The following is a 53,762-nucleotide window of genomic DNA, read 5'->3' on the forward strand; positions in this document are numbered from 1 at the left end:
CTACCCGCGCTCGATGGAACGCCGCAGGCACCTGGCCGTTGTCGCCGCCCGCCGCGCCCAGCAGCTCGAACTCGCCCACGACCTCCACGACTTCGTCGCCCACGACGTCAGCGGCATCGTCGTCCAGGCCCAGGCGGCCCGTTTCGTGGCGCAGAACGACCCGGCGGCGGCCACCCTGGCACTGGAGCGGATCGAGCGGGCGGGGCTCGCGGCCCTGGCATCGATCGACCGTACGGTACGCATGCTGCACACGGCGGAGGAATCCGGCGAAGACATACCGCCGGCCGGCGCCCGTACAGCACTCCCCGGAACGGACCAACTCGCCATCCTCATAGACCGGTTCAGCGATACGGGTCGCACCCGCGCCCGCCTCGACATCGCACCCGGCGCAGCCGAGGCGCTCTCCCGCGAGGGCGCCGCGACCGTCCACCGGATCGTGGTGGAGGCGCTGACCAACGTCCGCCGGCACGCACCAGGAGCGGCCGAGGTGGAGGTCGCGCTCACCACGGACCGTACGAGCGTCGAGGTGAAGGTCATCAACGACGGCGGCCGCACCCGCCTCTCATCTCTGCCTCCCCTCCCCCGCTTCGAACACGGAGGCAGCGGAGGCACCGGCCTGCCGGCCCTGGCCGAGCGCGTCCGAGCGTCAGGAGGCACGTTCAACTGGGGTCCGCACCAAGGGGGTTGGCGGGTCAGGGCGACCCTCCCCGCCACCGAAACGGAGGCCACGGCATCATGATCCTGTGACCACCCGCATCCTGATAGCCGACGACCAGGAAGACGTACGCAGCGGCTTCCGGCTCATCCTCGACTCGCAGCCCGACATGACCGTCGTCGGGGAAGCCGCCGACGGCGCGGCCGCCGTCGAGCTGGCCCGCGCGCTGCGCCCGGACGTCGTCCTGGCCGACATCCGGATGCCGCGCCTCGACGGCCTGGAGGTCACCCGGCTGCTGGCAGGCTCAGGAACCGAACACCCCATCCACGTCATCGTCGTGACGACCTTCGACGTCGACGACTACGTACACACCGCGCTGCGCAACGGAGCCTGCGGTTTCCTGCTGAAGCGCTCGGGCCCCAATCTGCTGATCGAAGGCATACGGGCGGCGATGGCCGGGGACACGCTCATCAGCCCGCAGCTCACCGTCAGGCTGCTGCGCCAACTGTCCGCGGCGGAGCCGACACCGACCCGCACCTCCCCCACCGCTCCCGCCGCTCCCGCCGCTCCCGACCCGCTCACCGCCCGGGAGCGGGAGATCGCCCTGCTCGTCGCGCGCGGCCTGACCAACGCGGAGGTCGGCGCGGAGTTGTTCATCTCGCCGGGCACCGCCAAGACCCACATCGCCAACATCCAGGCGAAGCTCCGCGCCCGTAACCGCGTCGGCATCGCCGCGTGGGCCTGGGAGACCGGCCTCGCCGGTGGCGGGCCGGATTCCGTACTACCGAGAGGAAATCAGCGATGAGCGCCGTCCTGCGGCTGTGGTCCGAGCCCCGGACCGACCCGCACGAGGTGAAACACCAGGTGAAGTACGCGGCGACGGGGACCGAGTCCCCGCACGTGGTCGCCCACGCCGAACGCGAACTGCCGCCCGGAGGCGTCCCCGCGTATCTCGCGGCGCGCAAGGACGGCATACGTTCCTTCGTCCTGTGGGCCGACCCTTACCGCCAACGCCGGATCGCCACCGTCGTGACCAAGTCGGCGTCCGACGGTGTCGCCACGTACCAAGTGCTGGGCGAGCAGGGCGAAATCGTCGGCACCCTCACCCGAGAGAAGGCCCTGTCGGGCAACGGCCTGCGCACCCGCTGGACCGTCGCGCAGACCGGCGCACCGGAAGCCGTCGGCTTCAAGGGCCGGATCTTCTGGTGGTACGTGTGGTGGCTGCTCTTCCCCGTCCAGGCCGCGATCGCTGTAGGAAGCATTTTCGCGGGCAGCGGCGATGTCGCGCGCGGCCCGCGCCGGATCATCTGGCGCACCCGGGGCAAGGACGCCGCGCTGGAGTTCCGGTCGAACGACGACGAAGTGCAGGTCCACGCGGAGTGGGTCGACTGGCGGCTCGCCGCCGCACAGCTGCTGCTGATCCGCAGCTTCGACAGCTGGCTGGGCTCCTCCTGGGACGACAACAAAGCGTGAGAGCGGGGGCTAGGGGGTGCCGAGTTCGCCGCTGAGGCTGCCGTGGCGTTCGGCGCTGTCCCGGTTCAGGCCGACGATCTCCACGGTCTTGCCGCGGCCCTCGTACTTGGTGGTGACGGCGTCGAGCGCCGCCACCGACGAGGCGTCCCAGATGTGGGCGGCGGAGAGGTCGATGACGACGTTCTCCGGGTCGTCCTTGTAGTTGAACTGGGTCACCAGGTCGTTGCTGGAGGCGAAGAACAGCTCGCCGGTCACGGTGTAGACCGTCCGCCGCCCGTCGGGGTCGGTGACCGGGCTGACCTCGACGAGGTGGGCGACGCGCTTGGCGAAGATGACCATGGCGGTGATCGAGCCGACCACCACACCGACGGCCAGGTTGTGGGTCGCCACCACGCAGGCGACGGTGATCACCATGACCGTGATCTCGCCCGTCGGCATCCTCCGGAGCGTCGCGGGCACGATCGAATGCCAGTCGAAGGTGCCGACGCAGACCAGGATCATGACGGCGACCAGGGCGGCCATCGGGATGTCGGAGACGACCGGCCCGAAGACGATGCACAGGATCATCAGGAAGACGCCTGCGAGGAAGGTCGAGAGGCGGGTCCGTGCGCCGGACGTCTTCACGTTGATCATGGTCTGGCCGATCATGGCGCAGCCGCCCATGCCGCCGAAGAATCCCGTCACCATGTTGGCGACGCCCTGGCCGATCGACTCGCGGGTCTTGTTCGAGTGGGTGTCGGTGATCTCGTCGACCAGCTTGGCCGTCATCAGCGACTCCATCAGCCCCACCAGCGCCATCGCGAAGGCGTACGGCGCGATCGTCGTCAGCGTGTCCAGCGTGAACGGCACGTCGGGCAGGCCGGGCACCGGCAGCGAGGACGGCAGTTCGCCCTTGTCCCCCACTGTGGGTACGGCGATGCCCGCGGCCAAGGTGATGACCGTGAGGATCACGATGGAGACCAGCGGCGCCGGTACGGCCCGGGTGATCCTCGGGAAGAGGACCATCAGCACCAGCCCGCCCGCGACCAGCGGATAGACGCCCCAGGGGACGTCCGTCAGCTCCGGCACCTGTGCCATGAAGATCAGAATCGCGAGGGCGTTGACGAAGCCCACCATCACCGAGCGCGGTACGAACCGCATCAGCCGGGCCACTCCCAGCGCCCCCAGGACCACCTGGAAGATGCCGCCCAGGATGACGGCCGCGACAAGGTAGCCGAAGCCGTGCTCGCGGTTGAGCGGGGCGATGACCAGGGCGACGGCGCCGGTCGCCGCCGAGATCATGGCGGGTCGGCCGCCGACGATCGCGATGGTGACGGCCATCGTGAACGACGCGAACAGACCGACGCTGGGGTCCACTCCGGCGATGATCGAGAACGAGATCGCCTCGGGGATCAGCGCGAGCGCGACGACCAGGCCGGCCAGCACCTCGGTGCGCAGAATCTTCGGGGACAGCCAGGACGGGCGGGCAGGCAGGAGCAGCGTCTGCAAGGCGGAGGGAACCTGTCGTACGGAGGGAAGAGCGGAGGCCGGAGGCCGGGCCGGCGACACCATCGGCCCCAGCTAGCTCGGGCAACGATAACCCGGAACCGGAAGACAGGGCCGTCGGCGGCGGTCCCCCGGGCCTCTGGAACAGTACGGGTCAGAGACCAGCAAGCTATGAGGAGACGGCGATGAGCCTGTACGACATCCCCCTGCGCACCCTGACCGGCGAGCCGGTGACCCTTGAGGCTTACCGGGGCAAGGCGGTACTGGTGGTGAACGTCGCGTCGAAGTGCGGCCTGACGCCGCAGTACGCGGGCCTTGAGCGGCTCCAGCAGACGTACGCGGACCGGGGCTTCACCGTGCTCGGCGTGCCGTGCAACCAGTTCGCGGGCCAGGAGCCGGGCAGCTCGGACGAGATCCAGGCCTTCTGCTCGGCGAGCTACGGCGTGACGTTCCCGCTGCTGGAGAAGATCGAGGTGAACGGCGACCACCGCCACCCGCTGTACGCCGAGCTGACGCAGGTCAACGACGCCGACGGCGAGGCCGGCGACATCCAGTGGAACTTCGAGAAGTTCGTGATCTCCGGCGAGGGTGAGGTCGTCGGCCGCTTCCGTCCGCGCACCGAGCCGGAGGCGGCGGAGATCGTGGCCGCCATCGAGGCGCACCTGCCCGCCTGATTGCGCCACGCATCACGGCGCGTGAAGGCGCACGAGGGCGCCGTCCCCGCCCCCACGGCGGAGACGGCGCCCTCGTCCGTCAGCGGTCCTCAGCGGGGTCGTCAGCGGATCGGCATGCCCGACAGCGTGCGGGCGATCACCAGGCGCTGGATCTCGCTAGTGCCTTCGAAGATCGTGTAGATCGCCGCGTCACGGTGCATGCGCTCCACCGGGTACTCCCGCGTGAAGCCGTTGCCGCCGAGGATCTGGACCGCCTGCGCCGTGACCTTCTTGGCCGTCTCGCTGGCGTACAGCTTCGACATGGACCCCTCGGCCGAGGTGAACGGCTTTCCCGTGGTGGCCATCCAGGAGGCCCGCCACACCAGCAGCCGCGCCGCGTCGATCTGGGTGCGCATGTCGGCGAGCTGGAAGGCGATGCCCTGGTTGTCGATGATCGGGCGGCCGAACTGCTCGCGGGTCTTGGCATAGTCGAGTGCGACCTCGTACGCGGCGCGTGCGGTGCCTACCGCCATTGCTCCGACCGCGGGGCGGGACGCCTCGAAGGTGGCCATCGCAGCGTTCTTGACGCTCCCCCAGCCTCCGGCCGGGGGGACCCCCACGCCGCCCTTCTGGGCACGCTCCCTGGCGCGGGCGAGGCGCTCGTCGAGCTTTTCCTTTCCGCCGAGCAGGCAGTGGCCGGGGACGCGTACGTCCTCCAGTACGACCTCGGCGGTGTGCGAGGCGCGGATGCCGTGCTTCTTGAACTTCTGCCCCTGGGACAGGCCGGGCGTACCGGGCGGAATGATGAAGGAGGCGTGGCCCTTGGAACCGAGCTCGGGGTCGACGAGGGCGACGACGACGTGGACGTTGGCGATGCCGCCGTTGGTCGCCCAGGTCTTGGTGCCGTTCAGCACCCACTCGTCCTTGGCGCCGTCGTACACCGCCCGGGTGCGCATCGCCGAGACGTCGGATCCTGCGTCCGGCTCGGAGGAGCAGAAGGCGGCGACCTTGACGTCGGACGCGTCGCCGTACATCTGGGGGATCCAGGTGCCGATCTGCTCCTCGGTGCCGTTCGCGAGGACGCCCACGGCGGCCAGGCCCGTACCGACGATGGAGAGCCCGATGCCGGCGTCGCCCCAGAACAGCTCCTCCATCGCCATCGGGATGCCGAGACCCGTCGGGTCGAAGAACTGCTGCGCGTAGAAGTCCAGGGAGTAGATGCCGACCTTGGCGGCTTCCTGGATCACGGGCCAGGGAGTCTCCTCACGCTCGTCCCACTCGGCGGCGGCCGGGCGCATCACATCGGCGGCGAACCCGTGAATCCAGTCGCGGACCTGCTTCTGGTCATCGTTGAGTTCGAGCGTGAACTCGGCCATGTCCCCTCCAGCACTGCTTGAACTTCATGCGTTACCTGCGGTAACCGGAGTCTGTTACCAGCAAGTAGGCGATGTCAACCGCAGCACTCCGGACCGGCGGCCACCGCCGCCATGGTGTTACGTTTCGCAGGCGTCACGGAATCGCAGTTTGGGCGGGGAGACACACCATGGACACCACACAGCAGGACGAGCAGCAGCGCTCGGCGGCCGCACGGCGGCGGCGGGAACTGCTCGAAGCCGCGGATCGTGTGGTGCTCAGGGACGGTCCGCAGGCCTCCATGAACGCCATAGCCGCCGAGGCGGGCATCACCAAGCCCATCCTCTACCGGCACTTCGGCGACAAGGGCGGCCTCTACCGGGCACTCGCGAAGCGCCACACCGACGCCCTGCTCGACGCCCTTCGGGCCGCGCTCGACGCGCCCGCCGACCGGCGCGAGCGGGTCGAGGCGACCCTCGACACCTACCTCGCCGCGATCGAGGCGCTGCCCGAGGTGTACCGCTTCCTGATGCACCCCGCCGAGGACACGCACCAGCCCGAGCAGGGCTTCGACGTCGGCCGCCACTCGGCGCCGCTGCTGCGCCGGCTCGGCGAGGAACTGGCGAAGGTGATCGCCGAACGCGTGGAGCTCGGGCCCGAGAGCGAACTGCTGGCCCGGGTATGGGGCCACGGCATTGTCGGCATGATGCACGCGGCCGGCGACTGGTGGCTGGGTGAACGCCCTTGCTCCCGCAAGGTGTTGGTGTCGAGCCTCGCCGACCTGCTGTGGGGCCGGCTGGCCACGGCAAGCGACCGCGTGGGCGCCCCCGGCTTCTGACGGCGTCGGCGGCCTACCAGCCCGCCCGGCGGGCGGCGCGCAGTGCGCGCGCCCGCCGCCACCCCGTGAGCCGGTCCGTATAGACCTGGCCGTCCAGGTGGTCGCACTCGTGCTGGAGGCAGCGGGCGAAGAACCCGGTGCCTTCTATGCGGACGGGATCGCCCGTGACCGAGACGCCCTCCACCAGCGCCCGGTCGAACCGCTCCGTGCCCGCTTCGAGGCCCGGGAGCGACAGGCAGCCCTCCGGACCGCGTACGGTGATGCCGTCGGCCTCGACCAGTCGTGGGTTGACGATGTGCCCCACGTGCCGGACGTCCTCGTCGTCCGGGCAGTCGTAGACGAAGACGCGCAGCGGTACGCCGACCTGATTGGCCGCGAGGCCGACTCCCTGGGCCGCGTACATCGTCGCGTACATGTCCTCGACGAGCCGGGCCAGCGAGGGGCCGAACTCGGTCACGGTCTCGCAGGAGGCGTGCAGCACCTCGGCGCCGAACAGTGTCATGGGTCGAACGAGCCCGGAACTGCCGGGAATCGGGCGGTGTCGCATGGCGGCAAGCGTACGTTCCACCGGAGCCGACGGCGTCCCCGGTGGTGCCGGGGTTCGGGGCCCAGGCGGTATCTCGATAGGCTGAGCCCCGACGTTGACCGGTGGACCTGGGGCAAGTGCGGCGCCGGATGCAAGGAGGATCAGTGACGATGGCAGGCAACACGGAGCCGTTGTCGCCGCGGGCCAAGCTGGCCGTGACGGCAGGCAAGGCCGCGGCGGCGGTGTCCCGCGCCGCGGGGCGCGGCAGTGGATCCGTGATCGGCGGCAAGGTGGCGCTCAAGCTCGACCCCGATCTGCTCGGGCGGCTCGCCCAGCATCTCGACGTCGTGCTTGTCTCCGCGACGAACGGCAAGACGACCACGACCCGCCTCATCGCCGAGGCGCTGCGGGCCAGCGGCCCCGTCGTCTCCAACGCGCTGGGCGCCAACATGCCGGCGGGCATCACCTCCGCCCTGGCCGGTGGCTCGGACGCGAAGTACGGCGTGATCGAGGTCGACGAGAAGTACCTCGCCGGAGTCGCGCGCGATGTGACGCCGAAGGCGATCGCACTGCTCAACCTCTCCCGCGACCAGCTCGACCGCGCCGCCGAGACGCGGATGCTCGCCGAGAGGTGGCGCGAGGGCCTGTCCGGTACGAAGGCCGTGGTCATCGCGAACGCCGACGACCCGCTGATCGTCTGGGCCGCTTCCTCCTCCCCCAATGTGGTGTGGGTCGCGGCGGGCCAGGAGTGGAAGGACGACGCCTGGTCCTGCCCGTCCTGCGGCGGTGTGATGCAGCGCCCCGGCGACGACTGGTTCTGCGGTGAGTGCGGCTTCCGCCGCCCGTCCCCGAGCTGGGTGCTGAGCGGCGACCACGTCCTGGACCCGCACGGTTCGGCGTGGCCGATCCACCTTCAGCTGCCCGGCCGCGCCAACAAGGCGAACGCCGCCACCTCCGCCGCGGTCGCCGCGGCCTTCGGTGTGCCGCCGCAGGTGGCGCTGGAGCGGATGTACCAGGTGCAGGCGGTCGCCGGACGGTACGACGTGGTGCAGTTCCAGGACCGCGAACTGCGGCTGCTGCTCGCGAAGAACCCGGCAGGCTGGCTCGAAACGTTTTCCCTCATCAACCCGCCGCCGACGCCGGTGATCCTGGCCGTCAACGCGCGCGGCGCGGACGGCACGGACACCTCCTGGCTGTGGGACGTCGACTACACCCGTCTCGCCGGCCACCCGATCTTCGTGCTCGGCGACCGCAAGCTGGACCTGGCCGTGCGCCTGGAGGTCGCGAACCTGGACTTCCGGGTCTGCGAGAGCCTCGACGAGGCCGTGCAGCTGGCGCCGCCCGGGCTGATCGAGACGATCGCCAACTACACCGCGTTCCAGGACCTGCGCCGCCGCGTCGGCAACTAGTCCGCGTACACCGGAAAAGGACAAGCAAGCATGAGCGACAACAGCCTGCGCCTGGTGTGGATCTACCCGGACCTGCTGAGCACGTACGGCGACCAGGGCAACGCCCTCGTCGTGGAGCGCCGGGCCCGTCAGCGCGGCCTCGACGTGCACCGTGTGGACGTACGCAGCGACCAGGCGATCCCCACTTCGGGCGACATCTACCTGATCGGCGGCGGTGAGGACCGGCCGCAGCGGCTCGCGTCCGAGCGGCTCCGCCGTGACGGCGGGCTCAACCGTGCGGTGGCCAACGGAGCGATCGTCTTCTCGGTCTGCGCCGGCTACCAGATCCTCGGCCACGAGTTCATCAACGACCTCGGCGAGCGCGAGCAGGGCCTCGGCCTGCTCGACGTCGTCAGCACGCGCGGCGAGGGCGAGCGGTGCGTCGGCGACGTCCTCGGCGACATCGACGAGCGCCTCGGCCTGCCGCCGCTGACCGGCTTCGAGAACCACCAGGGCATCACGCATCTCGGCCCGACGGCACGGCCGTTCGCCCGGGTGCGCATCGGCAAGGGCAACGGAACCGGCGACGGCACGGAGGGCGCGTACAACGACACCGTCTTCGGTACCTACATGCACGGCCCCGTGCTGGCCCGCAACCCGCTCATCGCGGACCTGCTGCTCAAGCTGGCCCTCGATGTCAACGCGCTGCCGCCCACCGACGACCGGTGGTACGACGCGCTGCGCGCCGAGCGCATCGGCGCGGCGCAGCAGCCCGCCTGACGGATTGTTCGTTTCGTACGCGTTTATGGTGTCCAGCAGGCGGACGCCCGGTTCGGCCCCGTCACCCCGCGCGAGTAGGGTGACGGGGATACAACCGGACGACGTGGTCCGGTCCTTGGCCCACGTTGCAAAGGTATTCCGGGCATGCGCATTGGTGTACTCACTTCCGGCGGCGACTGCCCCGGCCTGAACGCCGTCATCCGTTCCGTCGTGCACCGCGCCGTCGTCGACCACGGCGACGAGGTCATCGGGTTCCACGACGGGTGGAAGGGCCTCCTGGAAGGCGACTACCGCAAGCTCGATCTTGACGCGGTCGGCGGCATTCTCGCCCGTGGCGGCACGATTCTCGGCTCTTCGCGGGTGCAGCCCGCGCATCTGCGCGGCGGCGTCGAGACCGCCCGCGGCCACGTCGCCGAGCTGGGGCTCGACGCGATCATCCCCATCGGCGGCGAGGGCACGCTGAAGGCGGCGAATCTGCTGTCCGAGGCGGGGCTGCCGATCGTCGGCGTACCGAAGACCATCGACAACGACATCGCGTCGACCGACGTCACGTTCGGGTTCGACACGGCGGTCGGTGTGGCCACCGAGGCCCTCGACCGGCTCAAGACCACCGCCGAATCGCACCAGCGGGTGCTGATCGTCGAGGTGATGGGCCGGCACACCGGCTGGATCGCGCTCCACTCCGGCATGGCCGCCGGTGCGCACGCCATCGTGGTGCCCGAGCGCCCCTTCGACATCGGTGAGCTGACCGAGCTGGTCGGCAAGCGCTTCTCGGCGGGCAAGCGGTTCGCGATCGTCGTGGTCGCCGAGGGCGCCAAGCCGCGCGAGGGCTCCATGGAGTTCGACGTCGGCGGCAAGGACATGTACGGCCACGAGCGCTTCGCGGGCGTCGCCAGGCAGCTCTCCATCGAGCTGGAGGAGCGGCTCGGCAAGGAGGCCCGCCCGGTCATCCTCGGCCACGTCCAGCGCGGCGGCACCCCGACGGCGTACGACCGCGTCCTCGCGACGCGCTTCGGCTGGCACGCGGTGGAGGCGGCGCACCGCGGCGAGTTCGGGATGATGACGGCCCTGCGCGGCACGGACATCATGATGGTCCCGCTGGCCGAGGCCGTCGAGACCCTCAAGACCGTGCCCACCGAGCGGTACGCCGAGGCCGAGTGCGTGCTCTGAATCTGTTGTCTGTCTGATGTCTGTCTGAACCGACCGCCCCCGGCCGCAAGCGCGGCAGGGGGCGGTTCTACTCTGTAGCGGACAACCGGCACGAATGGGTAGCCCCCACGGGAGTACACAGATGGATCACAGCGGGCACGGCAGCGGCATGAACATGGATTTGCCGCCGTTCACGCTGGGACGGGGGCTGGAGTTCTCCCCCGACCCCTTCTTCCTGGTCGGCTGCCTGCTGGCGATCGCTCTGTACGGATGGGGCGTGGTGCGGCTGCGCCGGCGCGGTGACGCCTGGCCGGTCGCCCGGACCGTTCTCTTCGTCGTCGGCGTGCTGAGCGTGGCGCTGGTGATGTGCACCAAGCTGAACGACTACGGCATGGTCATGTTCAGCGTGCACATGGTTCAGCACATGGTGATCAGCATGCTCTCGCCGATCCTGCTGCTGCTCGGCGCTCCGGTGACGCTGGCGCTGCGTGCCCTGCCGGTGGCGGGGCGCGGGAACCGCAAGGGACCGCGCGAGCTGCTGCTCATGCTGCTACACAGCCGCTACATGAAGATCGTCACGCATCCGGCGTTCACGATCCCGCTGTTCATCGCGAGCCTGTACGCGCTCTACTTCACGCCCGTCTTCGACTTCCTGATGTCGAGCAAGCCGGGGCACCTGGGCATGATGGTGCACTTCCTCGCCGTCGGCCTGGTCTTCTTCTGGCCCATCATGGGCGTCGACCCGGGGCCGCACCGCCCCGGCTATGTGATGCGGATGCTGGAGCTGTTCGCCGGAATGCCGTTCCACGCCTTCTTCGGCATCGCGCTGATGATGGCGACCCAGCCCATGATCGGTACGTACAAGAACCCTCCGGCGTCGCTCGGCATCGACGCGCTGACCGACCAAAACGCGGCGGGCGGCATCGCCTGGGCGTTCAGCGAGATCCCGTCGGTGCTGGTGCTGATCGCGCTGGTGTTCCAGTGGTACCGGTCCGAGCAGCGGGTGGCGCGGCGCGCGGACCGGGCGGCCGACCGGGACGGCGACAAGGAGCTGGCGGCGTACAACGCCTACCTCGCCTCGCTCCAGGCACGCGGGCGCTAGGGGGTGTCCGCTCCTTCTCCCACGGAGATCGACCGGACACCCCCCTAGGACGCCGGTAACGTCGGCACAGTAGCGCGGGAGCCCGTCAGGGGTGACGATGGCCCTCCAGCCGAAGGAGGGGGCTCACATGCCCGGTTCTACGAAGGCCATGGGGGTGCTCACCCTCGGGTCGCTGGTGGTGATCTCGGCGTACACGGCGGCGCTCGGCAGCAACGGCTGGCTGTGGTTCGGCTGGGTCGTGCTGGGCCTCGTCACGATCGGGATGGCGGCGTCGCGCAGCCGCTGAAACGACACTGCGCGACGCGGGGCCAATGCCGATCAGAAGCGGAAGACGGAGCCGGTCGCGACGTCGAGCTCGCACGAGTTGGAGTACGTCTTGTTCCATGCCGTCGGGCGGCCCCGCCACGTGCCCGTGGCGCTGACGGTCACCGGGTCGAACCTCTTCGTGCACGCGTGGCTGTCCACCGGCAGCGAGTCGAGGTCGCCGTTCGCCTTGTCGAGCGCCGCGCAGGCCGCGGTGGCCTCCGGGTGGTGCTCCGAAGGCTTGGGCGGGCAGTGCAGCATGACGCCCCGGATCCAGGTGTTCTCCGATCCCGAGACGGTCAGGAACAACCCGCGCGTCGACTTCGGACCGGGGTCGACGTCGTCCGCCTGAGCGGGAGGGACCGCGCCCGTGAAGGCGAGCACCGCGGCGGCGGTGACGCTGACGGTGACGGTGATGACAGTGCTGATGGTGACGGTGAGGAGGGAGCGCATCCGGATCTCCTGGGACTCGGCGTCGGGGACGCCAGGCCACCTTCCGTCGAGGCCCGCCGCAAGCAGCCGCGCCGCACAGTCACCCGCACAGCCGCGTCCGTCCGCGCGGCGGCCTTCAGAGTTCGCGCAGCGCGGGCAGCAGGGACTTTTCGGCCCAGTCGAGGAACGGTTGCTGATGGCCGCCACCGACCTGGACCAGGGCGATCTCCGTGAAGCCCGCCTCGGCGAAGGGCCGTACCGCCTCGACGAAGGTGTCGATGTCATCGCCGCACGGGATGCTCCTCCTGACGTCCTCCGGGCGTACGAACTCGGTGGCATCGGTGAATCCGGCCGGTCCTGGCAGCTCGGAGTTGACCTTCCAGTCGCCGAGGGCCCAGCGGAACTGCTCGTGCGCCCGGGCGACGGCGGCGTCCCGGTCGGTGTCGTAGCAGACGGGCACCTGGCCGACGCGCGGCTTGCCCGTACCGCCGTACCGGTCGAACGCGTCGAGAAGCTCGCGCTTGGGATCGGTGGCGATGACGAGGTCGCCCAGCCTGCCCGCGACCTGGCAGGACCGGTCCCCGGACACCGCGATCCCGATCGGCGGCGGCTTGTCGGGCAGGTCCCAGAGTTTGGCGTTCTCGACGTCGAAGTGGGTGCCGTGATGGCTCACCGTGCTGCCGTCGAAGAGCGCGCGGATCACTTCGACCGCCTCTTCCAGCATCTCCAGGCGGACGTGGGCGGCGGGCCAGCCGACGCCCACCACGTGCTCGTTGAGGTGCTCACCGGATCCGAGGCCGAGCCGGAAGCGTCCTTCGGAGAGCAGCTGCATCGTCGCGGCCTTCTGGGCGACCACCGCCGGGTGGTAGCGCACGGTCGGGCACGTCACGTACGTCATGAGCGGGATCCGCGACGTGGCCTGCGCGGCGGCGCCGAGCACGCTCCAGGCGTACGGCGAGTGGCCCTGGGAGTCGAGCCACGGGAAGTAGTGGTCGGACGTCACGGAGAAGTCGAAGCCTGCCCGCTCCGCTCCCACCACGTGCTCGACGAGCTCACGCGGGCCTGCCTGCTCGGTCATCATCGTGTAGCCGATTTGCACCATGTGACACGCTTTGCCGAACTTTGCGCCCCGAAAACATGAGCCGTCCCGCTCCGGGGTACCCGGGTTGCATGAACGTGTCCAGCGCAATGGAGAGCACCACGGTCACGGGGCTCGCGGCCGACAACCACTACGTGATCGGCATCGTGCCGTTCATCGTGGGCCTGGTAGTGGTGGCCATGCTGATCGGTGCCGTCTGGTGGGGCCTGGTCCGCCGACGGCGGGAGCCACCTCCGCCGCGCCCGGAGGAGCAGCCGAAGCCCCCGGATCACCGCACTCACATCGACGAGTACGGTCCGCACTCCTCCACGGATTTCCCCAAGGACGGGAGGCGGCTCATGCCGTACGAGCTGAAGGACCACGGCAATGAGGTCCTTCGCCCACTGGCCCCGCCGCCGCCGGACGAGGAGCAGCACCCCGCTGAAGGGTCGCGCGACTGACCGAAGCGCGACTGACCGAAGAAAGATGATCGCAAGCGGGCGGCCGCACCCGGGACGAAGCCCGGATGCGGCCGCCTGGGTGCATGGCGCCCTGTGTGCTCTGTGTGCCTTACGGCGCATGTGCCATGCGCGGCGAACTGCCGCTATTTCCCGGTCTTCTTGACCCGGCCGGTCGTCTTCTCGGCGACCTCTTGAGCCTTGCCCGCCAGTTCTTCGCCGCGGCCCTCGGCCTGCATGCTCTTGTCACCCATGGCCTTGCCGGCGGCTTCCTTGATCTTGCCCTTGGCCTGCTTGGCCTTCGCCTTCGCCTTGCTCATGACGATTTCCGTCCTTCTTGGGGGGTGGACTGGATATCCACAGTGCGCCGACCACAGAGGGTCCGCAAACGGTGACCCTCCGTTCAGTCGGGAGGCTCCGGGACCGGCCGCGTGACGGGACCCCGGTCCGGAGGCGGTTCCGCGTCGGGCCCCGGCCCGGGGGGCGGCTGCGGGTCGCGCGGCACGGGCTCCGGCTCGGCCGGTACGGGCCCCGGGCCCTCGGGGGGCGGTTCTGTAGTCATCACTCTCACCCTTGCGTGGTGCTCGCGTCGTCCCTGGCGTCCTTTTGTCGCGCGCCGGACAACAGGCGCGTACCCAGCTTCCGGACCGGAACTCGGACCGGTTTGAGAATATTGCCCTGTTTGCGCGTCGGCGATCGGGGTACAGATTGCTGAACCGCATGGGCGTCAGCGATGGAGGCGTCAGCGATGGACGGAGCTGGGCTTTCGGATCACGAGCAGCGGATCCTTGCCGAAATCGAAGGCAAACTGCAGGGCGACGACCAGACCCTGGACCGCCGGTTGCGGACCATGCGCAGCCGACATCTTCCGCACATACCGCCAGTGCGAATCAGGGCGCGTGGCCTGGCCATTTGCCTCATGGGAGCAATATCAGCGGCGCTGCTGATCGCAGCGTCGACCACCGTGAAACCGGCCTTCCTCTGGGCCTTCGCAGCCGCATGGATCATCACTTTCGTCAGCGCGGTGCCCGTATTCGGCCGCTGGTGCCTACGCTGGAGGAAGAAACCGCCTCGGGGCGGCGGCGAACGTAGCTGACGCTCTTTGCCGAAAGCTGGCTCGTACGATGAAGACTTCTTTCGCAGATCCGGATCATGGCACGCTCGCGTTCGAGCTTCTCGGCATGACGCTGCAGGTCGAAGGCAACGGCGAGCAAGTTGTCCCCTTGCCCTCGCCCGGTATTCCAGTCGAGCTGAAGGAGGGGGCGGAAATCCGCATCGGGCTGACTTTCCGCCTCGGCAGAGCGGTCGAAGGACTCAAATTCGTCGATGTGCGCAAACGCCACGGAGTCGTGGTGAGCATGTCCGAGACGATGCTGGGCTGTTACCGGCCGGGCGGCCCGTACGACGTGATCGTCCCGCCCGAGCGGCTGCCGACCGGCCATCTCGCCCGCGACACGTACGAAGTGACGGGCACCTTCATCGACGCCGACGGCAACATCCTGGGAGACGAGACCCACTCCTTCAGGATCACGAAGGAGTGGGCCTGAGCGATCCGGCCTGAGCAAGCCCCTGGGTGAGCCGGGGCGAGAGTCACATGTGCCTGTTCGCGTAGTACTGCTCGATCAGATGCATGAACGGCAGGTCCTCTTCCGCGTACTTGCCGCTCTCAAGGTCGGGTGAGGCCTTGATCTCGGCCTTCGTGGCCGACAGGTGAACCGTCTCGTTCTCGACATCTATCCGCGACACCAGACCCGCCGGCAGCAGTACACGCCTGCCGAAAATCCACGGACCTGTGTCGACGACGATGTACGAGCGGCCGACGTCCTCGGAGTGCTTGTCGATCTTCCCGATGTGCCCGTCCGATGCTTCGGCCTTGAACCCGACCAGCTCCGCTCCCGGCACGTGTCCCGATGTGTCTCCGTACTCCCAGATGGGGGCGCCCATGGCGACCTCCTTCGACGGCCCGTCTGTCTACCAGCGGTACCAGCGTGTCCTTCGGCCACCGATGGCCGGACCGCGCAGCAGGAAGCCCAGCAGCCAGACGATCAGAACCGCGAGCGCGAGGTACCAGAGGAATTCTGCGGCGAATCCGATCCCGAAGAGGATCAGGACCAGCAGGAGCACCAGCAAGAGCGGGACCATGTCGATCATCTCCTCGACCCTGTGCCCATGTCCCAGCTTTGCGGATGCCCAAAATTGCGTAATTTACGCATGGTCCGGCCGTACCTCCCCCGGCGGATCGCGGGGACGCCATCCGGGCGACTGACCGCTGCGTCAGCGCAGCAGGACGCGACGGAAGGCAGGCGGATGTGGATGCTGGGGCAACCGCCCCCGAGGAAAGGTCTCCGGCATGCTGGAACGCAGCCGTCGCAAGCAGCGCACCAAGATTACGTTCGTCATTCCGGCGGACCAACCCTGCGGCCAGGTCAGCGTCGTGGGCGATTTCAACGACTGGCAGCCCGGCACCCATCCGTTCGTCTCGCGCCCGGACGGCACCCGGAGCGTGAGCGTGACACTTCCGTCCGAACAGCGGTACGGCTTCCGCTACCTCGCCCACGGCGACTACTGGTTCGACGAAGAGCATGCCGATGACCGCGACGGCCAGAACAGCATCCTGCACACCTGAGCCGCCGTACGGCACCCAGTGGCCCCGGCCGGTCCCCGCGCGGACCGGCCGGGGCCACTGCGTTGCTCAGCACCACCGCCCTTGCCCGGGATGCGACGGGCCGCTGTCCGGGGTGCCATGGAAGGAAGCAGGAGGAGGTGGCAGCGGCCATGGCCCGTCCAGTGTGGAGCGGTGCGCTGACGTTCGGTTTGGTGACCTTGCCCGTGCAGATGTTCACGGCGACGGAGAGCCACACCGTCCACTTCCACCAGTTGCAGCGCGGAACGTCGGACCGGGTACGCAACAAGCGGGTGAATGAACGCACTGGCGACGAAGTCCCGTTGGACGAGATCGTCAAGGGCTTCGACGCGGGCGACGAGTACGTCGTCGTCGAGCCGGGCGAGCTGGAGGACATCGCACCGGGGCGCTCCAAGGCACTGGAGATCACCGGATTCGTCGACCTGGAGCAGGTCGAGCCGATCTTCTTCGACAAGACGTACTACCTCGGCCCCAAGGGCAAGGAGTACGCCAAGGTCTATGCCCTGATGGAGAAGGCGATGGCCCACACGGGAAAGGCCGGAATCGCCACGTTCGTCATGCGCAACCACCAGTACCTCGTGGCCGTGAAGGCGGAGGCCGGACTACTGACGCTGCACACCCTGCACTGGGCCGACGAGATCCGCGACCCGCGCAAGGAGATCGGCGACCTGCCGGCAGAGGCCGCCGTCACCGACCGCGAGCTGAAGATGGCCGAGCAGCTGGTCGAGACGCTCAGCATCGACTGGAAGCCGGAAGAGTTCCACGACACGTTCCAGGAGCAGGTGGCCAAGCTCATCGAGGCCAAGCGCACCGGCGAGACGGTCGAGAAGGCAGAACCGCCGGCCGCGTCCACGAATGTGGTCGACCTGATGGAGGCCCTGCGGGCCAGCGTCGACCGGGCCAAGAGTCCCAAGGACCGCCGCGGGCAGAAGGCCGGCGGCGCGGCGAAGACCGCTGCAAGGAGCACGGCGAGGTCCAAGAGGCCGAGCAAGGCCTCGTCCTTCGATTCCCTGACCAAGGCGGAGCTCTACGAGCGCGCCACAGAGGCCGGGATTCCCGGCCGGTCCTCCATGAGCCGGGAGGACCTCATCGAGGCCCTGCGCGGCGCACGGGGGCGACGCAGGGCCGACGCGTCCTGAAGCTGCCCGGGCATGAGCAGGCAGTCATCGGGTACTGGCTGCACCGTCCGCAATCTGTACGGCAGGGCATCCGCCCAGCCGTAGTCACCGAAAGAGGAACCGAGAGAGAGGCGCGCTCATGAGCACGGTGAAGGAGTCAGTGGAGGTCGAGGTTCCCGTCCACACCGCCTACAACCAGTGGACGCAGTTCGAGGAGTTCCCGAACTTCATGGAGGGAGTCGAGGAGGTCAGGCAGCTCGACGACGTCCACAACCACTGGACCACCAAAATCGGTGGCGTACGGCGGGAGTTCGACACCGAGATCATCGATCAGCTTCCCGACGAGCGGATCGCCTGGCGCACCACCAGCGGCGACACCAAGCAGAAGGGGCTGGTCAGCTTCCAGCGCCTGGACGACACGCACACGCGGGTGGAGCTCGTGATGGACGTCGAGTCCGGCGGGGTCGCGGAGAAGACCGCCGACATGACGGGAATGATCGATCGTCGCGTCAAGGGCGACATGCGGCGCTTCAAGGAGTACATCGAGCACCGCGGCGGCGAATCCGGAGCCTGGCGGGGCCGCATCAAGCCCGGCTGACCTGCGGTAACGGTCAGCGGATGTCATGGCGGGCGGCCAGTGCGAAGATGGATGGGCAGTTTTCAGCCCCTCAGTCCTGCGAGCTGAAGGAGACCAGTCGTGCTGATGGCCCATCCCGAAGTACTGCGGAAGCTCGTCGGGCAGTACGAGACGCTCAAGAAGCTGTACGCCGAGACGGGCAGTGCCGGGGCCCGGCAGCGTATGGACGATGTCGCCTACACGTTGTGCGTCTCCACCGGCACACGCGATGTCGGCACCGCTCTCGTCACCGCACGCCGCCAGCTTTCCGGTTCCCGCCGGACCAGAAGCCTGATCACCCCCTGACCTGATCACCCCGACTGACTTGATCACCCCGACGTGATCAACCCGATGTGACCTTGAACCGCCGATGCCCTGATCAGGGATCGGCGGTTCAAGCGGTCCGGGCGTGCGCGTCTCGTCCAAGCGGGTCTAAACGTGCGAATCCGGGGGTTCCGGTACGCGGTCCGGGCGCGGGACAGGGGCGGGCCGCCGTGGCGGAGCAGGTACCGGGTCCGGCGGCAAGGGGGGCACGGGGTCGGGCTCCGGTGGAACAGACATCTCGTTCTCCAGCAGGACGCCTTCGAGTGACCCTTCAACTGACATCGCCGCGCTCCTCCTTGCTCGGCCCCTTGCTCGGCCCCTTGCCCGTCTCCGTACTCCCGGGACGGAGCACCGCGTAGCCGACGCCGATGCCGATGGCCACCGGCCAGTCGATGATGTCCGCGGCGCCCAGCGCTCCGAGACCGAGATAGAGCGGCAGACCGCCCTTGGCGGGGAGCACCCGGCGGGCGACGGCGAACGGCAGCAGCACCGCGTTCGCCGCGCCGCTCGCGACACGGCCGGCGGACGGCAAGGGGAACGACGGGACGGTGATGGTGATCGTGCGCTTCTGCCCGTTCTTCGGCAGCGCCGTGGCGCCTGCTTCGAGGGGCGATGTGGAGGTGGCCACGAATCTCACATCCACAGGTGCGGTATGGGGGGAATTGCCTCTATCTCAGGGTAGTGGACGTCGTAACGGCGTGCCGTGTGCTGCGGCGTGGCCGTTCCCCGACGGTTGGCTGAGACTGGAGGGGCTACTCGGGCTGAGTTCACGTCGCGACGACGGACCGGAGGCCTAACCCATGTCATTGCTCCCAGGACTGCGCCTGTCGGCGCCGCCGCTGCTCGGACCGATCGCGTCCGGTGTGACGTACGGCGTCGCGGCCGGTGTGCGAGGTGCCGCCGAGGTGACCGCGCAGCTCATGGGACTGCCGCGACGCGGCGTGTGGTCACGGCCCGGGCGCTGCTACATCGAGGTCCGCGGAGTGCACGGCGCGGGAGGAGCGCGGGTCGCCGAGGGTGTGGAGCGGGCCCTCGAAGGGCACCCAGGGGTGCTGTGGGCCCGGGTCAACGCGCCGTCCGAGCGCGTGGTGGCTGCGGTGGTCTCGCCGCCGCCGTCCCAGCGTGAGCTGGTCGCGCTCGTGGAGCGCGCGGAGGCCCACTACGCGGCCCGGCCGGACGAGTTCGACGAGTGGTGCCCGGAGCCGCACCATCCGTGCGAAGGACCGAAGACGCGTCAGTCGGTGTCCGCGCTGACCGCGGACACCGTGGGACTCGGCATCGCCACCTTCAGGCAGCTGGCGCCGTGGCTGAGGCTGCCTCCGGAGACCGGAGCGCTCGCGGGCGCCCTGCAGTACCACCCCAAGCTGCGTCACCTGGCCGTCGCCGTCAGCAGCCCGGAACAGGCCGAGTCGGTACTGCCCGTGGTCAGCGCCCTGGCCCAGGGTGTGGCAACCCGCGGCGGAGGCATCGCCCTGGACGCGCTCCAGCGTGTCGCCCAGTGGCGGGAAGCCACCGCGGAACGGGCAACCTGGGAGGAAGCCGAGCCCCGGCTCGTCAGCGGGCCGGACGACGCCTCGGCCGAGCCCATCGTGGTCGACCGGGCCGGGCCGACCCCGCGTGACACGGCGGACCGCTATGCCGAGCGGGCCGTGGCGGCAGGCATCGCGGCCGGCGCCCTCGCGGCCCCGTTCGCCGGGCCCCGCCGGGGGCTGGCCGTCGCCCTGTCGGCCATACCGAAGGCTCCGGAGGCGGGCAGGGAGGGCTTCGCCACCAGCCTGGGCAGGGCCCTGTCGCTGCGTGGTGTCGTGACCATGGACCGGGGCGCCCTGCGGCGGCTCGGGCAGGTGGACACCGTGGTCCTGGACGAGGACACGCTCCGCAGCGACCGGTACGAACCGGTGGACCTCGAACTGCTCAGCGGCGCCGATCCCGAACGGACCGCGGAACGGCTCTTCGCCCTCTTCGACTCGGACACTCCCCTTCGCACCGTCCGCGACGACGACGGCTGGGTGCTCGGACCGCTCGCCGACCTCGACCTGACGGGGCGTACGGGACGCCAGGCCGAGGGACGGTTGCGGCGCAGGGGCAGCGAGCGCGCACTGGGCCTGGCCAAGGGGCGCAGGCTCCAGGCCGTGGCGGGGCTGGCCATGCAGACGGCCCCGGGAGCCGAGGCCGTGGCGGCGGCGGCCCGCCGCGCGGGAGCCCGGGTGGTCCTGGCCACCGACCGGACCTCCCCGGCGTTCTCCTTCGCCGACGCGGTGGTACCGGCGGGCGGCCGCCTCGTGGCCTCCGTACGCGGTCTCCAGGCCGACGGTGCGGTCATCCTGCTCGTCTCCGGGAACCGCCGGGCGCTGGGAGCGGCCGACTGCGGCGTCGGCGTGCACCGCGAGGGCGACCCCCCGGCCTGGGGTGCCCACCTGATCGTGGGCGCCGATCTCGAATCGGCGGGGCTGATCGTGGACGCCGTGGGCATGGCGGCGCGGGTCGACCACGACAGTGCCGTACTCGCCGCGGGCGGCAGCGGAGTCGGCGCGGTGGCAGCGCTCCAAGCCCCGGCCCGGCAGGCGGCCGCGCGGGCGATGGCGGTGGGCAACACCGCCGGGGCCGTGGCATTCTGCCTGGGCGGCTGGCGTGCCCGGCAGTTGCTCGCCCGCCCTCTCGCCCCGCCTGTGACCAGCGTGCCCTGGCACCTGATGCCCACCGAAAGGGTGCTGGAGCGCCTGCGCAGCACCGCCGACGGCCTGACTGCCGACGAGGCGGCCTCGCGGGCCGGCGGCGCGGGCTCGGACGCGGGGACCGGGCCGTCGCGGCTGACCCTGCCGGCGGCTTTCATCGAGGAACTGTCCAACCCCCTCACGCCCGTTCTCGCCGCCGGTGCCGCCCTGGCCACCGCTGTCGGTTCGCGTACCGACGCAGCGCTCGTTGCGGCCATCACGGGAACCTCCGCGTTCATCGGCGGCTTCCAGCGGGTCAGGACCGAGCGCGCTCTGGCGGAGCTCTTCGCCCGCTCGGCCATCGGCGCACGCGTACGCCGGGGAAACCGCGAACGGCTGGTCACCGCCGGAGAGCTGGTGGAGGGCGACATCGTCCTGCTGCGCCCCGAGGACGTCGTACCCGCGGACTGCAGGCTGCTGGAGGCCGAGGGCCTAGAGGTCGACGAGTCGTCGCTGACGGGCGAGTCCATGGCCGTGAGCAAGGACCCCGCCCCGGTCGTCGCCACGCACATCACCGGCCGCCACTCGATGGTGTACGAGGGCACCACCGTGTCCGCCGGCCGGGCCGTGGCCGTCGTCGTGGCCACCGGATCCAGTACGGAAGTCGGGCGCAGCCTCGCCACCGCCCGGCAGGCGGCGCCCGAAACCGGTGTCGAGGCCCGGCTCGCCTCGCTCACCCGGGCCAGCCTGCCCGTGGCGCTCGGGTCGGCGAGTGCCGTGGCGGCGGCGGGTCTGCTGCACGGACGCCCCCTGACCGACAACCTCGCCTCGGCGGTCAACCTGGCCGTCGCCTCCGTCCCGGAGGGGCTGCCCTTCCTCGTCAACGCCGCCCAACTGGCCGCCGCCCGGCGCCTGGCCGACGTCGGCGCGCTCGTACGCAACCCGCGCACGATCGAGGCGCTCGGCCGCGCCGATGTCCTCTGCTTCGACAAGACCGGGACCCTCACCGAGGGCAAACTCCAGCTCGCGGCCGTGAGCGACGGCGAGAGCGCAATGCCGGTGGACCGGCTCGACTCGTCGCGCAAGGAGGTGCTCGCGGCCGCGCTGCGTGCCACCCCGCCGGCACGGCAGGCGGAGCCCATGGCCCACCAGACCGACCGCGCTGTGACGGCCGGTGCGCGCAGCGCCAAGGTCGCCGTACGGCAGGGCGCCTCCCGCTGGCGGCGCATGGACACACTGCCGTTCGAGCCGTCCCGTGCCTTCCACGCGACCTCCGGGCACACCACGCACGGCCTGCTGCTGAGCGTGAAGGGAGCGCCGGAGAACGTACTGGAACGCTGCACGGGGCACAGGCAGCCCGGTGGCAAGCAGGCCGCGCTCGACGAAGAGGCGGTCAGGCAGCTGACGGGCGAGGCGGAGGCGCTCGCGGGCGCGGGGCGCCGGGTACTGGCGGTGGCGGAGCGCCGTATGGGCACGGACGAAGAACTCACCGACGAGATCGTGCGGGACCTGGTGTTCCTCGGGTTCATCACGCTGGCCGACCCGGTCCGTACGAGCGCCGCCCCCGCGACCGCGCGGCTGCGGGAGGCGGGCGTGCAGACGGTGATGCTCACCGGCGACCACCCGGCCACCGCCGACGCCATCGCCTCCACCATCAGCGAGGTCAAGGAGCCGAAGGTCTGCACCGGCGCCGAGCTGGACGAGCTCGACGACGGCCAACTCGACGAGCTGCTGCCGACGGTGGACGTCATCGCCCGCTGCAGCCCGCACCACAAGGTCCGTATCGTCCAGGCCTATCAGCGCGTCGGCCGGGTCGTGGCCATGACCGGCGACGGCGCCAACGACGCACCGGCCATCCGGCTCGCGGACATCGGCATCGCGCTGGGGCGCCGCGGCACCCCTGCCGCGACCGCCGCGGCGGACCTGGTCGTCAGCGACGACCGGCTGGAGACGATCGTCTCGGCTCTGATGGAGGGCCGTGCCATGTGGGCATCGGTCAGGGCCGCGCTCGGCATTCTCATCGGCGGCAATCTGGGAGAGGTCACCTTCAGCGTGCTGGTCTCCTCGCTCACCGGCCGTACACCGCTCAACGCCCGCCAGATCATGCTGGTCAACCTGCTCACCGACCTGGCGCCCTCGCTGGCCATCGCGGTGCGCGAGCCGACCGGCCAGGTCGGCAAACGGCTTCTGGAGGAGGGCCCCAGCCGCTCCCTCGGTGCCGCGCTGACCAACGAGATGCTGTTGCGCGGCGCCATCACCGCCACCGGCGCCGGCCTGGCCTGGAGCGCGGCTCGCGTGACGGGCAGGGGACGCCGCGCCAGTACGGTGGCGCTCGCGGCGGTCGTCGGCACGCAGCTGGCGCAGACGCTCGCCACCGGCGGCCTGGACCGCAATGTCCTTGCGGCGAGCCTCGGCTCGGCGGCGGTGCTCGCTGCGATCATCCAGACCCCGGGCATCAGCCAGTTCTTCGGCTGCACGCCGCTGGGGCCTTTCGCCTGGGCCATCACGCTGGGCGCGATCGCCACGGCGACGCTGCTCGGCACTGCCGTGTCTCCCTTCGTCCGCTCCATGACGGAACAGGCGGAGGAGGCCGAGGACGCGGAAGAGGCTACGGAGGCCGAAGAGGCGGCACAGGGCGCCTGACCGGGCGTCAGGGACGTTTACATTGAGCCAGGAAGTGTCTGATCAGCGACGCTTACCCACGGGAACACGCCCGCCTAGACTGGTTTCTCCCGGCACGTCTGATGACCTGGCACAACGCAGCCCTGGAGCCGGTCCCGCGGAGTGAGGAGCGCCCCCGTGTTCTATTACGTGCTCAAGTACGTGCTTCTGGGGCCTCTGCTGAGGCTGCTGTTCCGACCGAGGATCGAAGGCCTTGAGCACATCCCCGACGAGGGGGCGGCGATCGTAGCCGGAAATCATCTGTCGTTCTCGGACCACTTCCTGATGCCCGCGATCATCAGACGGCGCATCACCTTCCTCGCCAAGGCCGAGTACTTCACGGGTCCCGGTCTCAAGGGCCGCCTGACCGCTTCGTTCTTCCGCAGCGCCGGACAGATCCCGGTCGACAGATCGGGCAAGGAGGCGGGGAAGGCGGCGATCCGCGAGGGCCTCGGCGTGCTGAGCAAGGGCGAGCTGCTGGGGATCTACCCCGAGGGCACCCGCTCGCACGACGGCCGCCTCTACAAGGGCAAGGTCGGCGTCGCGGCGATGGCGCTCAAGGCGCACGTGCCCGTGGTGCCGTGCGCCATGGTGGGTACGTTCGAGATCCAGCCGCCCGGACAGGTAGTACCTCGCATCAAGCGCGTCACCATCCGTTTCGGCGAGCCGCTGGACTTCTCGCGCTATGCGGGCATGGAGAACGAGAAGGCGGTGCTCCGCGCCGTCACCGACGAGATCATGTACGCGATCCTCGGGCTCTCCGGGCAGGAGTACGTCGACCGGTACGCCGCCGAGGTCAAGGCGGAGCAGGCGAAGAAGTTCCCGCGGTTACTGCGCTGACGGCGAATCAGCGCAGGGCGAAAGCGCCTGTGCCTGCAGATACTCGGCGCATAGCGTCCCTGGCATGACCAAGGGAAACGCATTCGTTGTCGGAGCGACGGGACAGATCGGGCGGGCTGCCGTACGGGCGCTCGCAGAGGACGGCTGGGACGTACGGGCCGGTTCCCCTGGCGGCGGCCGGGACGAGACCTGGCCGGACGGTGTACGGGCAGTCGCCGTCGACCGCGAGGACGACGCGGCGCTGGCCGCGGCGCTCGGTGACGGATGCGACGTACTGGTGGACATGGTCGCGTTCGAGACGCGCCACGCACAGCAGTTGACGGGCCTCGCGGACCGGATCGGGTCCGCCGTCGTCATCTCCAGTGGCGCCGTGTACGAGGACGACAAGGGCCGGAGCTTCGACACGCAGGAGGAGCCCGACGGGTTCCCGCAGTACCCGGTGCCCATCTCCGAGACGCAGCCGACCGTGGCGCCGGGCGACGCGACGTACGGGACGAGGAAGGTCGCGATCGAACGGCATCTGATGGCCGCCGCCGGCCGGCTGCCGACGACGCTGCTGCGCGCGGGCGCGATCCACGGGCCGTACTGCCGGACACCGCGCGAGATCCACTTCGTCAAGCGGGCGCTGGACGGTCGGCCGGTGCGGATTCTGGCGTACGGCGGCCTCAGCCGGTTCCACCCGGTGCATGTCTCCAACCTCGCGGAACTGATCCGGCTGGCGGCGGCGCGGCCCGGTGCGCGGGTGCTCAACGCCGGTGATCCCGATGTGCCGACCGTCGCGGAGATCAGTACGGCGATCGACGAGGTCATGGGCGTACGAAGCGAGCTGGTGCTCGTGGACGGGCCGCCGCCGGTGGGCACGGTCGGGGAGACGCCCTGGAGCGGTGGCCATCCCATCGTGTACGACATGTCGGCCGCCGAGCGCGAACTCGGCTACCGGGCCGTCACCGGTTACGCCGACTCGCTGCCCGCCACGGTGGAGTGGCTGGCGGAGGAGCTCCGCCGCCAGGACTGGCGGGAGGCGTTCCCCAAGCTGTCGCAGAGGTACGGGCCCGGCAGCGGCGGGCCGTTCGACTACGCGGACGAGGACGCCTGGCTCGCCCGCCGGTAGGGCGTGCCAAGCCCCGCGGCCCAGGCCTGATCCGCCGGACACGCCCTGAACGCGAGGAGGGGGCGGGCCGGAAATTCCGGCCGCCCCCTCACCCGTTCAGGCCGTTACGGCTTCGGCGTGGCGTGCGGGGCGCACGTCACATCGCGGCTGTCGGTCTTCCCGGTGAGCAGGTAGGTGTCGACCCGGTCGTTGATGCACGGGTTCACCTGCCCGGTGACGCCGTGCGAGCCGGCGTCCTTCTCGGTGATCAGGCGCGAGCCCTTGAAGCGCTTGTGCAGCTCGACGGCGCCCTCGTACGGGGTGGCGGCGTCACGCGTGGCCTGAACGATCAGCACCGGCGGCAGACCCTTGCCGGACTTGACCTCCAGCGGCGTCTGCTGCTTGGTCGACCAGGTGGCGCAGGGCAGGTTCATCCAGGCGTTGGCCCACGTCATGAACGGGTGGTCCTTGTGCAGCCTGGTGTTGTCCCGGTCCCACTTCTTCCAGCTGGTGGGCCACTTGGCGTCCGCGCACTCGACGGCCGTGTAGACGGCGTTGCCGTTCTCCGAGGCCGCGTTGCCTGCGGTGTCCGACATGTCCGGCGCGATCTCGTCGACGAGCGCCTTGGTGTCACCCGCGATGTACTTGCTCCACGTCTCGGCGACAGGCACCCAGGCGGAGTCGTAGTACGGAGCGCTCTGGAAGAAGCCGATGAGCTCGGCGGGACCGACGACGCCGCCGATCGGGTCCTTCTTGGCGGTGGCGCGCAGCTTCACCCACTGCGCCTCGACCTTCTCGGAGGTGTCCCCGATGTGGAAGGTGGCGTCGTTCTTGGCGACCCACTCCTTCCAGTCGTTCCAGCGCATCTGGAAGGCGACGTCCTGGTCCAGGTTGGCCTGGTACCAGATCTTCTCCTTCGACGGGTTGACGACGCTGTCGACGACCATGCGGCGGACGTGGCCCGGGAACAGCGTTCCGTAGACCGCGCCGAGGTACGTGCCGTACGAGACGCCGAGGAAGTTCAGCTTGTTCTCACCGAGCGCGGCGCGGACGACGTCCAGGTCGCGTGCGGTGTTCGGCGTGGTCATGTGCGGCAGCAGCCAGCCGCTGCGCTCCTTGCAGCCGTCCGCGTACTCGGCGGCGAGCTTGCGCTGGGCGAGCTTGTCGGCCTCGCTGTCGGGCACCGGGTCGAGCTTGGGCGCCTTGACGAACTCCTGCGGGTCGACGCAGGAGATGGGCGAGGAGTGGCCGACACCGCGCGGGTCGAAGCCCACGAAGTCGTACGCCTTGGCCATCTTGGTGTAGATCGGGTTCTTCTTGGTGACCCGGGTCGGGAACCGCATGCCCGAGCCGCCGGGGCCGCCCGGGTTGTAGAGCAGAGAGCCCTGACGGTCCTTCTCGGTGCCCGTGTTGCCGATGCGGTCGAGGGCTATCTTGATCTTCCGTCCGTTCGGCTTCGCGTAGTCGACCGGGACGGTGACCCAGCCGCACTGGATGGGCTTGGCGATCCCCCAGTCGGCGGGGCAGTCCTGCCAGTCGATGCCCGCCTTCGCCGCACGGTCTGCGGCGATCTGTACGCCGCGCGCCTCGGACGTGCTGCTGCCGCTGTGGCGGCCGTCGGCACCGGCCGCGGGCACAGCCATGACGCCTGCCATCAGCGTGCCCGCTATCAGAGTGCCGGCCGAGCCGAGCGCTGCTGAGCGTCTCAAGTGGGTCTCCCCCTGGGATTGTTCTGCCGCGCAGGGCGGCAGTGGTCGGTCGTACGGCCGAATCCTGTCGCCTGAGGGGCCTCGGGCAACAGGCCGTACCGGCCTTCTTTACCAATCCCATAACCGGTGAGCCGTGTCCCGGTGAGCGGTGCAACCGGCCGTCACCCAAATGTCCGAAGTGCCCCGTCCAGAACGCGCCGCAGCCGCAGCGCATCGGCCGCCACCGCCGTGACCAGCACGGCGGGGCCCGCGAGCGGGGCGAGGACCGCACCGTCCCCCAATAGTCGCGTTTCGGGGCATTCTTCCGCGAAGGCCGGGTCCACGACGAGGAGTTGACCGACCGCACGCCCCCCGCCGAGTACGGCTCCCCCGTCCCAGCCGCCGGGGGACCCCGGACCGTACGACAGCTCCTGGTCGAGGAGCGGCCGACCGCAGCGGTGGACGGTGAGACGCGAGACGAGCGTGCCCGCCTCTTCGCCGTACCTTCCGAGGGCCTGCTCCTCGCGCAGGACGAGGCGGGCGGAGGCGGCGAGTTCGATACGGGTGGTCATGCGCAGTTCGCTGCCGCATGCCGAGATGAGCGGCTCCGGCAGCCAGCGCAGGTCCGCATCCTCTCCGACGGTCACCCTCACGTCGTAGCGCGCGGGCTCAGGGGTCCGCCCGGGAAGGGCGACCGTCGCCGCGGCCGAGTCCACGGCCAGCGCCGCACCCGTTCGTACGTCGGCCTCGATCGCCAGCCGGTCGCCGCCCAGCGGCGCGCTCATCGCTCCGACGACGGTGACACGGGCGTACGGGCCCGTGCCGCGCGTGCGGCGCAGGGCGAGGGGGCCGTCGCTCTCCAGCACGGGCAGGCGCGTGCCGCCCCGGCCGTCGGGGACGGCGGTGATACGGGCCGTGGCCTCGATGCCCGCAGGGGCGAGGGCGGTCATGGCGGTGGTCATGCGGACCAGGCGGCGAGCTGCTCGCGTACCCAGTCGGCGACCGGCTTTACGCCGTCTCCCGAGGTCAACGAGGTGAAGGCGACCGGGAGTTCGCCGCGCTGCTCCTTGGCGTCACGGGCCATCCGGCCGAGGTCCGAGCCGACGTAGGGCGCGAGGTCCGTCTTGTTGATGACCAGCAGGTCGGCCGTGGTGACGCCGGGACCGCCCTTGCGCGGGATGTCGTCGCCGCCCGCCACGTCGATGACGAAGACCTGCGCGTCGACGAGTCCCCTGGAGAACGTCGCGGTGAGGTTGTCACCGCCGGACTCGACGAGGATCAGGTCGAGCGGCCCCACCGCGTCCTCCAGGTCCTCGACCGCTTCGAGGTTGGCGGAGATGTCGTCGCGGATCGCGGTGTGCGGGCAGGCTCCGGTCTCGACGGCCTGGATGCGCTCGGGCGGCAATACGGCGTTGCGCAGCAGGAATTCGGCGTCCTCGCGCGTGTAGATGTCGTTGGTGACGACGGCGATGGACAGCTCTTCGCGCAGCTCCCTGCAGAGGGCGGCGACGGTGGCGGTCTTGCCGGAGCCGACGGGGCCGCCGAGTCCGATGCGCAGGGCCCGCTTCGTACCGTCGGGGCGGGCGGCGTCGGCGCTGACCGCCATGGCGCTGTCGTGGCTGTGGTCGAGGTGCATGGTGCGGCTCCTAGGCGGTGTTGCGCGAGCGGTGTTACGAAAGCGATGTCACGAGAGCAGTCTTATGAGTGCGGCCCTACGAGTGCGGCCCTACGAGGCGAAGAGGCGTACCGGCCATGCCGCGTGCGCCTCCGCCGTGATGTCGAGCAGCGGCGCCGAAGCGGCCGGCAGCGCCCCGGTGCCTTCGTCCAGGGCGCGGCGGGCGGCTTCGGCCGCGCGCCGCGCGACGTCGTCGAGTTCGGGTGCGAGGCGCGCGAGTACGGCAGTGGCCTCGAAGGGGTCCAGGCTGAGGAGGCGTACCGCCGCGGTGGCGGGACCGCTGACGGTCTCGTACGCGACACAGTGCGCGGCGTCCTCGGGCCCGAGCCCCGCCGCGCCGGCGGCGACGCCGAGCACGACGGGCTGGTGCGCGCCGCGCGGCCGCGCCGCCGCCAGCGCGTCGAGCTCGGCACACGGCCAGGTGGCGCGGGCGGCCCGCATCATCTGCCGGCCCAGCTTGCGGGCCGTCGCCCGCAGGGCGGGTGACGGCGTACGGGCATCGGCCGCCTCGTCCAGGTCGAGCGGGTCGACGCCGAGTGCGGCCGCGGCGGCGAGCGCCGCCGAGGTGAGCCCGGTGGTGTGCAGGCGGCCCCGGCAGAAGGCGGCCAGGTCGCGGTCGTTACGGATACGTCCCGCCTTGACGGCCGCTTCGGCCCCGCCGGAGTGGGCGTGGCCGCCGGCGGGGAATCGCCCGTCGGCGAGGACGAGCAGGGCTGCGCGGCTCATGCCAGGACCGTCCCTTCAGAAGAGGAAGTAGCGTTGGGCCATGGGGAGTTCAGCCGCTGGAGCCGGTTCGACCACGTCGCCGTCGATCGTCACCGTGAAGGTGTCCGGGTCGACCTCGACGCGCGGGAGGGCGTCGTTCTCCCGCATGTCGGCCTTGGTGACGCGACGGGTGTTCCTGATCGGTACGAACCGCTTGCCCAGGCCGAGGCGTTCCGGCAGGTCGTCCTCGATCGCCGCGTCCGCGACGAAGTTCAGGGAGTTGGAGGCGGGCGCCTTGCCGAGCGCGCCGAACATCGGGCGGGGCATGACCGGCTGCGGGGTCGGGATGGAGGCATTGGCGTCGCCCATCTGCGCGTACGCGATCTGCCCGCCCTTGATGACCAGTTGCGGCTTGACGCCGAAGAAGGCCGGCTCCCACAGCACCAGATCGGCGAGCTTGCCGCGCTCGACGGAGCCGATCTCGTGGTCGAGGCCCTGCGCGACGGCCGGGTTGATCGTGTACTTGGCGACATAGCGACGCGCGCGGTGATTGTCGGCCCGCCCGTCGCCGGGCAGCGCGCCGCGGCGCTTCTTCATGACGTGCGCGGTCTGCCACGTACGCATCGCGACCTCGCCGATGCGGCCCATGGCCTGGGAATCGGAGGAGATGATCGAGATGGCGCCGAGGTCGTGCAGGATGTCCTCAGCCCCTATGGTGGAGGGCCTGATCCGGGACTCGGCGAAGGCCAGGTCTTCCGGCACGGCGGGGTTGAGGTGGTGGCAGACCATCAGCATGTCGAGGTGTTCCTCGATGGTGTTGACGGTGTGCGGCCGGGTCGGGTTGGTGGAGCTGGGCAGGACGTTCGGCTCGGACACGACCGTGATGATGTCCGGGGCGTGCCCGCCGCCCGCGCCCTCGGTGTGGTACGCGTGGATGGTCCGCCCGGCGATGGCGGCGAGGGTGTCGCCGACGAACCCGGCCTCGTTCAGCGTGTCGGTGTGGATGGCGAGCTGGGCGCCGGTCTCGTCGCACACACCGAGGCAGGCGTCGATGACGGCGGGGGTGGCCCCCCAGTCCTCGTGGATCTTGAATCCCAGGGCGCCGCCCCGGAGCTGGGCGTGCATGGCGTCACGGGACATGGTGTTGCCCTTGCCGAGCAGCCCGATGTTGACGGGGAACTGCTCCAGCGCCTCGAACATCCGGGCAAGGTGCCAGCCGCCGGGCGTGACGGTGGTGGCCTTGCTGCCATCGGCCGGTCCGGTGCCGCCGCCGACGAGCGTGGTGATGCCGGAGGAGAGCGCCTGGTCGACGATGGTCGGCGAGATGAAGTGGACGTGCGCGTCGATCGTGCCGGCGGTGAGGATCTTGCCGTTGCCGGCGATGATCTCGGTCTCGGGCCCGATGACGAGGTCGGGGTGCACGCCGTCCATCGTGTCGGGGTTGCCGGCCTTGCCGACGCCGGTGATCCGTCCGTCCCGAATGCCGATGTCGGCCTTGACGATGCCCCAGTGGTCGAGGACCACAACGCCGGTGATGACGGTGTCGGGTGCGCCGTCGGCACGCGTCGTACGCGCCTGGCCCATGGATTCGCGGATCACCTTGCCGCCGCCGAACACCGCTTCGTCACCGGCGCGTCCGGGTCCGCCGCAGCGGTCCTCCTCGATCTCGATCAGCAGGTCGGTGTCGGCGAGCCGGATGCGGTCGCCGGTCGTGGGGCCGAACAGGTCGGCGTACACGGGGCGTACGAGCTCAGGCATCGAGGGCACCTCCGGTCTCCCCGCGCAGACCGGCGACGATGCGCCGTCCGCCGATGGGAACGAGTTCGACGTCGACGGGGATGCCGGGCTCGAAGCGCACGGCGGTGCCCGCGGCGATGTTCAGCCGCAGGCCGCGGGCGGCGGCGCGGTCGAAGTCGAGACCGGGGTTGGCCTCGGCGAAGTGGTAATGGGAGCCGACCTGGACGGGCCGGTCGGCGGCGTTCAGGACGGTGAGGCGGGTGACGGGGCGGCCCTGGTTGAGAGCAACGGGGTCGTCGGCGTACAGGATCTCTCCGGGGATCATCGGCGGCCGCTCCCCCGTCAGGCGATCGGGTCGTGGACGGTGACGAGCTTGGTGCCGTCCGGGAAGGTCGCCTCCACCTGTACATCGTGGATCATCTCGGGGATGCCTTCCATGACGTCGTCACGGGTGAGCACGTTCCGGCCCGACGACATGAGTTCGGCGACGGTCCGACCGTCGCGGGCGCCTTCGAGGATGTGCGAGGTGATGAGCGCGATCGTCTCGGGGTGATTGAGCTTCACTCCGCGCGCCCGGCGCTTCTCCGCGACGTCCGCCGCCACATGGATGAGCAGTCTTTCCTGCTCGTGCGGGGTCAGTTGCACGCGTCCCACCTCACAGTCCTCGCACCGGACCGCCCGGTCCGGCTGCCGCGGCCACCGCGACGGGACATAGATGTATCACGCACCCGTCTTGTGCCTTGATGACGCAGGCTAGTTGCGCGGAGTTTCGGCCGCGTTAACTGCGCCGCCCTCCGCCACGTGGGTCATGGACGGCGATGGCGATCACGGTCCGGGCGCCTCGCTGCGCAGGCTCTCGGTCCACACTTGAAGGACCGGGCGCGGGAACGCGGGACGGTCGCCGGCGCACGGCCTCTTTCGTACGTACGTACGGGCGGGCGGGCGCGGAGGTCAGCTGCCGGGTGCAGTCAGCTGTCGCGTGTGCTGCCGCGGTGTTCCGCCGCGATACCGAAGCGGCGCCGTTCGCCCGGAGCGGACGGCGCCGAGCCGATCGCGGAGACGGAACTGATCACCGGATCCTCGGCCACCTCCTGCTCACCTTCAAGTCGTTCCAGGTCAGCGGCGGAAACCAGCGCCACCAGCGGCTTCCCGTGACGCGTCACGACCACCCGCTCTCCGCCGTAGACGACGCGGTTGATCAGTTCGGCGAGCTCTGCTCGGGCTTGCGTCACCGGAATCTCGTAGGCCATGCTCCCCATCATAACGGCCTGTACGTCCTGTACATTTTTTACAGACGCTCGGCCCAAGGTCACGCCTGAGGACCAATGAGGGAGAAGCACTGCCATGAACCGGCCTTCCACCCACAGCGCCCGCTACGTCCTGCCCGAATTCACCGAACGCACCAGCACCGGAACCCGCACCCTCGACCCGTACTCCAAGCTACTGGAAGAGCGGATCGTGTTCCTGGGTACGGCACTCGACGACACCGCCGCCAATGATGTGATGGCGCAGTTCATGCACCTCGAACATGCCGCCCCCGACCGGGACATCTCGCTCTACATCAACTCCCCCGGCGGCTCGTTCACCGCCATGTCGGCGATCTACGACACGATCCAGTTCGTCACCTGCGACGTCGAGACCATCTGCCTGGGCCAGGCCGCGTCCTCGGCTGCCGTGCTGCTCGCGGCCGGCTCACCGGGCAAGCGCCTCGCGCTGCCGGGAGCGCGGGTGCTCCTCAGCCAGCCGTCCATCGACGAGCCCGTGCATGGGCAGCCGTCCGATCTGGAGATCGAGGCGCGCGAGCTGATGCGCATGAGGGAGCTGCTCGCCGAGCTGCTCGCGCGCCACACCGGGCAGAGCGGGGAGCGTGTCGACGCCGACATCGAGCGCGACAAGGTCTTCGACGCGGATGCGGCCCGGGCGTACGGCCTGGTGGACCACATCGTGCAGAGCCGCAAGGACACTTCCGCCTTCTCCGCCCCGAGGTGATCCCCGCATGCTGCTGCCCGAACTGCCGCCGCTGCCGGCCCTGACGCGCGCCGAGTGCGAGTTCATCGACCGCTATCTGGAAGTCGTCGATCTGGTGGGCCGGATCAATCCGGCGCACGGGGCCGACACTTACGGCGCTCTGCGCGCCGCACAGGCGCTCGTCGGCAAGGCCGCGGGACTGCGGGACGCGCTCACCGTGATGCACGAGCGGGGCGAGACCCGCCTCCATGCCGCCACCCTCGCCCGGGCACTGCGGGTGCTCGACGGTGAGCGGCGGGCGAGCCGGGTCACCGTGCCGCCCCGCGCCACGAGTTGACGGGGGTTCAGCCGACTGGCCCTGCCCAGTACGACACGCGACACCTCGAACGGCGTATCTACCGACTGCGCAGTCGTACTATCCGACTTGCGCATCGCGCCTACACAGATGGCGGAATGGGGCATTCCGTCCCTGGTACGAGGGTCGCCAGGCATCGACAACGATCGTCAAAAACACCCCTGTCCACCCGAACGGGTCAGTCGTGAGGAGCCTCACATACGCCCGTTTCTGCTCGGAAATCCGGGTATTCATGAGTCAAGATCCCTGGGACGACAAGCCCCCGCCACCTCGGCGGGGCGGTCCGGGCGGACGCTGAGTCCTGCCGCCGCTCCGGATGACTGGTCGACAGGAGTGCATCGGCAGGAGTGGAGGACCCAGGTAGGACGGGGTGACCGGACACGGTCGTCCCTTGGGGTGAAGCCGCGAAAGCGGCCGGGCATCTTCGCCTGTCCGAACCCGACAGGCCATCCTTCACAGGCGGCTGACGAAGGGTTGCGCATGACCGCGCACACGTATGTTCCGCACCGGCTCTCCCGGGCCGGGGCCGCCTCGGCTCTCACGCTCGTCGCCCTCGGCGGCACCATGCTGGTGCCGGGGGCCGCCACCGAGGCACATGCCGCGTCGCATTCGACGAAGGCGCTCAAGATTGCCGCATCGAAGAAGGGTGCCCCGTACATGCGCGGGGCAACGGGCCCGAACCGGTTCGACTGCTCGGGGCTGACGCTCTATTCGTTCAAGAAGGCCGGCAAGAGCCTGCCACGCACTGCGCAGTCCCAGTACAACAGGACGCGGCACATCTCCGCCTCCGGCAGGCAGCCCGGCGACCTCGTCTTCTTCCATTACGGTCGCAGCGTCTACCACGTGGGCATCTATGCGGGCAACGGCAAGATCTGGCACTCCCCGAAGACCGGCTCCCACGTGAAGCTGGAGAGGATCTGGTCCAATTCCGTGTGGTACGGCCGGGTGCGCTGATCTAAATCATGTGAACTGCCTGGCGGTGAAGGTAAGTTGACCACCATGACCTTCATGAATCCGGTATGTCACATCACCTTCGACGCCCACGACCCGTACGCCATCGCCGAGTTCTGGTCCGCGCTCACCGGTTACAAGGTGAGCAAGGAGGACGCTCCGGGCGACGACGAAGTGCTGATCGAATCGGATCAGCCCGGCGTCCCCGGACTGCTGTTCATCCGTGTCCCCGAGAGCAAGAGCGTCAAGAACCGCATACACCTCGACATCCAGCCGCCGAACGGCACGCGGGATGCCGAGGTGGAGCGGCTCGCGGAGCTCGGCGCGAAGATCATCAGCGATCAGCGCAATGCGGAGGGCCTCGGCTGGGTCGTCATGGCCGACCCCGAGGGCAATGAATTCTGTGTCGAGCGCAGCGCGATGGAGCGCGGCCTCGTCTGAGGAGGCCCTGGCAGCATGACCTGGGGCGACCCCGGCGGTGGTGTGCACGCCGCCGGGGTACGCCTGGCGTGGGTCATCACTGGCGGACCGTTACTGCTTGACCATTACGGCTTGACCGTCACTGCTTGACGGGGACGTTCCAGGGGAGCGCGATCCACACGGTCTTGCCACCCTCCTGCGTGGGCTGGACGCTCAGCCGGCCGCCGCACTCCAGGGTGAGACAGCGGATAATCACTATGCCGCGCCCGTTGTCCTGCTGAACGGCGGCGGGCAACCGTTTCGGCCACCGGGGGTGGCTGTCTGTGACGCCGATGCGCAACCTCTCGTCCCGGTCCAGCTGTACGTCCACGGTGAAGGTGGGCGACTGGCCGAAAGTGTGCTGGACGGCATTTGTTGCCAGCTCCGAAACGATAAGCCGAACGGTATCGGCGGCATCGGAGTCGGGGGGCATCCCCCACTCGCCGAGAATCTCGGCGACGTATCTCCGTGCCGCTGAGACCGAGGCCGGCTCGCTCGGCAGAGTGACGGATACTTCCTGGTGGTCTGCCATGGCGACGCTGTCCCTTTCCCACCGGGGCCGGACTCCGACTCGTAGCGGATTAACTTCGAGGGCGGCCTCGGATTGCTCCGCGCCAGAGTGCCACTCATGGTGCCGTCATAGTGGGCGAGACCCCAAGATATGCAGATATCTGTCGCTCGAAGCGGTGAACTCTGCTACGCAAGAACGTATTTGGGCGGCGCATTGGTGGGGCGCATATCAAGTCATGAAACAGCAGGTGAGGCAGTTACTCGCGGTGGCGAAAATGTCTCATGTCCGTTTACAGATCCTGCATTTCACCGCGCGCCACCACCATTATCTTCTCCCTTTCGAACATTGCTGATCCGAATGTGATTGTTCCCGACCACGGGCGCGGTCCGCAGGACGGTGGCCACCGCCTCCTCGATCTGCTGGTCCGTGAGGTCGGCCCTGGCGGTGAGCCTGAGGCGGGAGATCCCGTCCGGCACCGACGGGGGCCGGAAGCAGCCCACGGCCAGGCCCGCCTCGCGGCAGTCGGCGGCCCACCGCACCGCCGCCTCCGGTGAGGGCGCCAGGACCGACACCACGGCGGCGTCCGGGCGTACGGCGGACAGACCGGCGTCGGTCAGTCCCCGGTGCAACGAGACCGCGACGGTACGAGCGCGGGCGGCAAGCCCCGGCTCACGGCGCAGCAGCCGTGCGCTCGCCAGCGCCGCGCCGGCTGCGGCCGGTGCCAGACCCGTGTCGAAGATGAACGTACGTGCTGTGTTGACGAGGTGGTCGATGACCCGGGCCGGGCCGAGGACCGCTCCGCCCTGGCTGCCCAGGGACTTGGACAGGGTCAGCGTGGCGACGACACCGTCCGCACCGGCCAGGCCCGCCGCGTCCAGCGCGCCCCTGCCGCCGTCGCCGAGGACCCCGAGCCCGTGGGCGTCGTCGACGACGAGGGCCGCACCGTGGGCGCGGCAGGCCTCCGCCAGCTCCGGCAGCGGCGCCGCGTCGCCGTCGACCGAGAAGACCGAGTCGGTGACGGCGATCGCCCGCCCGTCGTGCGCGTCGAGCGTCTTGCGTACGGCGTCGGGGTCGGCGTGCGGCACGACCGCTGTGTCGGCGCGCGAGAGCCGGCAGCCGTCGACGATCGAGGCGTGGTTGAGGGCGTCGGAGACGATCAGGGAGCCGTGGCCGCTGAGCGCGGTGAGGGCGGCGAGGTTGGCGGCGTAACCGGAGGAGAGGACGAGTGCGGCCTCGAAGCCGCAGAAATCGGCCAGCTCCCGCTCCAGTTCGGCGTGCAGGTCGGTGCTGCCGGTGACGAGCCGCGAACCGGTGGCGCCCGCGCCCCAGCGGCGGGCCGCCTCGGCCGCGGCGGAGGTGACCTCGGGGCGGCGGGTGAGGCCGAGGTAGTCGTTGCTCGCCAGGTCGAGGACGGCGGACTCGGCGGGGCGCGGACGCAGCGTCCTGACGAGCCCGGCCCTGTCGCGCAGCCGTGCCTGCTCGTCGATCCAGTCGAACGGTCCCGGTCCCTGGGGCATGGATGAGTCCCTTTTGTAGGCAGCCCACAGACACTAGCCGGGCTCGTCCGAGGTCATGATGTGGCAATACCCACACCTCGATGGGCCGCTCTTGTGCATTTCCTCCTTGGCCACAGGTGGTGCGGTAGGCCAGGATCGGCGCCATGGACCTGCTGAACACGCTGGTGGACAAGGGGCTGCGGCGCGAACTGCCGACCCGCGAAGAGGCGCTCGCCGTACTGGCGACCTCCGACGACGAGCTGCTCGATGTGGTGGCCGCGGCCGGAAAGGTACGCCGCCAGTGGTTCGGACGGCGGGTGAAACTCAACTATCTGGTCAATCTGAAGTCCGGCCTGTGCCCCGAGGACTGCTCGTACTGCTCGCAGCGCCTCGGCTCCAAGGCCGAGATTCTCAAGTACACATGGCTGAAGCCCGACGAGGCGTCACAGGCGGCGGCCGCGGGGGTCGCGGGCGGCGCGAAGCGCGTGTGCTTGGTCGCGAGCGGGCGCGGGCCGACGGACCGGGACGTCGACCGGGTCTCGAAGACCATCGAGGCGATCAAGGAACAGAACGAGGACGTCGAGGTCTGTGCCTGCCTCGGGCTGCTGTCCGACGGGCAGGCCGAACGGCTGCGGGCGGCCGGCGCCGACGCGTACAACCACAACCTGAACACGTCCGAGGCGACGTACGGCGAGATCACCACCACTCACACCTACGCCGACCGTGTCGAGACCGTCCAGCAGGCGCAGGCGGCGGGCATGTCCGCGTGCTCCGGGCTGATCGCGGGCATGGGCGAGACGGACGCGGATCTCGTCGACGTCGTCTTCGCGCTGCGCGACCTCGACCCCGACTCGGTCCCGGTGAACTTCCTGATCCCCTTCGAGGGGACGCCGCTCGCCAAGGAGTGGAACCTGACGCCGCAGCGGGCGCTGCGCATCCTCGCGATGGTGCGGTTCGTCTGCCCGGACGTGGAAGTCCGGCTCGCCGGCGGGCGCGAGGTGCATCTGCGCACGATGCAGCCGCTCGCGCTGCACCTGGTCAACTCGATCTTCCTCGGCGACTACCTCACCAGTGAGGGCCAGGCCGGCCAGGCCGACCTGGAGATGATCGCCGACGCCGGCTTCGAGGTGGAGGGCACGGACACGACGACGCTGCCCGAGCACCGGGCGGCCGGCGGCGGCTGCGGCTCCGTGTGCGGTGACGAGGCGTCCGGAACGTGCGGCGACGAGCCGACGGCCGCTGCGGTGCCTGAGGCGCGTACGGACCTCGTGTCGGTACGCCGAAGGGGTGCGGGGACGGATATCGCCCCCAATGCCTGACATGTTCGAGTCGCTCAGCCCCACCGAACTGCTCCGGCTCGACCGGGAACACGTCTGGCATCCGTACGGTCCGATGCCGGGCCGCGTCGAGCCGCTGCTCGTCGAATCCGCGTCCGGCGTACGGCTGCGACTCGGCCGGCCCGCGCACGGGCAGGACGAGCTGATCGACGGCATGTCGTCCTGGTGGTCGGCGATCCACGGCTACAACCACCCGGTCATCAACGAGGCGGCGCGCGGCCAGCTGGACCGGATGAGTCATGTGATGTTCGGCGGGCTCACCCACGAGCCCGCCGTGCGGCTCGCCGCCAAGCTCGTCGAGATCACCCCGGAGCCGCTCCGGCATGTCTTCCTCGCCGACTCCGGATCGGTGTCGGTCGAGGTCGCCGTCAAGATGTGCCTCCAGTACTGGCGTTCGGTGGGCCGCCCCGGCAAGCAGCGCCTGCTGACCTGGCGCGGCGGCTACCACGGCGACACCTGGCAGCCGATGTCGGTGTGCGACCCCGAGGGCGGGATGCACGAGTTGTGGCAGGGGGTGCTGCCGCGTCAGATCTTCGCGGACGCGCCGCCTGCCGGATTCTCCGAATTCTCCGAGTCGTACGCCGACCACCTCCGCGCGCTCGTCGCCCGGCACGCGGACGAACTGGCTGCAGTGATCGTGGAGCCGGTGGTGCAGGGGGCGGGCGGCATGCTCTTCCACTCCCCCGCGTATCTGCGGGTGCTGCGCGAGGCGTGCGACGAACACGGCGTCCTGCTGATCTTCGACGAGATCGCGACCGGCTTCGGCCGTACGGGCACGCTGTTCGCGTCGGAGCACGCGGGCGTCTCACCCGACGTTATGTGCCTCGGCAAGGCGCTGACCGGCGGCTACCTGACGATGGCGGCGACGCTGTGCACGTCCGAGGTGGCCGAAGGCATCTCGCGCGGCGAGCTGCCCGTCCTGGCCCACGGCCCGACGTTCATGGGCAACCCGCTGGCGGCGGCGGTCGCCTGCGCGTCGATCGACCTGCTGCTCGGCCAGGACTGGGCGCGCGAGGTCAAGCGCATCGAAGCCGGCCTGCGGGAGGGCCTGGCGGAGTCGGCGGAGCTGCCGGGGGTACGGGACGTACGGGTCCTGGGCGCGATCGGCGTCGTACAGCTGGACTGCGCGCTTGACGAGGCGGCCATGGCGGCTGCGACGCGGGCGGTGGTGCGGGAGGGCGTGTGGCTGCGCCCGTTCCGCGACTTGATCTACACGATGCCGCCGTACGTCACGACTGACGCGGATCTCGCCCGCGTATGCGGGGCGGTGCGGGCGGCGGCGTCGGTTGCATGACGGGCGCCCCTCGTATGCCCTCGAACGCCGGATGGGCTGAAAGTTGCCGCAGATCCAGCCCCTCCGGCGTTTGAGGAGCGGGGTCTGGGGCGGAGCCCCGGTTCGGGAAGGGGCGGGTAGGGGAAGAAAAGATCGCGTCAACGGGAGCACCGAATGCCCATCATCATCGTCACAGGAACCGGCACCGAGATCGGTAAGACCATCGTCACGGCCGCCGTAGCCACCCTCGCCCGCGCAGCCAACCGCACCGTCGCCGTACTGAAACCCGCCCAGACCGGCCTCGCCCCCGGTGAACCGGGCGGAGACGCCGACGAGGTCGTGCGCCTCGCGGGCACCGGCGTGCGCGGCGTAGAACTCGCCCGGTTCCCCGACCCCCTCGCCCCCGCCACCGCCGCCCGCCGCGCCGCACTTCCCCCCGTCCGCCCGCACGGCATCGCCGAGGCGGCCGAGAAGCTGGCCGCCGACTACGACCTCGTCCTCGTCGAAGGCGCCGGCGGCCTCCTCGTCCGCTTCGACGACGACGGCGCGACCCTCGCCGACGCCGCCCGTCTCCTCGACGCGCCCGTACTGGTCGTCACGCCCGCCGCCCTCGGCACGCTCAACTCGACCGCGCTGACCGCCGAAGCCCTGCGCGCCCGCGAACTGGAGCTCCTCGGCGTGGTCGTCGGCAGCTGGCCCACGCACCCCGGTCTGGCCGAGCGGTGCAATCTGACGGACCTGCCCGAAGCCGCGGGAGCCCCGCTGCTCGGAGCCGTTCCCGAGGGAGCCGGAGCCCTGGCGCCCGCCGATTTCCGTACCCGCGCCGCGACCTGGCTCGCGCCGAGTCTCGGCGGCACCTGGCGCGCGTAGGCCGCACCGAGCTGCGCGTACGCTGACCGGCATGCGAGCACGTGTCGACGAGATCGTCTTCGATTGTGCGGATCCGGCCGCTCTGGTCCGGTTCTGGGCCGCCCTGCTCGGCGGTGCCCCGGAGGACCGCAGTCCGGACTGGTCGTACATCGATCCGCCCGGGTTCACCCGGCTCGCCTTCCAGCGCGTACCCGAGGGGAAGGCCGTAAAGAACCGTCTCCACCTGGATCTGGACGCCGGCGACCTCGCCTCCGCCACCGCCGAGGCGGAACGCTTTGGGGCGACCAGAAGCGGCGGCATCGTCACCGATGCGCAAGGCTCTTTCCAGGTGCTCCTCGACCCCGAAGGCAACGAGTTCTGCTTCGTGAGCGGCGTACCGGGCCCCACGGGGTAAGAATCGCGGTATCCGTCCGCCCGCCGGAGGAGGTCCGCGATGCCGCTGCGCCGCAGCAAGGTTCCCCGGGACGCTGTGCACCATCCCCTTTTCGCCCGTTTCTACGCCCGAATCAGCGTGGTGGCCGACCTCAGAGGCGGGGTGGCAGCACACCGCACCGAGCTGCTGTCCGGCCTCTCCGGGCGGGTCATCGAGATCGGTGCGGGCAACGGGCTGAACTTCGCGCACTACCCGTCGGCCGTCTCCGAGGTCGTGGCGATCGAACCGGAGCGCAGCCTGCGCCAGTTGGCCGTGCAGGCCGCCCTGGACGCCGACGTCCCGGTGGACGTCGTGCCGGGCGCCGCGGAGGCGCTGCCGGTCAAGAGCGAGGCGTACGACGCGGCGGTGGTGTCGTTGGTGCTGTGCAGCGTACGAGACGTTCCGCGCGCGCTCTCCGAGATCAGGCGTGTGTTGCGGCCGGGCGGCGAACTGCGCTTCTTCGAGCACGGACGAGGCGAGGGCAGAGCCATGGTGGCCACCCAGCGCGCGCTGGACCGCACCGTATGGCCCGTCCTCTTCGGCGGCTGCCACACGGCGCGCGACCCGATAGCGGAAATCCGGGCGGCCGGCTTCGGGATCGAGGCCTGCCGACGGCTGTTCGTACCGGAGCAGGGCGTCAAGCTGCCGTCGTCGCCCTGCGTGCTGGGCGTGGCGCGCAAACCCATGGAGACGGATGTCACCGGTGATACGAAGGGCACCGGTGACACGAATGGCACCGGTGGCACGAATAGCACAGGTGACACGGACGCCGCATAGCGACGCCGCCCGTCACAGACTCCACTGGCGAAGCTCTTCGGCGATGGCATGTACATCCGCCTTGCCGTCCTTCACCAGCCGGGCCAAGTCCCGCACCTGCTCGGGCGAGGTGATGACCTTGAGGCCGCAGGCGACGAGGTAACCGTAGGCGACGGCCGAGGCGAACATCGCGTTCGAGCGCTCCAGGGCCGGGACATGGAGCAGCAGTTGAAGCAGGGCGGCGGCGCGCGCGTGCGGATCGCTGTAGACGGGGATGCCGAATATTTCCGCCTCGTGCCGGGCGACGGCGGCGACGAGCGCGCCCCAGTCGACGACCTGCGGGTCACCCGGTGTCTTGTGCTCGGCGATCATGAGGAGCCAGGCGAGGTCGATCTTGAGGGTCAACGCTTGCCTTCGCGCTCCGTGCCGAACTCCTCGGCGAACACCGACTCGTACTGCTTCATGAAGTCGGACGCGGCCTCCACGAAGGTACGTCCCACCTCGCCCGCGTCCTGTCTGACGAGCTCCTCGATGTAGCGGTTCACGCTCATCCCGCGTTGGAGGGCCCGCTGTCGCGCGGCCTCCGCGGTGGTCTCGTCCACTCGTACGTTCAACTGGGTCTTCGCCACACCATCAAGCTAGCGCGGCAGTGCTAGCACCGGCAAGGGGGCGCGCACCCCTTGGCCCTTACACGGGCCCGCCACGCCCACCCCACGATGGATACCGGCGACAGCCCGCGCGCCTTACTCTCGGCAGATGTACGGGAGTCGGCTCGGCCAACAACCACGGGAGGCCGCCTTGTCCACACCTGCAAAAGCACGCGCCGACGGGCCCGCGCCCGGCGACGCTCCGGTGGCGGCGCGTGCGCGTGGGCTCACAAAGGCGTACGGGGCGGGCGAGACGACCGTACTTGCCCTTGACTCCGTGGACGTCGCCATCACGCGTGGCCGGTTCACCGCGGTGATGGGCCCGTCCGGCTCGGGAAAGTCCACGCTGATGCACTGCCTGGCCGGGCTCGACACAGTCTCCGCAGGACAGGTGTGGCTGGGCGGCACCGAGCTGACGGGTCTCAGGGACCGCGAACTGACACGGCTGCGGCGGGACAAGATCGGCTTCATGTTCCAGTCGTTCAACCTTCTGCCCACGCTCTCCGCGGCCGAGAACATCACGCTCCCCATGGACATCGCCGGGCGCAAACCCGACGCCGAATGGCTGGAGCGGGTGATCGACACGCTGGGGCTGCGCGACCGGCTGAAGCACCGCCCGTCCCAGTTGTCCGGCGGTCAGCAGCAGCGGGTGGCCTGTGCGCGTGCACTTGCCTCCCGGCCCGAGCTGATCTTCGCCGACGAGCCGACCGGCAACCTCGACTCGCGGGCGGGCGCCGAAGTGCTGGCGTTCCTGCGCGAGGCGGTCGACCGGCTCGACCAGACGGTCGTGATGGTGACGCACGATCCGGTGGCCGCCGCCTACGCCGACTTGGTGCTCTTCCTCGGCGACGGGCGGATCGTCGACAACATGCCCGCGCCGACGGCCGAAGCGGTCCTGGAACGCATGCGCCTCTTCTCCGGGGGACGCCCCCAGGGAACCGAGGGCTGAGCCGCCATGCTGAAGGCGACACTGCGGAGCTTCTTCGCCCACAAGGGCCGGCTGCTGCTGTCCGCCCTCGCCGTGATCCTGTCGGTGGCGTTCGTCGCCGGCAGCCTGATCTTCTCGGACACGGTGGCCCGCACCTTCGACCGGCTCTTCTCCTCCACCTCCGCGGATGTGACGGTCCAGGCGCGCGAGGGCATCGACGAGCGCCTGCCGTCGGGAATCGTCCGTACGGTGCCGGCCTCCCTCGTGGACCGGATCGAGAAGATCGACGGGGTCGACGACGCACATGTCGATGCCTCCGTGGAGAACATCACGGTCGTCGACGCCGACAAAGAGCCCGTCGGGCCGGTCACCGGCGCACCGACCATCGCGACCAACTGGCATCCGACCGACCGCAGTCCGGTGAAGCTGACCAGCGGGCGCGAGCCGGACGGGCCCGGCGAGGTGCTGCTCGACGCGGACACCGCCGACAAGAAGGAGCTCGGGATCGGCGACTCGCTCACGATCCTCGCGCAGCCCGGCTCCTTCAAGGCCGAAATCGTCGGTATCGCCACCTTCACCACCACCAACCCCGGTGCCGCGCTCGTCTTCCTGGACACCCCGACCGCGCAGACCAAGCTGCTGGGGAAGGCGGATGCCGCCACCTCCATCTCGGTCAACGCTGCAGACGGCACCAGCGACTCCGTACTCAAGCAGCGGATCGCGGACGAGATCGGTGGCGGTGCGTACGAGCTCAGGACCGCCGACGAGCAGGCCGAGACGGCGGCCTCCGAACTGGGCGGATTCCTCGATGTGATCAAGTACGTGATGCTCGGCTTTGCCGGGGTCGCCACGCTCGTCGGCATCTTCCTGATCGTCAACACCTTCTCGATGCTGATCGCCCAGCGCACCCGCGAGCTCGGGCTGTTGCGGGCGCTGGGAGCGGACCGCCGCCAAGTGCGCCGTTCCGTGCTGACGGAAGCGCTGCTGCTCGGGCTGTTCGGCTCGACCGTGGGCCTCGCCGCGGGCATCGGGCTGGCCGCCGGGCTCATCGAACTGATGGGCCTGCTCGGGATGAACCTGCGCGCCACCGAGATGGTGGTGGGCTGGGGAACGCCCGTGGCGTCGTACGTCGTCGGGGTCGGCGTCACCTTCGTCGCCGCGTATCTGCCGGCCCGGCGGGCGGCCCGCGTCTCGCCGATGGCGGCGCTGGTGGATGCCGAAGTCGCCGGTGTGGGCAGGCCTTTGAGGGTACGAGCCGTGGCCGGCGCACTGGTCGCGGCGGCCGGCGCCGCAGCGCTGGCCGGGTGCGCCGTGAGCCGGGAGACAGGTTCGGCGGCTCCGCTGCTCGGGCTCGGCGTCGTACTGACGCTGCTCGCCACGGTGGTGGCGGGGCCGTTGCTCGTACGGCCGGTGATCCGGGTGCTCGGCGGTGCTTTCCCCGCGCTGTTCGGTCCGGTCGGGCGTATGAGCCAGCGCAATGCGCTGCGCAATCCGCGGCGTACGGGCGCGACCGCGGCCGCCCTGATGGTCGGGCTGGCTCTGGTGGTCGGGCTTTCGGTGGCCAGCGCGTCGATGACCAAGTCGTTCGACGAGCAGATCGACAAGACGCTGGGCGCCGACTTCGTCGTACAGAACACGAACTTCATGCCCTTCCCCCAGGAGATCACCGACAAGGTGAACGGGGTGGAGAGCGCGGGCACGGTGGTGCGGCAGCGCTTCGCGCCGATGGGGCTGCAACTGCCGGACGGGAAGCGGGCGGAGTCGACGGCGTCCGCGTACGACCCGCGGATCGACGAGGTCGCCCGTATCACGTACGCGAGCGGGAACTCGGCCGCGGCGCTGGCGGCGGGCAGTATCGCCATGGACGTGGACTACGCCAAGGACCACCGGGTGCGGATCGGCAGCGTGGTGCCGGTGGAGTTCCCGGGCGGGAAGAGGGCCGAGCTCAAGGTGGCCGCGCTCACGGACATGAACCAGTCCGGCGGGCCGGGCATGGAGGGCGGGCTCTTCATGGGGCTCGCGACGGTGGAGAAGTACCTGCCGGGCGGGCAGGACGCGGCGCTGTACGTCAACGCCGCGAGCGGCAGCGATGTGGCGGACCTGAGGAAGGATCTTGAGCAGGCGCTGGATCCGTATCCGCAGGTGCAGGTCAGGGACCAGGCCGACTACAAGGAGCTGATCCGGCAGCAGATCGCCGTGATGCTGTATCTGGTGTACGCGCTGCTCGGCCTGGCGATCGTCATCGCGGTGCTCGGGGTCGTCAACACCCTTGCCCTGTCCGTGGTGGAACGGACCCGAGAGATCGGACTCCTGCGCGCCATCGGGCTCTCACGGGTGCAGCTGCGGCGCATGATCCGGCTGGAGTCCGTGGTGATCGCGGTGTTCGGTGCGCTGCTGGGGCTCGCACTCGGGATGGTGTGGGGGGTGGCCATACAGCAGGTTCTCGCTCTGGAGGGGATGACCGCATTCGCCATACCCTGGTGGACGGTTGTGGCGGTCGTGGTGGGTTCCGTCGTGGTGGGGCTGGCTGCGGCACTGCTTCCGGCGTCGCGCGCCTCGCGGATGAATGTGCTGGCCGCCATCGCGCACGAGTAGAGACGCCCGCACCTGGAGACCTTCGGTCCGGTGATCGAGGAGCTGCGCGGCAGCTGATCGCCTCGGCTTCGCCGGCCACGGCGACCACATCCCGGAATCTGTTCGACGCCGCGGTGTGCCAGTGGTGGGATGACGCCATGGATGATCTACGTATACGGGCGGCGGGGCCCGACGACCTCGACGCGGTTCTGGCCTTCTGGAAGGAGGCCGCCGAGGGGACGAGCATCAGCGACGACCGGGCCGGCATCGAGCGGCTGGTCGCCCGCGACCCCGAATCGCTGCTTCTCGCGGAGCTCGACGGTGAGCCTGGTGGTGGGGCCGGTGGTGGGGCCGGTGGTGCGCTCGTCGGCACAGTGATCGCGGGCTTCGACGGCTGGCGCTGCCATCTGTACCGGCTGGCGGTGCACCCGGACCGGCGGCGGCGCGGCATCGGCTCCGCACTGCTCGCGGCGGCGGAGGAGCGGTTCGTACAGCTGGGAGGGCGGCGCGGCGACGCGATGGTGCTCGACCGCAACGAGCGCGGGCACCATGCGTGGCGGGCGGCGGGGTACGCGCCGGAGCCTCAGTGGTCGCGCTGGGTCAAGCCGCTGGTGGGCTGACTCCCGGGTTTTTTCGTTTTGCCCCTCCTTTACCATGGGCGGACCATTCACCACTTCTGAAAGGTGTGAGCGTCCGCCCATGGGCGAGCCTCCCAGTAGTCGACGTAGGCGACATCGCGCAATCCTCCCGTCCCTGCCGGATCATGGGACGGAGGTGAACCGATGACCGAAGTGCTTCTGCTTCTGGTGGCCCTGCTGCTCTCGCTGGCCTGCGGAGCCTTCGTCGCGGCGGAATTCTCGCTCACCACGATCGAGCGCGGAGATCTTGAGCGGGCCGTCGAGCGCGGCGACCGTGGCGCGGCGAGCGCGCTCAAGGCCGTGCGCAGCCTGACGTTCCAGCTTTCCGGCGCTCAGCTCGGCATCACCGTCACCAACCTGCTCGTCGGCATGCTCGCCGAGCCGTCGGTCGCCAAACTGATCCGCGGTCCGGTCCGGGCCCTCGGCGTGTCCCCGTCGACGGCCTCGTCGGTGGCTCTGGTCATCGGTACGGCGCTGTCCACTGTCGTTCTGATGGTGGTCGGCGAGCTCGTGCCCAAGAACTGGGCGATCTCGTCGCCGCTGGGCGTGGCCAGGGTGGTCGCCACCCCGCAGCGGGTGTTCAGCTCGGCCTTCCGCCCGCTCATCAGCCACCTCAACGGCACGGCGAACCGGATCGTCCGGCGCTTCGGCCTGGAGCCGGCCGAGGAGCTGGCGTCCGCACGCAGCCCTCAGGAGCTGGTCGCGCTGGCACGGCACTCCGCGAAGGCGGGCGCGCTGGAGGCCGACACCGCAGAGCTGTTCGTACGGACCCTCAACCTGGCGGAACTGACCGCGGAGAACGTGATGACCCCGCGTGTGCAGGTCACCGCGCTCGATGTGCAGGCCACGGCGGAGGACGTCGCCAACGCCACCCGCGCCACCGGTCTGTCCCGCTTCCCCGTCTACCGCGGCAGCCTCGACGCGGTCGTCGGTATCGCGCACATCAAGGACGTGCTACCCCTGCCTGCCGACCGCAGGCGGCTGTTTCCCGTCTCCGAGATCCTGCGCGAGCCGCTGCTCGTACCGGAGTCACTGACGGTCGACCGGCTCCTGGACCGGCTGTCCGGCAAGCGCACCATGGCTGTGGTCATCGACGAGTACGGCGGCACGGCGGGCGTCGTAACGCTGGAGGACATTGTCGAGGAGGTCGTCGGCGAGGTGCGCGACGAGCACGATCCGCACGAGACACCGGACCTCGCCCCGGCCGGCGACGACGCCGACGGGCGTGCGCTCTGGTCGGCGGACGGCGCGGCCAGGACCGACCAGCTGGAGCGGGTCGGACTGCGCGTGCCCGACGGCCCGTACGAGACGCTCGCCGGGCTGGTCGCGACAGAGCTGGGACGTATCCCGGTGGTGGGCGACCGTATCGAGCTGGCGGGCTGGCAGCTGGACGTGGTGGACGCCGGGGGGCGCCGGGCGGCGCGGGTGCTGCTGCACGCGCCTCCGGCCACGGACGACGCGTCCGGTTCAGACGCGTCCGGTTCATGGGAAGAGGGGGCCGGACGATGATCGTGATCCAACTGCTCGTCGGCCTGCTCACGCTGGTCGTCAACGCCTTCTTCGTCGGCGCGGAGTTCGCGCTGATCGCCGTACGCCGCAGCCAGATCGAGCCGGACGCGGAGGCGGGGAACCGGCGGGCGCGCAGCGTCCTGTGGGGACTTGAGCACGTGTCGGCGCTGCTGGCGGCGGCTCAGCTGGGCATCACGCTGGCCACCCTGGTGCTCGGTGTGGTCGCCGAGCCCGCCATCGCACATCTGCTGGAGCCGGTGTTCCACGCGGTGGGTCTGCCGGACGGGCTGATCCACCCGGTCTCGTTCGTCATCGCGCTGGCGGCTGCGACGTACCTGCACATGCTCTTCGGCGAGATGGTGCCGAAGAACATCGCGCTGGCCGAGCCGGTTCGTACCGCGCTGCTGCTCGGTCCGCCGCTGGTGGCGCTGGCCCGTGGGCTGCGGCCGGTGATCTTCGCGATCAACGCCTTCGCCAACGCCCTGCTCAAGCTGTTGCGGGTGGAGGTCAAGGGCGAGGTGTCCGCGACCTTCTCGGACGACGAGCTGGCGCGGCTGGTCACGGACGCGGGCCACGCCGGCCTGCTCGACGACCGTGCGGCCGAGCGGCTGCACGACGCCCTGGAACTGGGCCGCCGTCCGGTGGTGGACGTGGTCATGCCGGTGGAACGCGTGGTGTTCGCCCAGGTGTGGACGACGCCGGAGGATCTGGAGCGGCTGTCGGCCGAGTCGGGGTTCTCCCGCTTCCCTGTCCTGGAGGGCCTGCGGATCCTGGGCTACCTGCACGTGAAGGACGCGCTGGACGCCATACCGCGCGATGTGCCGTTCCCGGTCTCCGCGCTGCGGCCGATCGCCCGGGTGCGGGCGACGACGCCGCTCGACGACGTACTGACGGCGATGCGGCGCAGCCGGACCCACCTGGCGGCGGTACTTGACGAGAACGGCAACCCGGCCGGGCTCGTCACGATGGAGGACGTACTGCGCGAGCTGGTGGGCCGGCCGGACCAGCGGCAGGCGTAGCCGCTTCAGCCGACGGGAGTAGGAGCGCGGTCCGTGGTCTCCGTGAGGCCCGGGCCGCGCGCTCCGAAGCCGGACGCACCGATGGCGGTGAGAACGGCGAGGAGTGTCGCGAAGCCCGCCGTGGAAAGCGCGGCGGGCCATTCGATGTCGATCAGGTTCGTCGCCCCGGCGGTGAGGACCGCGGCGAGTGACTGCGCGAAGGTGCGCACCGCGCGCTCCGCGGTGGCCTTCCAGAATGCGGCACTGAACATGGCTCGCTCCTTCTCCCGTCACCCGGCGCCCTGTTGGGGACTGGTGTGGGGACTGTTGGGGACCTGTTCCCGGGATACCGCGGCCGACCGGCTCTGGACAGACCTTGGACAAAGCCTGGACGGCTGCCTCGGGTGACCGGGATACGATCACTCCGCCATGGAGATGAATGCCACCTACACCAGCCTTGTCGCGGTCGGCGACTCGTTCACCGAGGGCATGTCGGACGCCCTTCCCGACGGCTCGTACCGAGGCTGGGCGGATCTGCTCGCCGCGCGGCTCGCGGCGCGCACGCCCGGCTTCCGGTACGCGAATCTCGCCGTACGCGGAAAGCTGATCGGGCAGATCGTCACCGAGCAGGCCGACGTGGCAGCGGCCATGCGTGCGGACGTCGTGACGCTCGTGGGCGGGCTCAATGACACGCTGCGGCCGAAGGTCGACATGGGCAGGGTGCGCGGGCTGCTCGAAGAGGCCGTCGAGAAGCTGGCACCGTCCTGCAAGCAGCTGGTGCTGATGCGCAGTCCCGGCCGCAACGGTCCGGTGTTGGAGCGCTTTCGCCCGCGCATGGAGGAGCTGTTCGAGTTCGTCGACGAGCTGGCGGAGCGGCACGGCGCTCTGGTCGTCGACCTGTACGGCGCCCCTGTGCTCGCCGATCAGCGGCTCTGGCACGTCGACCGGCTGCATCTGACGGCGGAGGGGCACTGGCGGGTCGCCGAGGCGGTGTGGCAGACGCTGGGGCTCGCGGCCGAGGACGACTGGCGGGCGCCGCTCGCGCCGGGTGTGCTGCCGGGCTGGGCGGCGCGGCGCGGAAGTGACCTGCGGTTCGCGCGCGAGCATCTGGTGCCGTGGATCGGTCGTCGCGTCACGGGGCGGTCGTCGGGAGACGGTCGACCCGCGAAGCGCCCCGAGCTGCTGCCGTACGACGCCCCGCTGCCCTAACGGTCCGCATCTCACCTCTCGTCCCGCGTCACTCCCCCCTCGTCCCTCGTAGCAAGCAACAAACAGGGCCGCGGCGCTGGCCTGCAGAAACCGCCAGTAGAATCTGGTCACGTGACTGCCAAGCCCCGCATCCCCAATGTCCTCGCCGGCCGCTACGCCTCCGCACAGCTCGCCGACCTGTGGTCCCCCGAGCAGAAGGTGAAGCTGGAGCGTCAGCTCTGGCTCGCCGTGCTCCGTGCTCAGAAGGACCTCGGGATCGAGGTTCCGGACGCCGCCATCGCCGATTACGAGCGTGTACTCGACCAGGTCGACCTGGGGTCGATCGCCGAGCGCGAGAAGGTCACGCGCCATGACGTGAAGGCGCGCATCGAGGAGTTCAACGCGCTCGCGGGCCATGAGCAGGTCCACAAGGGCATGACGTCCCGCGACCTCACGGAGAACGTCGAGCAGCTTCAGATCCGGCTCTCGCTCGAGCTGATGCGCGACCGTACGGTCGCGGTGCTGGCGCGGCTGGGCAAGCTGTCCGGCGAGTACGCGGAGCTGGTCATGGCCGGCCGCTCGCACAATGTCGCGGCCCAGGCGACGACCCTCGGCAAGCGCTTCGCCACGACGGCGGACGAGCTGCTGGTGGCGTACGGCCGCCTTGAGGAACTGCTCGGCCGCTACCCGCTGCGCGGCATCAAGGGCCCGGTGGGAACGGCCCAGGACATGCTGGACCTGCTCGGCGGAGGCTCCGAGGGGGCAGCGAAGCTGGCGGACCTGGAGCAGCGGATCGCCTCTCACCTCGGCTTCTCGCAGGCCTTCACCTCGGTGGGCCAGGTGTACCCCCGGTCGCTGGACTACGAGGTCGTGACTGCGCTGGTGCAGCTCGCGGGTGCGCCCTCCTCGATGGCCAAGACGATCCGGCTGATGGCGGGCCACGAGCTGGTGACGGAAGGGTTCAAGCCCGGCCAGGTCGGCTCGTCCGCAATGCCTCACAAGATGAACACCCGCTCCTGCGAGCGCGTCAACGGCCTCATGGTGATCCTGCGCGGCTACGCCTCGATGACGGGCGAGCTGGCGGGCGACCAGTGGAACGAGGGCGACGTGTCCTGCTCGGTGGTGCGCCGGGTCGCGCTGCCCGACGCGTTCTTCGCGTTCGACGGTCTCCTTGAGACCTTCCTGACTGTGCTCGACGAGTTCGGCGCCTTCCCGGCGGTCGTGGCGCGCGAGCTGGACCGCTACCTGCCGTTCCTGGCCACGACCAAGGTCCTCATGGCTTCGGTACGCGCCGGGGTCGGCCGCGAGGTCGCGCACGAGGCCATCAAGGAGAACGCGGTCGCCTCCGCCCTGGCCATGCGTGAGCAGGGCGCCGAGCGCAACGAGCTGCTGGACAAGCTCGCGGTCGATGAGCGCATCCCGCTGGACCGGGCGCAGCTGGACGAGCTTATGGCCGACAAGCTGTCGTTCACCGGGGCCGCCGCCCAGCAGGTCGCGGCAGTGATCTCGCGTATCGAGGAGATCGTCAAGCAGCACCCCTTGGCTGCCGGGTACGTCCCCGGGTCGATCCTGTGACGCGTACGGCATGACACCCGAAGAGCTCCTGGCCGCCCGCGACCGCCTCGTTCCCGATGTGGCCGCGGGCGGCCTGCGTGTCCTCTTCTGCGGCATCAACCCGGGACTGATGTCGGCCGTGACGGGCCACCACTTCGCCCGCCCGGGCAACCGCTTCTGGCCGGTGCTGCACCTCTCCGGCTTCACCCCACGGCAGCTGAAGCCGGCGGAACAGGACGAGCTGCTTTCGTACGGTCTCGGCATCACCAATGTGGTGGCGCGGGCCAGCGCACGGGCCGACGAGATCAGCGACGAGGAGTTCCGCGAGGGCGGGCGGCTCCTGACAGCAAAGGTCGAACTGCTCCGGCCCAAGTGGCTCGCGGTAGTCGGCATCACCGCGTACCGCACTGCTTTCGGCGAACGGAAGGCCGTCGTCGGGCCGCAGGAGCGGACGATAGGCGAGACCCGGGTCTGGGCGCTGCCCAACCCGAGCGGGCTCAACGCCCACTGGACAGCACAGACCATGGCCGAGGAGTACGCCAGGCTGCGGGCTGCGGCGGAAGGCGTCCCCGACCAGCGCCTTAGGGCGGGTCCGTCTCGGTGACTACGGCCACCAGCTGGAACGGGAGCTCCTTGTCCCAGTGGGAGACTCCCAGGGCGATCCAGTGACCGTCGACCTGCCAGATGTACACGTACGGGACGGAGTTGCTCAGTTCGTTCCATGGGTCCGGTATGTCCTCTCCATTGAAGCCACGCTCTAACAGGCTCCACAGACTGAACTGCTGCGGCTGTCCCCAGCGTCCGCTCAGCAGAACCGCCAGGGCTTCGCACTCCGCTTCGAACTGCGCGGCGACGTCTTCGCGTCGCGTGCCGTCGTCCTCCCAGAAGTCCTCGCTGGTGTCCAGCTCGGCGATGTGGAATCCCGGCCCGCTGGTGCCGTGCTCGGTTCTGCCGCACGCCGCGGGGAAAGCGCGGGCGCGCAGCAGATCGACAGTGGCGAGATACCGTGCGGTGCTCATGCCGTCAGTAAACCGTCCCGCACTGACAATTGGTCTACCGGCAGTTGGCCTTCCGGTCAGGCGTCGCGGCGCCGGAGGGCCCACCATCCGGCAAGCACCGCCGCCGCTGCCCAGGCCGCGGTGACCGCGAGACCCGTCCACGGGCCCAAAGCGCCTTGCGGATACTGCTGGAGCACCAACTGGCCTGCGCGGTCCGGCAGATACTCCACAACACCCTTGGCCACACTTCCGATGACAAAGGGAACAATCAGAATGAAGGGTATGAGCAGGCTCAGAACGGCGACTCCGCTGCGCAGCAGGGTGGTCAGGCCGGCCGCGAAGAGGGCCATCAGCGCGAGGTAGATACCGCTGCCGACGCAGGCGCGCAGGGCGCCCGGGTCTCCGAGTCCGATGGCGTACTTCCCCATGAAGGCCTGTCCCCCGAGGAACGTCACGAAGCCGGTGATCAGCCCCACGGCGAGCACCGCACCGCCGACGAGTGCCATCTTCGCGGCGTAGAAGCTTCCTCGGCTCGGCACAGCGGCGAGCGATGTCCGCAGAGCGCCGTTCACATATTCGGAGGACACTGCCGTGACCCCGAAGGCCACGGCGGCGATCTGGCCGAAGTTCAGGGCGTAGAAGGCACCGAAGACAGGGTCGGATTCGCCGCCTTCGGCTTCCGCCTGGCCCACGGTGGCGCTGACGAGAACGGTGATGGCGACCGTGACGGCAAAGACCGCGATCAGCGATCCGGAAATGGAACGCATGGACCTGATCTTGATCCACTCGGAGTGCAGAACTGCTGTGGTCGGCATGGTCAGGCCTCCTGCGGGGTCGTGACGGGCGTGGCGGCGAACTCTGCGTCCGTGGCCGTGAGGTCGAGATAGGCCTGTTCCAGCGAGGCCTGCTCGTCGG

General features: G+C 69.9%; 62 protein-coding genes and 1 riboswitch (2 of these 63 running past the window's edge). Of the genes, 37 read left to right on the forward strand and 25 right to left on the reverse strand.

Features of this window, described 5'->3' with window-relative positions:
• The 3 genes in view from PXH83_RS00810 to PXH83_RS00820 are tightly spaced (at most 4 nt apart) and all read left to right on the forward strand, a layout consistent with a single transcriptional unit that may run on beyond the window.
• On the forward strand, window positions 1-739 hold the 3' portion of the coding sequence (locus PXH83_RS00810) for a sensor histidine kinase (protein WP_274555478.1). It extends 449 nt beyond the left edge of the window; only the last 739 of its 1,188 coding nucleotides appear in the window; the start codon falls outside the window, past its left edge; the stop codon is at window positions 737-739.
• 4 nt (window positions 740-743) lie between these two features.
• Window positions 744-1,460, forward strand: a complete 717-nt coding sequence (locus tag PXH83_RS00815; RefSeq protein WP_274555481.1) for a response regulator — start codon at window positions 744-746, stop codon at window positions 1,458-1,460.
• Entirely contained in the window at window positions 1,457-2,128 is a 672-nt protein-coding gene (locus tag PXH83_RS00820; protein WP_274555483.1) for a hypothetical protein, read from the forward strand. Before PXH83_RS00815 ends, PXH83_RS00820 begins: the two co-directional genes overlap by 4 nt.
• Window positions 2,129-2,137: 9 nt before the next feature.
• On the opposite strand, the gene PXH83_RS00825 is transcribed toward PXH83_RS00820, so the two are convergent.
• Entirely contained in the window at window positions 2,138-3,679 is a 1,542-nt protein-coding gene (locus PXH83_RS00825) for a SulP family inorganic anion transporter (protein WP_274555485.1), read from the reverse strand.
• A 119-nt stretch (window positions 3,680-3,798) separates the two neighbouring features.
• On the opposite strand from PXH83_RS00825, the gene PXH83_RS00830 reads away from it, so the two are divergent.
• Complete coding sequence (locus PXH83_RS00830) at window positions 3,799-4,287, forward strand: glutathione peroxidase (RefSeq protein ID WP_274555487.1); 489 nt, start codon at window positions 3,799-3,801, stop codon at window positions 4,285-4,287.
• Window positions 4,288-4,388: 101 nt separating this feature from the next.
• Here PXH83_RS00830 and PXH83_RS00835 read toward each other — a convergent pair whose 3' ends face one another.
• The gene (locus tag PXH83_RS00835) at window positions 4,389-5,642 is read right to left on the reverse strand and encodes an acyl-CoA dehydrogenase family protein (protein ID WP_274555489.1); all 1,254 of its coding nucleotides are present in this window, start codon (window positions 5,640-5,642) and stop codon (window positions 4,389-4,391) included.
• A 167-nt stretch (window positions 5,643-5,809) separates the two neighbouring features.
• Between PXH83_RS00835 and PXH83_RS00840 the strand changes: the two genes are divergently transcribed.
• Window positions 5,810-6,457: a TetR/AcrR family transcriptional regulator gene (locus tag PXH83_RS00840; protein ID WP_274555491.1), complete on the forward strand. Its 648-nt coding sequence runs from the start codon at window positions 5,810-5,812 to the stop codon at window positions 6,455-6,457.
• A gap of 13 nt (window positions 6,458-6,470) precedes the next feature.
• Here the strand turns inward: PXH83_RS00840 and def are convergent, their stop codons facing one another.
• Window positions 6,471-7,004 carry a peptide deformylase gene (def, locus tag PXH83_RS00845; protein WP_274555493.1) on the reverse strand — a complete coding sequence of 178 codons (534 nt, stop codon included), beginning with the start codon at window positions 7,002-7,004 and terminating at the stop codon, window positions 6,471-6,473.
• A gap of 149 nt (window positions 7,005-7,153) precedes the next feature.
• On the opposite strand from def, the gene PXH83_RS00850 reads away from it, so the two are divergent.
• The 5 genes from PXH83_RS00850 (at window position 7,154) to PXH83_RS00870 (ending at window position 11,688) form a co-directional block, all read left to right on the forward strand.
• On the forward strand, window positions 7,154-8,392 hold the full coding sequence (locus tag PXH83_RS00850) for a MurT ligase domain-containing protein (protein ID WP_214919738.1): 1,239 nt from the start codon (window positions 7,154-7,156) through the stop codon (window positions 8,390-8,392).
• A gap of 30 nt (window positions 8,393-8,422) precedes the next feature.
• Window positions 8,423-9,151, forward strand: coding sequence for a type 1 glutamine amidotransferase (locus PXH83_RS00855; RefSeq protein ID WP_274555499.1), 729 nt, complete (start codon window positions 8,423-8,425; stop codon window positions 9,149-9,151).
• A gap of 144 nt (window positions 9,152-9,295) precedes the next feature.
• The gene (locus tag PXH83_RS00860; protein WP_274555501.1) at window positions 9,296-10,321 is read left to right on the forward strand and encodes a 6-phosphofructokinase; all 1,026 of its coding nucleotides are present in this window, start codon (window positions 9,296-9,298) and stop codon (window positions 10,319-10,321) included.
• 121 nt (window positions 10,322-10,442) lie between these two features.
• Entirely contained in the window at window positions 10,443-11,402 is a 960-nt protein-coding gene (locus PXH83_RS00865) for a cytochrome c oxidase assembly protein (protein WP_274555503.1), read from the forward strand.
• Between the two features lie 127 nt (window positions 11,403-11,529).
• Entirely contained in the window at window positions 11,530-11,688 is a 159-nt protein-coding gene (locus tag PXH83_RS00870) for a hypothetical protein (protein WP_214919742.1), read from the forward strand.
• Window positions 11,689-11,720: 32 nt separating this feature from the next.
• Here PXH83_RS00870 and PXH83_RS00875 read toward each other — a convergent pair whose 3' ends face one another.
• Together PXH83_RS00875 and PXH83_RS00880 are read right to left on the reverse strand one after the other, a co-directional pair.
• Window positions 11,721-12,158, reverse strand: coding sequence for an SSI family serine proteinase inhibitor (locus PXH83_RS00875; protein WP_274555506.1), 438 nt, complete (start codon window positions 12,156-12,158; stop codon window positions 11,721-11,723).
• Between the two features lie 115 nt (window positions 12,159-12,273).
• On the reverse strand, window positions 12,274-13,239 hold the full coding sequence (locus tag PXH83_RS00880; protein ID WP_274555508.1) for an LLM class F420-dependent oxidoreductase: 966 nt from the start codon (window positions 13,237-13,239) through the stop codon (window positions 12,274-12,276).
• A 68-nt stretch (window positions 13,240-13,307) separates the two neighbouring features.
• Here PXH83_RS00880 and PXH83_RS00885 point away from each other — a divergent pair, with 68 nt between their 5' ends.
• Complete coding sequence (locus tag PXH83_RS00885; protein ID WP_274555510.1) at window positions 13,308-13,676, forward strand: DUF6479 family protein; 369 nt, start codon at window positions 13,308-13,310, stop codon at window positions 13,674-13,676.
• Window positions 13,677-13,819: 143 nt separating this feature from the next.
• On the opposite strand, the gene PXH83_RS00890 is transcribed toward PXH83_RS00885, so the two are convergent.
• A complete protein-coding gene (locus PXH83_RS00890) occupies window positions 13,820-13,993 on the reverse strand; it encodes a CsbD family protein (RefSeq protein ID WP_274555511.1) in 174 nt (57 codons plus the stop codon).
• Between the two features lie 428 nt (window positions 13,994-14,421).
• On the opposite strand from PXH83_RS00890, the gene PXH83_RS00895 reads away from it, so the two are divergent.
• Both PXH83_RS00895 and PXH83_RS00900 read left to right on the forward strand, forming a co-directional pair.
• Complete coding sequence (locus PXH83_RS00895; RefSeq protein ID WP_274555513.1) at window positions 14,422-14,769, forward strand: DUF3040 domain-containing protein; 348 nt, start codon at window positions 14,422-14,424, stop codon at window positions 14,767-14,769.
• Between the two features lie 28 nt (window positions 14,770-14,797).
• A complete protein-coding gene (locus tag PXH83_RS00900; RefSeq protein WP_274555515.1) occupies window positions 14,798-15,220 on the forward strand; it encodes a rho GDP-dissociation inhibitor in 423 nt (140 codons plus the stop codon).
• 43 nt (window positions 15,221-15,263) lie between these two features.
• Here the strand turns inward: PXH83_RS00900 and PXH83_RS00905 are convergent, their stop codons facing one another.
• Window positions 15,264-15,617 (reverse strand): PRC-barrel domain containing protein, encoded by a 354-nt coding sequence (locus PXH83_RS00905; RefSeq protein ID WP_274555517.1) that lies wholly within the window; start codon window positions 15,615-15,617, stop codon window positions 15,264-15,266.
• 27 nt (window positions 15,618-15,644) lie between these two features.
• Window positions 15,645-15,815, reverse strand: coding sequence for a hydrophobic protein (locus PXH83_RS00910; RefSeq protein WP_274555521.1), 171 nt, complete (start codon window positions 15,813-15,815; stop codon window positions 15,645-15,647).
• A gap of 208 nt (window positions 15,816-16,023) precedes the next feature.
• Between PXH83_RS00910 and PXH83_RS00915 the strand changes: the two genes are divergently transcribed.
• The 4 genes from PXH83_RS00915 to PXH83_RS00930 all read left to right on the forward strand — a co-directional run bounded on the left by PXH83_RS00915 (window position 16,024) and on the right by PXH83_RS00930 (window position 18,357).
• Window positions 16,024-16,299, forward strand: coding sequence for an isoamylase early set domain-containing protein (locus PXH83_RS00915; RefSeq protein ID WP_274555523.1), 276 nt, complete (start codon window positions 16,024-16,026; stop codon window positions 16,297-16,299).
• Window positions 16,300-16,448: 149 nt separating this feature from the next.
• Entirely contained in the window at window positions 16,449-17,456 is a 1,008-nt protein-coding gene (gene ku, locus PXH83_RS00920; protein WP_274555525.1) for a non-homologous end joining protein Ku, read from the forward strand.
• Window positions 17,457-17,574: 118 nt separating this feature from the next.
• On the forward strand, window positions 17,575-18,033 hold the full coding sequence (locus tag PXH83_RS00925) for an SRPBCC family protein (protein ID WP_274555527.1): 459 nt from the start codon (window positions 17,575-17,577) through the stop codon (window positions 18,031-18,033).
• 99 nt (window positions 18,034-18,132) lie between these two features.
• Window positions 18,133-18,357 (forward strand): DUF5133 domain-containing protein, encoded by a 225-nt coding sequence (locus tag PXH83_RS00930; protein WP_274555529.1) that lies wholly within the window; start codon window positions 18,133-18,135, stop codon window positions 18,355-18,357.
• 289 nt (window positions 18,358-18,646) lie between these two features.
• Here the strand turns inward: PXH83_RS00930 and PXH83_RS00935 are convergent, their stop codons facing one another.
• Window positions 18,647-19,003: a hypothetical protein gene (locus PXH83_RS00935; protein ID WP_274555531.1), complete on the reverse strand. Its 357-nt coding sequence runs from the start codon at window positions 19,001-19,003 to the stop codon at window positions 18,647-18,649.
• Between the two features lie 172 nt (window positions 19,004-19,175).
• On the opposite strand from PXH83_RS00935, the gene PXH83_RS00940 reads away from it, so the two are divergent.
• The 3 genes from PXH83_RS00940 to PXH83_RS00950 all read left to right on the forward strand — a co-directional run bounded on the left by PXH83_RS00940 (window position 19,176) and on the right by PXH83_RS00950 (window position 25,641).
• On the forward strand, window positions 19,176-23,672 hold the full coding sequence (locus tag PXH83_RS00940) for a cation-translocating P-type ATPase (protein ID WP_274555533.1): 4,497 nt from the start codon (window positions 19,176-19,178) through the stop codon (window positions 23,670-23,672).
• A gap of 156 nt (window positions 23,673-23,828) precedes the next feature.
• Window positions 23,829-24,530 carry a lysophospholipid acyltransferase family protein gene (locus tag PXH83_RS00945; protein ID WP_274555535.1) on the forward strand — a complete coding sequence of 234 codons (702 nt, stop codon included), beginning with the start codon at window positions 23,829-23,831 and terminating at the stop codon, window positions 24,528-24,530.
• A 64-nt stretch (window positions 24,531-24,594) separates the two neighbouring features.
• Window positions 24,595-25,641 (forward strand): NAD-dependent epimerase/dehydratase family protein, encoded by a 1,047-nt coding sequence (locus PXH83_RS00950; protein WP_274555537.1) that lies wholly within the window; start codon window positions 24,595-24,597, stop codon window positions 25,639-25,641.
• Between the two features lie 104 nt (window positions 25,642-25,745).
• On the opposite strand, the gene PXH83_RS00955 is transcribed toward PXH83_RS00950, so the two are convergent.
• The 8 genes from PXH83_RS00955 to PXH83_RS00990 all read right to left on the reverse strand — a co-directional run bounded on the left by PXH83_RS00955 (window position 25,746) and on the right by PXH83_RS00990 (window position 32,675).
• A complete protein-coding gene (locus PXH83_RS00955; protein ID WP_274555539.1) occupies window positions 25,746-27,329 on the reverse strand; it encodes an alpha/beta hydrolase in 1,584 nt (527 codons plus the stop codon).
• Between the two features lie 161 nt (window positions 27,330-27,490).
• The gene (locus tag PXH83_RS00960; RefSeq protein WP_274555541.1) at window positions 27,491-28,270 is read right to left on the reverse strand and encodes an urease accessory protein UreD; all 780 of its coding nucleotides are present in this window, start codon (window positions 28,268-28,270) and stop codon (window positions 27,491-27,493) included.
• Window positions 28,267-28,944, reverse strand: coding sequence for an urease accessory protein UreG (ureG, locus tag PXH83_RS00965; protein ID WP_274555543.1), 678 nt, complete (start codon window positions 28,942-28,944; stop codon window positions 28,267-28,269). The genes PXH83_RS00960 and ureG overlap by 4 nt, the downstream gene beginning before the upstream one ends.
• 90 nt (window positions 28,945-29,034) lie before the next feature.
• Window positions 29,035-29,709, reverse strand: coding sequence for an urease accessory protein UreF (locus PXH83_RS00970; RefSeq protein WP_274555545.1), 675 nt, complete (start codon window positions 29,707-29,709; stop codon window positions 29,035-29,037).
• A 15-nt stretch (window positions 29,710-29,724) separates the two neighbouring features.
• The gene (locus tag PXH83_RS00975) at window positions 29,725-31,446 is read right to left on the reverse strand and encodes an urease subunit alpha (RefSeq protein ID WP_274555547.1); all 1,722 of its coding nucleotides are present in this window, start codon (window positions 31,444-31,446) and stop codon (window positions 29,725-29,727) included.
• On the reverse strand, window positions 31,439-31,750 hold the full coding sequence (locus PXH83_RS00980) for an urease subunit beta (RefSeq protein WP_214919762.1): 312 nt from the start codon (window positions 31,748-31,750) through the stop codon (window positions 31,439-31,441). Before PXH83_RS00980 ends, PXH83_RS00975 begins: the two co-directional genes overlap by 8 nt.
• Window positions 31,751-31,767: 17 nt before the next feature.
• Window positions 31,768-32,070: an urease subunit gamma gene (locus PXH83_RS00985; RefSeq protein WP_274555551.1), complete on the reverse strand. Its 303-nt coding sequence runs from the start codon at window positions 32,068-32,070 to the stop codon at window positions 31,768-31,770.
• Window positions 32,071-32,393: 323 nt separating this feature from the next.
• Window positions 32,394-32,675, reverse strand: a complete 282-nt coding sequence (locus tag PXH83_RS00990) for a type II toxin-antitoxin system Phd/YefM family antitoxin (RefSeq protein WP_274555553.1) — start codon at window positions 32,673-32,675, stop codon at window positions 32,394-32,396.
• A gap of 94 nt (window positions 32,676-32,769) precedes the next feature.
• Here PXH83_RS00990 and PXH83_RS00995 point away from each other — a divergent pair, with 94 nt between their 5' ends.
• From PXH83_RS00995 to PXH83_RS01010, 4 genes are all read left to right on the forward strand, one after another.
• A complete protein-coding gene (locus tag PXH83_RS00995) occupies window positions 32,770-33,414 on the forward strand; it encodes an ATP-dependent Clp protease proteolytic subunit (protein ID WP_274555555.1) in 645 nt (214 codons plus the stop codon).
• 7 nt (window positions 33,415-33,421) lie between these two features.
• On the forward strand, window positions 33,422-33,730 hold the full coding sequence (locus PXH83_RS01000) for a hypothetical protein (protein WP_274555557.1): 309 nt from the start codon (window positions 33,422-33,424) through the stop codon (window positions 33,728-33,730).
• 333 nt (window positions 33,731-34,063) lie between these two features.
• Window positions 34,064-34,225: riboswitch (cyclic di-AMP (ydaO/yuaA leader) on the forward strand.
• A gap of 3 nt (window positions 34,226-34,228) precedes the next feature.
• Window positions 34,229-34,702, forward strand: coding sequence for a C40 family peptidase (locus tag PXH83_RS01005; RefSeq protein WP_274555559.1), 474 nt, complete (start codon window positions 34,229-34,231; stop codon window positions 34,700-34,702).
• Between the two features lie 45 nt (window positions 34,703-34,747).
• Window positions 34,748-35,140 (forward strand): VOC family protein, encoded by a 393-nt coding sequence (locus tag PXH83_RS01010; RefSeq protein ID WP_274555562.1) that lies wholly within the window; start codon window positions 34,748-34,750, stop codon window positions 35,138-35,140.
• 118 nt (window positions 35,141-35,258) lie between these two features.
• Here PXH83_RS01010 and PXH83_RS01015 read toward each other — a convergent pair whose 3' ends face one another.
• Window positions 35,259-35,690 carry an ATP-binding protein gene (locus PXH83_RS01015; RefSeq protein WP_274555564.1) on the reverse strand — a complete coding sequence of 144 codons (432 nt, stop codon included), beginning with the start codon at window positions 35,688-35,690 and terminating at the stop codon, window positions 35,259-35,261.
• Between the two features lie 284 nt (window positions 35,691-35,974).
• A complete protein-coding gene (locus tag PXH83_RS01020; protein WP_274555566.1) occupies window positions 35,975-37,186 on the reverse strand; it encodes an 8-amino-7-oxononanoate synthase in 1,212 nt (403 codons plus the stop codon).
• 143 nt (window positions 37,187-37,329) lie between these two features.
• On the opposite strand from PXH83_RS01020, the gene bioB reads away from it, so the two are divergent.
• The 5 genes from bioB to PXH83_RS01045 all read left to right on the forward strand — a co-directional run bounded on the left by bioB (window position 37,330) and on the right by PXH83_RS01045 (window position 41,834).
• A complete protein-coding gene (gene bioB, locus PXH83_RS01025; RefSeq protein ID WP_274555569.1) occupies window positions 37,330-38,484 on the forward strand; it encodes a biotin synthase BioB in 1,155 nt (384 codons plus the stop codon).
• 1 nt (window position 38,485) lies between these two features.
• Complete coding sequence (locus tag PXH83_RS01030) at window positions 38,486-39,796, forward strand: adenosylmethionine--8-amino-7-oxononanoate transaminase (RefSeq protein ID WP_274562621.1); 1,311 nt, start codon at window positions 38,486-38,488, stop codon at window positions 39,794-39,796.
• Window positions 39,797-39,949: 153 nt separating this feature from the next.
• Complete coding sequence (bioD, locus tag PXH83_RS01035) at window positions 39,950-40,645, forward strand: dethiobiotin synthase (protein ID WP_274555571.1); 696 nt, start codon at window positions 39,950-39,952, stop codon at window positions 40,643-40,645.
• Window positions 40,646-40,676: 31 nt separating this feature from the next.
• Window positions 40,677-41,039, forward strand: coding sequence for a VOC family protein (locus tag PXH83_RS01040; protein WP_274555573.1), 363 nt, complete (start codon window positions 40,677-40,679; stop codon window positions 41,037-41,039).
• Window positions 41,040-41,078: 39 nt separating this feature from the next.
• The gene (locus PXH83_RS01045) at window positions 41,079-41,834 is read left to right on the forward strand and encodes a class I SAM-dependent methyltransferase (RefSeq protein WP_274555578.1); all 756 of its coding nucleotides are present in this window, start codon (window positions 41,079-41,081) and stop codon (window positions 41,832-41,834) included.
• Window positions 41,835-41,846: 12 nt separating this feature from the next.
• Here PXH83_RS01045 and PXH83_RS01050 read toward each other — a convergent pair whose 3' ends face one another.
• On the reverse strand, window positions 41,847-42,218 hold the full coding sequence (locus PXH83_RS01050; RefSeq protein WP_214919775.1) for a fic family toxin-antitoxin system, toxin component: 372 nt from the start codon (window positions 42,216-42,218) through the stop codon (window positions 41,847-41,849).
• Window positions 42,215-42,442, reverse strand: coding sequence for an antitoxin (locus PXH83_RS01055; protein WP_214910147.1), 228 nt, complete (start codon window positions 42,440-42,442; stop codon window positions 42,215-42,217). The genes PXH83_RS01050 and PXH83_RS01055 overlap by 4 nt, the downstream gene beginning before the upstream one ends.
• 169 nt (window positions 42,443-42,611) lie before the next feature.
• Here PXH83_RS01055 and PXH83_RS01060 point away from each other — a divergent pair, with 169 nt between their 5' ends.
• The 5 genes from PXH83_RS01060 (at window position 42,612) to PXH83_RS01080 (ending at window position 49,128) form a co-directional block, all read left to right on the forward strand.
• Window positions 42,612-43,409 (forward strand): ABC transporter ATP-binding protein, encoded by a 798-nt coding sequence (locus PXH83_RS01060; protein WP_274555587.1) that lies wholly within the window; start codon window positions 42,612-42,614, stop codon window positions 43,407-43,409.
• Between the two features lie 6 nt (window positions 43,410-43,415).
• Window positions 43,416-45,983, forward strand: a complete 2,568-nt coding sequence (locus PXH83_RS01065) for an ABC transporter permease (protein ID WP_274555589.1) — start codon at window positions 43,416-43,418, stop codon at window positions 45,981-45,983.
• Window positions 45,984-46,120: 137 nt separating this feature from the next.
• Entirely contained in the window at window positions 46,121-46,582 is a 462-nt protein-coding gene (locus tag PXH83_RS01070) for a GNAT family N-acetyltransferase (RefSeq protein ID WP_274555591.1), read from the forward strand.
• Window positions 46,583-46,744: 162 nt separating this feature from the next.
• Complete coding sequence (locus tag PXH83_RS01075) at window positions 46,745-48,109, forward strand: hemolysin family protein (RefSeq protein ID WP_274555593.1); 1,365 nt, start codon at window positions 46,745-46,747, stop codon at window positions 48,107-48,109.
• Entirely contained in the window at window positions 48,106-49,128 is a 1,023-nt protein-coding gene (locus PXH83_RS01080; RefSeq protein ID WP_274555595.1) for a hemolysin family protein, read from the forward strand. The genes PXH83_RS01075 and PXH83_RS01080 overlap by 4 nt, the downstream gene beginning before the upstream one ends.
• 5 nt (window positions 49,129-49,133) lie before the next feature.
• Here PXH83_RS01080 and PXH83_RS01085 read toward each other — a convergent pair whose 3' ends face one another.
• Window positions 49,134-49,379 carry a holin gene (locus PXH83_RS01085; protein ID WP_274555596.1) on the reverse strand — a complete coding sequence of 82 codons (246 nt, stop codon included), beginning with the start codon at window positions 49,377-49,379 and terminating at the stop codon, window positions 49,134-49,136.
• 157 nt (window positions 49,380-49,536) lie between these two features.
• Here PXH83_RS01085 and PXH83_RS01090 point away from each other — a divergent pair, with 157 nt between their 5' ends.
• From PXH83_RS01090 to mug, 3 genes are all read left to right on the forward strand, one after another.
• Window positions 49,537-50,316, forward strand: a complete 780-nt coding sequence (locus tag PXH83_RS01090) for an SGNH/GDSL hydrolase family protein (protein ID WP_274555597.1) — start codon at window positions 49,537-49,539, stop codon at window positions 50,314-50,316.
• Between the two features lie 111 nt (window positions 50,317-50,427).
• Window positions 50,428-51,870, forward strand: a complete 1,443-nt coding sequence (gene purB, locus PXH83_RS01095; protein ID WP_274555598.1) for an adenylosuccinate lyase — start codon at window positions 50,428-50,430, stop codon at window positions 51,868-51,870.
• Window positions 51,871-51,880: 10 nt separating this feature from the next.
• Window positions 51,881-52,453 carry a G/U mismatch-specific DNA glycosylase gene (gene mug / locus PXH83_RS01100; RefSeq protein WP_274555599.1) on the forward strand — a complete coding sequence of 191 codons (573 nt, stop codon included), beginning with the start codon at window positions 51,881-51,883 and terminating at the stop codon, window positions 52,451-52,453.
• Here the strand turns inward: mug and PXH83_RS01105 are convergent.
• The 3 genes in view from PXH83_RS01105 to PXH83_RS01115 are tightly spaced (at most 56 nt apart) and all read right to left on the reverse strand, a layout consistent with a single transcriptional unit that may run on beyond the window.
• Complete coding sequence (locus PXH83_RS01105) at window positions 52,431-52,868, reverse strand: hypothetical protein (RefSeq protein WP_274555601.1); 438 nt, start codon at window positions 52,866-52,868, stop codon at window positions 52,431-52,433. The genes mug and PXH83_RS01105 overlap by 23 nt on opposite strands.
• A 56-nt stretch (window positions 52,869-52,924) precedes the next feature.
• A complete protein-coding gene (locus PXH83_RS01110) occupies window positions 52,925-53,662 on the reverse strand; it encodes an ABC transporter permease (RefSeq protein WP_274555603.1) in 738 nt (245 codons plus the stop codon).
• 2 nt (window positions 53,663-53,664) lie between these two features.
• On the reverse strand, window positions 53,665-53,762 hold the final stretch of the coding sequence (locus tag PXH83_RS01115; protein ID WP_274555604.1) for an ATP-binding cassette domain-containing protein. 838 nt of this gene lie beyond the right edge of the window; only the last 98 of its 936 coding nucleotides appear in the window; its start codon lies beyond the right edge, outside the window; it ends in the stop codon at window positions 53,665-53,667.

Source organism: Streptomyces spiramyceticus (assembly GCF_028807635.1).
Lineage (GTDB): Bacteria > Actinomycetota > Actinomycetes > Streptomycetales > Streptomycetaceae > Streptomyces > Streptomyces spiramyceticus.

Coding starts and splice junctions, on each gene's coding strand:
- PXH83_RS00825 (WP_274555485.1), bottom strand. CDS start 3,679: ATGGTGTCGCCGGCCCGGCCTCCGGCCTCCGCTCTTCCCTCCGTACGA.
- PXH83_RS01010 (WP_274555562.1), top strand. CDS start 34,748: ATGACCTTCATGAATCCGGTATGTCACATCACCTTCGACGCCCACGAC.
- PXH83_RS01070 (WP_274555591.1), top strand. CDS start 46,121: ATGGATGATCTACGTATACGGGCGGCGGGGCCCGACGACCTCGACGCG.
- PXH83_RS01045 (WP_274555578.1), top strand. CDS start 41,079: ATGCCGCTGCGCCGCAGCAAGGTTCCCCGGGACGCTGTGCACCATCCC.
- def (WP_274555493.1), bottom strand. CDS start 7,004: ATGCGACACCGCCCGATTCCCGGCAGTTCCGGGCTCGTTCGACCCATG.
- PXH83_RS00880 (WP_274555508.1), bottom strand. CDS start 13,239: ATGGTGCAAATCGGCTACACGATGATGACCGAGCAGGCAGGCCCGCGT.
- PXH83_RS01005 (WP_274555559.1), top strand. CDS start 34,229: ATGACCGCGCACACGTATGTTCCGCACCGGCTCTCCCGGGCCGGGGCC.
- PXH83_RS01000 (WP_274555557.1), top strand. CDS start 33,422: ATGCTGCTGCCCGAACTGCCGCCGCTGCCGGCCCTGACGCGCGCCGAG.
- PXH83_RS01065 (WP_274555589.1), top strand. CDS start 43,416: ATGCTGAAGGCGACACTGCGGAGCTTCTTCGCCCACAAGGGCCGGCTG.
- PXH83_RS00980 (WP_214919762.1), bottom strand. CDS start 31,750: ATGATCCCCGGAGAGATCCTGTACGCCGACGACCCCGTTGCTCTCAAC.
- PXH83_RS00905 (WP_274555517.1), bottom strand. CDS start 15,617: ATGGGCGCCCCCATCTGGGAGTACGGAGACACATCGGGACACGTGCCG.
- PXH83_RS00895 (WP_274555513.1), top strand. CDS start 14,422: ATGGACGGAGCTGGGCTTTCGGATCACGAGCAGCGGATCCTTGCCGAA.
- PXH83_RS00970 (WP_274555545.1), bottom strand. CDS start 29,709: ATGAGCCGCGCAGCCCTGCTCGTCCTCGCCGACGGGCGATTCCCCGCC.
- PXH83_RS00915 (WP_274555523.1), top strand. CDS start 16,024: ATGCTGGAACGCAGCCGTCGCAAGCAGCGCACCAAGATTACGTTCGTC.
- PXH83_RS01090 (WP_274555597.1), top strand. CDS start 49,537: ATGGAGATGAATGCCACCTACACCAGCCTTGTCGCGGTCGGCGACTCG.
- PXH83_RS00960 (WP_274555541.1), bottom strand. CDS start 28,270: ATGACCACCGCCATGACCGCCCTCGCCCCTGCGGGCATCGAGGCCACG.
- ku (WP_274555525.1), top strand. CDS start 16,449: ATGGCCCGTCCAGTGTGGAGCGGTGCGCTGACGTTCGGTTTGGTGACC.
- PXH83_RS00855 (WP_274555499.1), top strand. CDS start 8,423: ATGAGCGACAACAGCCTGCGCCTGGTGTGGATCTACCCGGACCTGCTG.
- PXH83_RS00870 (WP_214919742.1), top strand. CDS start 11,530: ATGCCCGGTTCTACGAAGGCCATGGGGGTGCTCACCCTCGGGTCGCTG.
- PXH83_RS00830 (WP_274555487.1), top strand. CDS start 3,799: ATGAGCCTGTACGACATCCCCCTGCGCACCCTGACCGGCGAGCCGGTG.
- PXH83_RS00875 (WP_274555506.1), bottom strand. CDS start 12,158: ATGCGCTCCCTCCTCACCGTCACCATCAGCACTGTCATCACCGTCACC.
- PXH83_RS01105 (WP_274555601.1), bottom strand. CDS start 52,868: ATGAGCACCGCACGGTATCTCGCCACTGTCGATCTGCTGCGCGCCCGC.
- PXH83_RS01020 (WP_274555566.1), bottom strand. CDS start 37,186: ATGCCCCAGGGACCGGGACCGTTCGACTGGATCGACGAGCAGGCACGG.
- PXH83_RS00900 (WP_274555515.1), top strand. CDS start 14,798: ATGAAGACTTCTTTCGCAGATCCGGATCATGGCACGCTCGCGTTCGAG.
- PXH83_RS00835 (WP_274555489.1), bottom strand. CDS start 5,642: ATGGCCGAGTTCACGCTCGAACTCAACGATGACCAGAAGCAGGTCCGC.
- PXH83_RS01030 (WP_274562621.1), top strand. CDS start 38,486: ATGTTCGAGTCGCTCAGCCCCACCGAACTGCTCCGGCTCGACCGGGAA.
- PXH83_RS00840 (WP_274555491.1), top strand. CDS start 5,810: ATGGACACCACACAGCAGGACGAGCAGCAGCGCTCGGCGGCCGCACGG.
- PXH83_RS00910 (WP_274555521.1), bottom strand. CDS start 15,815: ATGGTCCCGCTCTTGCTGGTGCTCCTGCTGGTCCTGATCCTCTTCGGG.
- PXH83_RS00890 (WP_274555511.1), bottom strand. CDS start 13,993: ATGAGCAAGGCGAAGGCGAAGGCCAAGCAGGCCAAGGGCAAGATCAAG.
- PXH83_RS00975 (WP_274555547.1), bottom strand. CDS start 31,446: ATGCCTGAGCTCGTACGCCCCGTGTACGCCGACCTGTTCGGCCCCACG.
- PXH83_RS00925 (WP_274555527.1), top strand. CDS start 17,575: ATGAGCACGGTGAAGGAGTCAGTGGAGGTCGAGGTTCCCGTCCACACC.
- PXH83_RS00990 (WP_274555553.1), bottom strand. CDS start 32,675: ATGGCCTACGAGATTCCGGTGACGCAAGCCCGAGCAGAGCTCGCCGAA.
- ureG (WP_274555543.1), bottom strand. CDS start 28,944: ATGCACCTCGACCACAGCCACGACAGCGCCATGGCGGTCAGCGCCGAC.
- PXH83_RS01085 (WP_274555596.1), bottom strand. CDS start 49,379: ATGTTCAGTGCCGCATTCTGGAAGGCCACCGCGGAGCGCGCGGTGCGC.
- PXH83_RS00940 (WP_274555533.1), top strand. CDS start 19,176: ATGTCATTGCTCCCAGGACTGCGCCTGTCGGCGCCGCCGCTGCTCGGA.
- PXH83_RS00820 (WP_274555483.1), top strand. CDS start 1,457: ATGAGCGCCGTCCTGCGGCTGTGGTCCGAGCCCCGGACCGACCCGCAC.
- PXH83_RS00865 (WP_274555503.1), top strand. CDS start 10,443: ATGGATCACAGCGGGCACGGCAGCGGCATGAACATGGATTTGCCGCCG.
- PXH83_RS01040 (WP_274555573.1), top strand. CDS start 40,677: ATGCGAGCACGTGTCGACGAGATCGTCTTCGATTGTGCGGATCCGGCC.
- PXH83_RS00950 (WP_274555537.1), top strand. CDS start 24,595: ATGACCAAGGGAAACGCATTCGTTGTCGGAGCGACGGGACAGATCGGG.
- PXH83_RS00860 (WP_274555501.1), top strand. CDS start 9,296: ATGCGCATTGGTGTACTCACTTCCGGCGGCGACTGCCCCGGCCTGAAC.
- PXH83_RS00850 (WP_214919738.1), top strand. CDS start 7,154: ATGGCAGGCAACACGGAGCCGTTGTCGCCGCGGGCCAAGCTGGCCGTG.
- PXH83_RS00995 (WP_274555555.1), top strand. CDS start 32,770: ATGAACCGGCCTTCCACCCACAGCGCCCGCTACGTCCTGCCCGAATTC.
- PXH83_RS01110 (WP_274555603.1), bottom strand. CDS start 53,662: ATGCCGACCACAGCAGTTCTGCACTCCGAGTGGATCAAGATCAGGTCC.
- mug (WP_274555599.1), top strand. CDS start 51,881: ATGACACCCGAAGAGCTCCTGGCCGCCCGCGACCGCCTCGTTCCCGAT.
- bioD (WP_274555571.1), top strand. CDS start 39,950: ATGCCCATCATCATCGTCACAGGAACCGGCACCGAGATCGGTAAGACC.
- PXH83_RS01015 (WP_274555564.1), bottom strand. CDS start 35,690: ATGGCAGACCACCAGGAAGTATCCGTCACTCTGCCGAGCGAGCCGGCC.
- PXH83_RS01080 (WP_274555595.1), top strand. CDS start 48,106: ATGATCGTGATCCAACTGCTCGTCGGCCTGCTCACGCTGGTCGTCAAC.
- bioB (WP_274555569.1), top strand. CDS start 37,330: ATGGACCTGCTGAACACGCTGGTGGACAAGGGGCTGCGGCGCGAACTG.
- PXH83_RS01075 (WP_274555593.1), top strand. CDS start 46,745: ATGACCGAAGTGCTTCTGCTTCTGGTGGCCCTGCTGCTCTCGCTGGCC.
- PXH83_RS00885 (WP_274555510.1), top strand. CDS start 13,308: ATGAACGTGTCCAGCGCAATGGAGAGCACCACGGTCACGGGGCTCGCG.